At 70.6% G+C, this 54333-nt stretch carries 55 protein-coding genes and 5 tRNA genes (1 of these 60 only partly in view); 21 read left to right on the top strand and 39 right to left on the bottom strand.

All coding sequences use genetic code 11. The features are described from left to right. Window positions 1–145 carry the 3' end of a TolC family outer membrane protein gene (locus tag D3A59_RS10020; RefSeq protein WP_119154782.1) on the top strand. Its footprint begins 1226 nt before the window's first position, so 145 of the gene's 1371 nt are visible here — the last part of the coding sequence; its start codon lies off the left edge, out of view; its stop codon occupies window positions 143–145. A 106-nt stretch (window positions 146–251) separates the two neighbouring features. Here the strand turns inward: D3A59_RS10020 and D3A59_RS10015 are convergent, their stop codons facing one another. Together D3A59_RS10015 and D3A59_RS10010 are read right to left on the bottom strand one after the other, a co-directional pair. Then, entirely contained in the window at window positions 252–1553 is a 1302-nt protein-coding gene (locus D3A59_RS10015) for a 3-deoxy-D-manno-octulosonic acid transferase (RefSeq protein WP_119154781.1), read from the bottom strand. A gap of 49 nt (window positions 1554–1602) precedes the next feature. Next, the gene (locus tag D3A59_RS10010; RefSeq protein WP_119154780.1) at window positions 1603–2979 is read right to left on the bottom strand and encodes a phosphomannomutase/phosphoglucomutase; all 1377 of its coding nucleotides are present in this window, start codon (window positions 2977–2979) and stop codon (window positions 1603–1605) included. A 205-nt stretch (window positions 2980–3184) separates the two neighbouring features. Here D3A59_RS10010 and D3A59_RS10005 point away from each other — a divergent pair, with 205 nt between their 5' ends. Beyond that, on the top strand, window positions 3185–3601 hold the full coding sequence (locus tag D3A59_RS10005) for a carboxymuconolactone decarboxylase family protein (RefSeq protein ID WP_119154779.1): 417 nt from the start codon (window positions 3185–3187) through the stop codon (window positions 3599–3601). 324 nt (window positions 3602–3925) lie between these two features. Here D3A59_RS10005 and D3A59_RS10000 read toward each other — a convergent pair. The 27 genes from D3A59_RS10000 to D3A59_RS09870 all read right to left on the bottom strand — a co-directional run bounded on the left by D3A59_RS10000 (window position 3926) and on the right by D3A59_RS09870 (window position 29142). Continuing rightward, window positions 3926–4002 (bottom strand) — tRNA-Asp (locus tag D3A59_RS10000). 47 nt (window positions 4003–4049) lie between these two features. Then, a tRNA-Glu gene (locus tag D3A59_RS09995) sits at window positions 4050–4125 on the bottom strand. A 59-nt stretch (window positions 4126–4184) separates the two neighbouring features. After that, window positions 4185–4261: transfer RNA gene (locus D3A59_RS09990), tRNA-Asp, on the bottom strand. Window positions 4262–4310: 49 nt separating this feature from the next. Continuing rightward, window positions 4311–4386: transfer RNA gene (locus D3A59_RS09985), tRNA-Glu, on the bottom strand. A 35-nt stretch (window positions 4387–4421) separates the two neighbouring features. Continuing rightward, window positions 4422–4497 (bottom strand) — tRNA-Ala (locus D3A59_RS09980). A gap of 96 nt (window positions 4498–4593) precedes the next feature. Beyond that, window positions 4594–5985, bottom strand: a complete 1392-nt coding sequence (gene gltX / locus D3A59_RS09975) for a glutamate--tRNA ligase (RefSeq protein ID WP_119154778.1) — start codon at window positions 5983–5985, stop codon at window positions 4594–4596. Then, on the bottom strand, window positions 5982–7229 hold the full coding sequence (locus tag D3A59_RS09970) for an O-succinylhomoserine sulfhydrylase (protein WP_119154777.1): 1248 nt from the start codon (window positions 7227–7229) through the stop codon (window positions 5982–5984). The genes gltX and D3A59_RS09970 overlap by 4 nt, the downstream gene beginning before the upstream one ends. Window positions 7230–7242: 13 nt before the next feature. Beyond that, window positions 7243–8760: an amidophosphoribosyltransferase gene (gene purF / locus D3A59_RS09965; protein WP_119154776.1), complete on the bottom strand. Its 1518-nt coding sequence runs from the start codon at window positions 8758–8760 to the stop codon at window positions 7243–7245. Between the two features lie 86 nt (window positions 8761–8846). Continuing rightward, window positions 8847–9788: an SPOR domain-containing protein gene (locus tag D3A59_RS09960; RefSeq protein ID WP_119154775.1), complete on the bottom strand. Its 942-nt coding sequence runs from the start codon at window positions 9786–9788 to the stop codon at window positions 8847–8849. 94 nt (window positions 9789–9882) lie between these two features. Further along, complete coding sequence (folC, locus tag D3A59_RS09955; RefSeq protein ID WP_119154774.1) at window positions 9883–11205, bottom strand: bifunctional tetrahydrofolate synthase/dihydrofolate synthase; 1323 nt, start codon at window positions 11203–11205, stop codon at window positions 9883–9885. A gap of 114 nt (window positions 11206–11319) precedes the next feature. Continuing rightward, on the bottom strand, window positions 11320–12192 hold the full coding sequence (accD, locus tag D3A59_RS09950; protein ID WP_119154773.1) for an acetyl-CoA carboxylase, carboxyltransferase subunit beta: 873 nt from the start codon (window positions 12190–12192) through the stop codon (window positions 11320–11322). Beyond that, window positions 12189–13019, bottom strand: a complete 831-nt coding sequence (gene trpA / locus D3A59_RS09945; protein ID WP_119154772.1) for a tryptophan synthase subunit alpha — start codon at window positions 13017–13019, stop codon at window positions 12189–12191. The genes accD and trpA overlap by 4 nt, the downstream gene beginning before the upstream one ends. Next, window positions 13016–14278, bottom strand: coding sequence for a tryptophan synthase subunit beta (gene trpB, locus D3A59_RS09940; protein WP_119154771.1), 1263 nt, complete (start codon window positions 14276–14278; stop codon window positions 13016–13018). The genes trpA and trpB overlap by 4 nt, the downstream gene beginning before the upstream one ends. A 15-nt stretch (window positions 14279–14293) precedes the next feature. Further along, the gene (locus D3A59_RS09935) at window positions 14294–14944 is read right to left on the bottom strand and encodes a phosphoribosylanthranilate isomerase (RefSeq protein ID WP_119154770.1); all 651 of its coding nucleotides are present in this window, start codon (window positions 14942–14944) and stop codon (window positions 14294–14296) included. After that, window positions 14941–15732: a tRNA pseudouridine(38-40) synthase TruA gene (gene truA / locus D3A59_RS09930; RefSeq protein WP_119154769.1), complete on the bottom strand. Its 792-nt coding sequence runs from the start codon at window positions 15730–15732 to the stop codon at window positions 14941–14943. The genes D3A59_RS09935 and truA overlap by 4 nt, the downstream gene beginning before the upstream one ends. 51 nt (window positions 15733–15783) lie before the next feature. After that, entirely contained in the window at window positions 15784–18450 is a 2667-nt protein-coding gene (locus D3A59_RS09925; protein WP_336470414.1) for a FimV/HubP family polar landmark protein, read from the bottom strand. Window positions 18451–18753: 303 nt separating this feature from the next. After that, window positions 18754–19896: an aspartate-semialdehyde dehydrogenase gene (asd, locus tag D3A59_RS09920; protein ID WP_119154768.1), complete on the bottom strand. Its 1143-nt coding sequence runs from the start codon at window positions 19894–19896 to the stop codon at window positions 18754–18756. Between the two features lie 95 nt (window positions 19897–19991). Next, window positions 19992–21083 carry a 3-isopropylmalate dehydrogenase gene (leuB, locus tag D3A59_RS09915; RefSeq protein WP_119154767.1) on the bottom strand — a complete coding sequence of 364 codons (1092 nt, stop codon included), beginning with the start codon at window positions 21081–21083 and terminating at the stop codon, window positions 19992–19994. A gap of 16 nt (window positions 21084–21099) precedes the next feature. Next, a complete protein-coding gene (gene leuD / locus D3A59_RS09910; protein WP_119154766.1) occupies window positions 21100–21750 on the bottom strand; it encodes a 3-isopropylmalate dehydratase small subunit in 651 nt (216 codons plus the stop codon). A gap of 11 nt (window positions 21751–21761) precedes the next feature. After that, the gene (gene leuC, locus D3A59_RS09905; RefSeq protein WP_119154765.1) at window positions 21762–23171 is read right to left on the bottom strand and encodes a 3-isopropylmalate dehydratase large subunit; all 1410 of its coding nucleotides are present in this window, start codon (window positions 23169–23171) and stop codon (window positions 21762–21764) included. Window positions 23172–23306: 135 nt separating this feature from the next. Next, on the bottom strand, window positions 23307–24617 hold the full coding sequence (locus D3A59_RS09900; protein WP_119154835.1) for a citrate synthase: 1311 nt from the start codon (window positions 24615–24617) through the stop codon (window positions 23307–23309). A gap of 32 nt (window positions 24618–24649) precedes the next feature. Beyond that, window positions 24650–24919: an FAD assembly factor SdhE gene (locus D3A59_RS09895; protein ID WP_119154764.1), complete on the bottom strand. Its 270-nt coding sequence runs from the start codon at window positions 24917–24919 to the stop codon at window positions 24650–24652. 32 nt (window positions 24920–24951) lie between these two features. Beyond that, window positions 24952–25659, bottom strand: a complete 708-nt coding sequence (locus D3A59_RS09890; protein ID WP_119154763.1) for a succinate dehydrogenase iron-sulfur subunit — start codon at window positions 25657–25659, stop codon at window positions 24952–24954. A gap of 21 nt (window positions 25660–25680) precedes the next feature. Then, entirely contained in the window at window positions 25681–27489 is a 1809-nt protein-coding gene (gene sdhA / locus D3A59_RS09885) for a succinate dehydrogenase flavoprotein subunit (RefSeq protein ID WP_119154762.1), read from the bottom strand. Continuing rightward, window positions 27489–27851 (bottom strand): succinate dehydrogenase, hydrophobic membrane anchor protein, encoded by a 363-nt coding sequence (gene sdhD / locus D3A59_RS09880; protein WP_119154761.1) that lies wholly within the window; start codon window positions 27849–27851, stop codon window positions 27489–27491. Before sdhD ends, sdhA begins: the two co-directional genes overlap by 1 nt. A 21-nt stretch (window positions 27852–27872) precedes the next feature. Beyond that, the gene (gene sdhC / locus D3A59_RS09875; RefSeq protein ID WP_119154760.1) at window positions 27873–28304 is read right to left on the bottom strand and encodes a succinate dehydrogenase, cytochrome b556 subunit; all 432 of its coding nucleotides are present in this window, start codon (window positions 28302–28304) and stop codon (window positions 27873–27875) included. A 94-nt stretch (window positions 28305–28398) separates the two neighbouring features. Next, window positions 28399–29142, bottom strand: a complete 744-nt coding sequence (locus D3A59_RS09870) for a GntR family transcriptional regulator (protein WP_119154759.1) — start codon at window positions 29140–29142, stop codon at window positions 28399–28401. Between the two features lie 233 nt (window positions 29143–29375). Between D3A59_RS09870 and D3A59_RS09865 the strand changes: the two genes are divergently transcribed. From D3A59_RS09865 to acnA, 4 genes are all read left to right on the top strand, one after another. After that, the gene (locus D3A59_RS09865) at window positions 29376–30362 is read left to right on the top strand and encodes a malate dehydrogenase (protein ID WP_119154758.1); all 987 of its coding nucleotides are present in this window, start codon (window positions 29376–29378) and stop codon (window positions 30360–30362) included. Between the two features lie 148 nt (window positions 30363–30510). Then, complete coding sequence (locus D3A59_RS09860) at window positions 30511–31509, top strand: HpcH/HpaI aldolase/citrate lyase family protein (RefSeq protein ID WP_119154757.1); 999 nt, start codon at window positions 30511–30513, stop codon at window positions 31507–31509. Window positions 31510–31649: 140 nt separating this feature from the next. Next, window positions 31650–32105 carry a hypothetical protein gene (locus D3A59_RS09855; protein ID WP_157991467.1) on the top strand — a complete coding sequence of 152 codons (456 nt, stop codon included), beginning with the start codon at window positions 31650–31652 and terminating at the stop codon, window positions 32103–32105. Between the two features lie 294 nt (window positions 32106–32399). Next, window positions 32400–35147, top strand: coding sequence for an aconitate hydratase AcnA (acnA, locus tag D3A59_RS09850; RefSeq protein WP_119154755.1), 2748 nt, complete (start codon window positions 32400–32402; stop codon window positions 35145–35147). Window positions 35148–35243: 96 nt separating this feature from the next. Here acnA and D3A59_RS09845 read toward each other — a convergent pair whose 3' ends face one another. Both D3A59_RS09845 and D3A59_RS09840 read right to left on the bottom strand, forming a co-directional pair. Next, entirely contained in the window at window positions 35244–35591 is a 348-nt protein-coding gene (locus D3A59_RS09845; protein WP_119154754.1) for an ArsC family reductase, read from the bottom strand. Next, entirely contained in the window at window positions 35588–36103 is a 516-nt protein-coding gene (locus D3A59_RS09840) for a hypothetical protein (RefSeq protein WP_119154753.1), read from the bottom strand. The genes D3A59_RS09845 and D3A59_RS09840 overlap by 4 nt, the downstream gene beginning before the upstream one ends. A gap of 104 nt (window positions 36104–36207) precedes the next feature. Between D3A59_RS09840 and D3A59_RS09835 the strand changes: the two genes are divergently transcribed. Together D3A59_RS09835 and nifA are read left to right on the top strand one after the other, a co-directional pair. Then, window positions 36208–36438, top strand: a complete 231-nt coding sequence (locus D3A59_RS09835) for an FmdB family zinc ribbon protein (RefSeq protein ID WP_119154752.1) — start codon at window positions 36208–36210, stop codon at window positions 36436–36438. 150 nt (window positions 36439–36588) lie between these two features. After that, window positions 36589–38325, top strand: a complete 1737-nt coding sequence (nifA, locus tag D3A59_RS09830; RefSeq protein WP_240636014.1) for a nif-specific transcriptional activator NifA — start codon at window positions 36589–36591, stop codon at window positions 38323–38325. Between the two features lie 261 nt (window positions 38326–38586). On the opposite strand, the gene D3A59_RS09825 is transcribed toward nifA, so the two are convergent. Next, a complete protein-coding gene (locus D3A59_RS09825; protein ID WP_119154750.1) occupies window positions 38587–38853 on the bottom strand; it encodes a hypothetical protein in 267 nt (88 codons plus the stop codon). 388 nt (window positions 38854–39241) lie between these two features. Beyond that, entirely contained in the window at window positions 39242–39901 is a 660-nt protein-coding gene (locus tag D3A59_RS09820; protein ID WP_119154749.1) for a nitrogen fixation protein NifQ, read from the bottom strand. Window positions 39902–40162: 261 nt separating this feature from the next. Between D3A59_RS09820 and nifB the strand changes: the two genes are divergently transcribed. The 13 genes from nifB to D3A59_RS09755 all read left to right on the top strand — a co-directional run bounded on the left by nifB (window position 40163) and on the right by D3A59_RS09755 (window position 48229). Beyond that, window positions 40163–41731: a nitrogenase cofactor biosynthesis protein NifB gene (gene nifB / locus D3A59_RS09815; RefSeq protein WP_119154748.1), complete on the top strand. Its 1569-nt coding sequence runs from the start codon at window positions 40163–40165 to the stop codon at window positions 41729–41731. Between the two features lie 84 nt (window positions 41732–41815). Continuing rightward, the gene (locus tag D3A59_RS09810) at window positions 41816–42010 is read left to right on the top strand and encodes a 4Fe-4S binding protein (protein ID WP_119154747.1); all 195 of its coding nucleotides are present in this window, start codon (window positions 41816–41818) and stop codon (window positions 42008–42010) included. A 6-nt stretch (window positions 42011–42016) separates the two neighbouring features. After that, window positions 42017–42415: a HesB/IscA family protein gene (locus D3A59_RS09805; protein ID WP_119154746.1), complete on the top strand. Its 399-nt coding sequence runs from the start codon at window positions 42017–42019 to the stop codon at window positions 42413–42415. Between the two features lie 80 nt (window positions 42416–42495). Next, window positions 42496–42861, top strand: coding sequence for a nitrogen fixation protein NifZ (locus D3A59_RS09800; protein WP_119154745.1), 366 nt, complete (start codon window positions 42496–42498; stop codon window positions 42859–42861). Continuing rightward, a complete protein-coding gene (locus D3A59_RS09795) occupies window positions 42845–43120 on the top strand; it encodes a nitrogen fixation protein NifZ (protein ID WP_119154744.1) in 276 nt (91 codons plus the stop codon). Before D3A59_RS09800 ends, D3A59_RS09795 begins: the two co-directional genes overlap by 17 nt. An 11-nt stretch (window positions 43121–43131) precedes the next feature. Further along, window positions 43132–43482, top strand: a complete 351-nt coding sequence (locus D3A59_RS09790) for a DUF3024 domain-containing protein (RefSeq protein WP_119154743.1) — start codon at window positions 43132–43134, stop codon at window positions 43480–43482. 15 nt (window positions 43483–43497) lie between these two features. Beyond that, entirely contained in the window at window positions 43498–44688 is a 1191-nt protein-coding gene (locus tag D3A59_RS09785; protein WP_119154742.1) for a cysteine desulfurase family protein, read from the top strand. Continuing rightward, entirely contained in the window at window positions 44685–44897 is a 213-nt protein-coding gene (gene nifT / locus D3A59_RS09780; RefSeq protein WP_119154741.1) for a putative nitrogen fixation protein NifT, read from the top strand. Before D3A59_RS09785 ends, nifT begins: the two co-directional genes overlap by 4 nt. Before the next feature lie 14 nt (window positions 44898–44911). Beyond that, the gene (locus D3A59_RS09775) at window positions 44912–45172 is read left to right on the top strand and encodes a hypothetical protein (protein WP_119154740.1); all 261 of its coding nucleotides are present in this window, start codon (window positions 44912–44914) and stop codon (window positions 45170–45172) included. Window positions 45173–45191: 19 nt separating this feature from the next. Beyond that, window positions 45192–46349 (top strand): DegT/DnrJ/EryC1/StrS family aminotransferase, encoded by a 1158-nt coding sequence (locus D3A59_RS09770; RefSeq protein ID WP_119154739.1) that lies wholly within the window; start codon window positions 45192–45194, stop codon window positions 46347–46349. A gap of 24 nt (window positions 46350–46373) precedes the next feature. Then, on the top strand, window positions 46374–47213 hold the full coding sequence (locus tag D3A59_RS09765; RefSeq protein ID WP_119154738.1) for an SIR2 family protein: 840 nt from the start codon (window positions 46374–46376) through the stop codon (window positions 47211–47213). Window positions 47214–47216: 3 nt separating this feature from the next. Continuing rightward, entirely contained in the window at window positions 47217–47573 is a 357-nt protein-coding gene (locus D3A59_RS09760; RefSeq protein WP_119154737.1) for a ribonuclease HepT family protein, read from the top strand. Between the two features lie 38 nt (window positions 47574–47611). Then, entirely contained in the window at window positions 47612–48229 is a 618-nt protein-coding gene (locus tag D3A59_RS09755; protein WP_419187246.1) for a DUF938 domain-containing protein, read from the top strand. Window positions 48230–48238: 9 nt separating this feature from the next. Here D3A59_RS09755 and D3A59_RS09750 read toward each other — a convergent pair whose 3' ends face one another. The 6 genes from D3A59_RS09750 to D3A59_RS09725 all read right to left on the bottom strand — a co-directional run. Then, window positions 48239–49954: a potassium channel family protein gene (locus D3A59_RS09750; protein WP_119154736.1), complete on the bottom strand. Its 1716-nt coding sequence runs from the start codon at window positions 49952–49954 to the stop codon at window positions 48239–48241. A gap of 24 nt (window positions 49955–49978) precedes the next feature. Beyond that, complete coding sequence (locus D3A59_RS09745; protein ID WP_119154735.1) at window positions 49979–50362, bottom strand: DUF6394 family protein; 384 nt, start codon at window positions 50360–50362, stop codon at window positions 49979–49981. A 129-nt stretch (window positions 50363–50491) separates the two neighbouring features. Continuing rightward, window positions 50492–51616, bottom strand: coding sequence for a hybrid sensor histidine kinase/response regulator (locus D3A59_RS09740; protein ID WP_119154734.1), 1125 nt, complete (start codon window positions 51614–51616; stop codon window positions 50492–50494). After that, on the bottom strand, window positions 51613–52197 hold the full coding sequence (locus tag D3A59_RS09735; protein WP_119154733.1) for a chemotaxis protein CheB: 585 nt from the start codon (window positions 52195–52197) through the stop codon (window positions 51613–51615). The genes D3A59_RS09740 and D3A59_RS09735 overlap by 4 nt, the downstream gene beginning before the upstream one ends. A gap of 19 nt (window positions 52198–52216) precedes the next feature. Further along, window positions 52217–53056 carry a CheR family methyltransferase gene (locus D3A59_RS09730; RefSeq protein WP_119154833.1) on the bottom strand — a complete coding sequence of 280 codons (840 nt, stop codon included), beginning with the start codon at window positions 53054–53056 and terminating at the stop codon, window positions 52217–52219. A gap of 7 nt (window positions 53057–53063) precedes the next feature. Continuing rightward, window positions 53064–54333 (bottom strand): response regulator (locus D3A59_RS09725; protein ID WP_119154732.1); only part of this gene is annotated, 1270 nt, incomplete at its 5' end.

Here is a 54333-nt window from a genome sequence, read left to right as displayed (position 1 = left end):
CGCGCAGACCCAGCTCTTCACGACGCGCCGCGACCTCGCGCAGGCGCGCTACAACGTGGTCGTCGGCAGCCTGCGGCTGCGCCAGGCGGCCGGCGTGCTGGGCGCCGACGACGTCGCCGCGGTCAACACCCTGCTGGCGCGCTGAAGGCCGCGCGCGTCCGGGCTCCTTCCACCTCACCTTCCGCCCCGCCGGCGCGCATGCGCCCGCGGGGCTTTTTCATGCGGGGGCTCCGCCGCCGGGCCGGCAACGCTCAGCCCTTGAGCAGCGCATGGATCGCCTGCGCCATCCGCTCGGCCGCGCCGCGATGCGCACGCGCGAACTCCAGCGCGGCGCCGCGCATCGCGTCGGCCTGCCCGCGCCGCGCTGCGCACAGCGCCAGCGCCTCGGCCACCGCGTCGGACCAGCCGCGGCAGCGCAGGCTCGCGCCGGCCGCCAGCGACAGCTCGGCGGCCTGCGCGAAGTTGAAGGTGTGGGGCCCCATCAGCACCGGGCAGCCGCAGGCCGCCGCCTCGATCAGGTTCTGGCCGCCCAAGGGCGCGAAGCTGCCGCCGAGCAGCGCGACGTCGGCGGCCGCGTACCAGGCCGGCATCTCGCCCATCGAGTCGCCGAGCCACACGTCGGACTCGTCCGCGGGCGGGCCCTCGCCCCAGTCGCTGCGGCGTGCGAGCGTGAAGCCCGCCGCGCGCACCGCCTGCGCCACCTCGTCGAAGCGCTGCGGATGGCGCGGCACGAGGACGAGCCGCGGCGCCTGCGGCAGCGCCGCGGCATCGAGCGCCTCGCGCCAGGCGGCCAGCAGCGCCGGCTCCTCGCCCTCGCGCGTGCTTGCCGCCAGCACCACCGGCCGCCGGGCCGCGGCGCGCCAGGCGCGGCCGCGCGCCAGCAGCGCAGGGGCCGGGTTCATGTCGAACTTCAGGTTGCCGCACACCCGCACCTCGCGGGCCCCGGCCTCGCGCAGGCGCCGCGCGTCCTCCTCGGTCTGCGCGAGCGCGAGCGACAGCGACTCCACCGCCGGGCGCAGCACTGCATCGAGGCGCTGCCCCTGCCGAAGGCTCTTCTGCGACAGCCGCGCGTTGACCAGCACCATCGGCACGCCCTGCGCGCGCGCGCCGAGCAGCAGGTTGGGCCAGATCTCGGTCTCCATCAGCAGGCCGACGCGGGGGTGGAAGCGCCGGAAGAAGCGCTGCACCACGCCCGGCGTGTCGTAGGGCAGCCAGACCTGCTCGTCGCCGGGGCGCAGCAGCGCGGCGCCCGCCTCGCGGCCGGTCGCGGTGCCGTGCGTGAGCAGCAGGCGCATGCCGGGCTGCTGCGCGCGCAGCGCCTCGACCAGCGTCGCCGCGGCGCGCGTCTCGCCGAGCGAGACGGCATGCACCCACACCCAGCCGTGCTGCGGCGCCTCGTCATCGGCGTAGTGTCCGAGCCGCTCGCCGACGGCGTGCCGGTACAGCGGTTCGTGGCGCCCGCGCCACCACAGCTTCAGCAGGTAGGCGGGCAGCAGGCCGCGCAGCAGGCCGCTGTAGGCCAGCCGCGCGATTCGGGACGAGAGGGGCGGCATGCGGGCCGCCTCAGACCGGGAACTGCAGGGTCACGAGGCAGACGCGCCGTCAGTGGCCGGCGCTCACGTGCGCGTCGGGCTTGACGGCGAGGATCGCCGCCATGAACTGCTTCTGGATGCGATCGAGCGCGGCCTGCGTGTGGCCCTCGAAGCGCAGCACCAGCACCGGCGTGGTGTTGGACGCGCGCACCAGGCCGAAGCCGTCCTCGAACTCGGCGCGCAGGCCGTCGATCGTGATCAGCTCCTTCGCGTCGTCGAACTTCGCGGTCTGGCGCAGGCGCTCGATCACCTCGTGGTGCTCGCCCTCGGCGCAGGGCACGTTCAGCTCGGGCGTGCTGAAGCTCGTCGGCAGCGCGTTGAGCACGGCGCTCGGGTCGCTCTCGCGGCTGAGGATCTCGAGCAGGCGCGCCGCGGTGTAGGTCGCGTCGTCGAAGCCGTACCAGCGCTCCTTGAAGAAGATGTGGCCGCTCATCTCGCCGGCGATCGGCGAGCCGGTCTCCTTGAGCTTGGCCTTCACGAGCGAGTGGCCGGTCTTCCACATCAGCGGCACGCCGCCGGCCTCGCGGATCGCGGGCGCCAGGCGCTGCGTGCACTTGACGTCGTAGATCACGGTGGCGCCGGGGTTGCGCGCGAGGATGTCCTTCGCGAACAGCATCAGCTGGCGGTCCGGGTAGATGATCTGCCCGTCCTTCGTGACGACGCCGAGGCGGTCGCCGTCGCCGTCGAAGGCGAGGCCGAGCTCGGCGTCGGTGTTCTTCACCGTCTCGATCAGCTCGGCGAGGTTCTCGGGCTTGGAGGGGTCGGGATGGTGGTTCGGGAAGTCGCCGTCCACCTCGGAATACAGCTCGGTGACTTCGCAGCCGAGCGCACGCAGGATGCCGGGCGCCGAGGCGCCGGGGATGCCGTTGCCCGAGTCCACGACGATCTTCATGGGGCGCGCGAGCCTGCAGTCCGAGGTGATGCGCTGCGAGTACTCGGGCAGGATGTCGAGCACCGTCACCGCGCCCTGGCCCTGCGCGTAGTCGCCCGCCTCCATGCGGCGGCGCAGCCCCTGGATCTCCTCGCCGTAGATCGCCTTGCCGGCCAGCACCATCTTGAAGCCGTTGTAGTCCTTCGGGTTGTGGCTGCCGGTGACCTGGATGCCGGAGTTGCAGCGGGTCGCCGCGACGTAGTAGGTCATCGGCGTCGTGACCGCGCCGAGGTCGATCACGTCGATGCCGGTCGAGGTCAGCCCGCGGACCAGCGCGGCGACCAGCGACGGCCCCGACAGCCGGCCGTCGCGGCCGACGGCGACGGTGGTCTCGCCGAGCTGCTTCGCCTCGGTGCCGAAGGCGCGGCCGAGATGCTCGGCCACCTCCTCGTCGAGCGTCTTTCCGACGATGCCGCGGATGTCGTAGGCCTTGAAGATGGAGGCGGCAAGCTGCATTGAAGAATCCCTTGCTGATTTGTTCGGACGAATCGGGGCCCGGAGGCCGCTCGCGGGGATTGTAGGCAGGCCGCATGCCGGCATCCGGGCAGCATTGCAACAGGTCGGCGATCACGCCGTGGAAGCGGTCGACGCGGCGCCTGTCGGGGACGGTTCAGCCGTCTGCGGTAGGCTCTGCGCTTCCGTTCCACTCCTGCCTGTCGCCATGAATCCCGACTCCCCTGCCCTGCCGCCCGACGCCTACAAACAAGGCCTCGCGATCCGCCGCCGCACGCTCGGCGATGCGCATGTGGATCGCGCGCTCGCGAACGCCGGCCCGCTGCAGGCCGAGCTGCAGCAGCTCGTCACCGCCTACGCCTGGGGCAGCGTCTGGACGCGCCCGGGGCTGTCGCCACGCGACCGCAGCCTGGCGACCGTCTCGATGCTGGTCGCCCTCGGCAAGACCAAGGAGCTCGAGGGCCATGTGCGGGGCGCGCTGAACAACGGCGTCACTCCCGAGGAGCTGAAGGAGTTGCTGCTGCACAGCACGGTGTACTGCGGCTTCCCGGCGGCGATCGATGCCTTCCGCACCGCGGTGCCGGTGATCGAGCAGCATCTGCAGCAGGCGCAGAACGCCGCCTGATGCGCTGGGCGGCCTGCGTCGCGGCCCGCTCGCCCCGAGGGACGATCGTGCGACGAGTTCGGCTCGCAAGCACAAGCACAAGCACAAGCACAAGCTGAAGCTGAAGGCACCTCGGCCCCACAACCTGCGGGTCGCTCTTGCCCGGCAGCGCCAAGCCGGTGCGTACCGCAGGAGCCGCGGCGCGGAGTGCCAAGCCAGACTCGCCGAGTTGCGCAGGCAGCTCCAGCTGCGCCCGGGAAGAAGAGTGAAGGCGGCGAACCGCCGGATGCGGCGGCACCAATGAAAAAGCCGTTTCACCTTGCGATGAAACGGCTTCTTGCATTTTGGCGGAGTGGACGGGACTCGAACCCGCGACCCCCGGCGTGACAGGCCGGTATTCTAACCGACTGAACTACCACTCCGCGTCGGTGACGACTTTGCCGGATTGCTCCGCAAGTGCCGTCAAACTTGGCGACCCCTAGGGGATTCGAACCCCTGTTACAACCGTGAAAGGGTCGTGTCCTAGGCCTCTAGACGAAGGGGTCTTCAACCTGAAGCCGCATCTTCTTTCGATGAAGCGGCTTGCTCTCACTAAACAAAGAACTGGCGGAGTGGACGGGACTCGAACCCGCGACCCCCGGCGTGACAGGCCGGTATTCTAACCGACTGAACTACCACTCCGCGTCGGTGACGACTTTTCCTGCATTGCTGCAGCAAGTGCCGTCGAACTTGGCGACCCCTAGGGGATTCGAACCCCTGTTACAACCGTGAAAGGGTCGTGTCCTAGGCCTCTAGACGAAGGGGTCTTAATTCTTCGCCACTCTTGAACCGCGCGCTTCGATGGTGGAGGTAAGCGGGATCGAACCGCTGACCTCTTGCATGCCATGCAAGCGCTCTCCCAGCTGAGCTATACCCCCAATCGCATTCAACCGCATCCACTCCGGCGTTGCCGCTTTCGTTTTTGCTTTCGAACACTGCGCTGTTCAAGCGAGAACGCAAGTATATGCTGCTTTTCAGAAACTGCGCAAGCGCCTCTGCACCATATCCCGAGCAAAAAGCTCAAGTACCGCGTCGACCGACGGGGTCTGCGCGCGGCCGCACACCAGCACGCGCAGCGGGATCGCGAGCTGCGGCAGCTTCAGGCCGAACTGCGCGATGGTGTCCTTGATCGCCTGGTTGATCGCGTCGCGCTGCCATTCCGCTGTGGCGAAGCGCTCCGCGAGCGCCTGCAGTGCCGGCTTCACGGCGTCGCTCACGTGCTTGGCAAGGTCCTCGGACGCAGGCTGCACGTCGGTGAAGTACATCGCGAGCCAGTCGGCCAGCTCGACCGTGGTCGAGCAGCGGTCCTTGAACAAGGCGCACATCTTCGCGAGCCGCTCGTCGGCCGGCGCCTCGAGACCGCGGCGCGCGAGCTGCTCGGCCACGAGGCCGGCGAGCACCGCGTCGTCGCACATCTTCATGTGCTGCGAGTTCACCCAGCGCAGCTTGGTCTCGTCGAACTGTCCGGCGCTCTTGCCCAGGTGGTCGAGGTCGAACCACTCGACGAGCTGCTCGCGCGAGAAGATCTCGTCGTCGCCGTGGCTCCAGCCCAGGCGTGCGAGGTAGTTCACCACCGCGTCGGCGAGGAAGCCCTCGTCGCGGTACTGCGTCACGGGCTTGGCGCCGTGACGCTTGCTCATCTTCTCGCCCTGCTCGTTGAGCACGGTGGGCAGGTGCGCGTAGACCGGCGGCTCCTTGCCGAGGGCCCGGAAGATGTGGATCTGGCGCGGCGTGTTGTTGACGTGGTCGTCACCGCGGATCACGTGCGTGATGCCCATGTCGATGTCGTCCACCACCACGCAGAAGTTGTAGGTCGGCGTGCCGTCGGGGCGCGCGATCACGAGGTCGTCGAGCTCGTCCTCGCTGATCTCGATGCGGCCCTTGACCTTGTCGTCCCACACCACCGAGCCGCCCTGCGGGCTCCTGAAGCGGATCACCGGCTTCACGCCCTCGGGGACCGGCGGCAGCGTCTTGCCCGGCTCGGGGCGCCAGGTGCCGTCATAGCGGGGCTTGAGCTTCGCGGCCATCTGGCGCTCGCGCAGCGCGTCGAGCTCCTCGCTCGACATGTAGCAGCGGTAGGCCAGCCCCTGGTCGAGCAGCTCGGCCAGGACCTGCTTGTAGCGGTCCATGCGCTGCATCTGGTAGTACGGCCCCTCGTCGTGGTCGAGGCCGAGCCACTTCATGCCCTCGAGGATCACGTCCACCGCCGCCTGCGACGAACGCTCGAGGTCGGTGTCCTCGATGCGCAGGATGAACACGCCCTGGTTCGCGCGGGCGAAGGCCCAGGGATAGAGCGCGGAGCGGATGTTGCCGAGGTGGATGAAGCCCGTCGGCGACGGGGCGAAGCGGGTGCGGACTTGGCTCATGCGGCAAGGGTGTCCAGGCCCCGGGCGAGGTCGGACTTCAGGTCTTCGATGTGTTCGAGGCCCACCGCCACGCGGATCATGCCCTGCGTGATGCCGGCGGCAAGTCGCTGGTCCTCGGTGAGCCGCCCGTGCGAGGTGCTCGCCGGGTGGGTGATGGTGGTCTTGGTGTCGCCGAGGTTGGCGGTGATCGAGCAGATGCGGGTCGCGTCGATCACGTGGAAGGCATTGGCGCGCGCGGCAGCGGGCCCGCCGGCCTGCGGACTCCTGACGATGAAGGACACGACCGCGCCGCCAACGCCGCCCTGCTGGCGCATCGCGAGCTCGTGCTGCGGATGCGACTTCAGGCCGGGATAGTAGACGCGCTCGATCGCCGGATGCCGCTCCAGCCACTCGGCCAACTCCAGCGCCCGCGCGCTCTGCGCCTGCATGCGGATCGACAGCGTCTCCATGCCCTTGAGGCACACCCAGGCGTTGAAGGCCGACAGCGTCATGCCGGCGCTGCGCATCACCGGGATGAACTTGTCGTTGATCAGCGCCTCGGGCCCGCAGATCGCGCCGGCCACGACGCGACCCTGGCCGTCGAGGTACTTGGTGCCGGAGTGGATGATCAGGTCGGCGCCGAGCTTCGCGGGCTGCTGCAGCGCCGGGGAGCAGAAGCAGTTGTCCACGGCGAGCAGCGCGCCCGCGCCGTGCGCGATGTCGGCCAGCGCCCGGATGTCGCAGGCCTCGGTCAGCGGGTTGCTCGGCGTCTCGGCGAACAGCAGCTTCGTCGTCGGGCGCAGCGCGGCGCGCCACTCCTCGGGATCGGTCTGCGACACGAAGCTCGTCTCGACGCCGAACTTGCCCATCTCGCCGGCAAGCAGCTTGATCGTCGAGCCGAACACGCTGCGCGAGCAGATCACGTGATCGCCGGCCTTCAAGAGCCCCATCGCGAGCAGCAGGATCGCGGCCATGCCGCTGGAGGTCGCGAGGCAGGCCTCGGTGCCCTCGAGCGCGGCGAGCCGCCGCTCGAACATCGTCACCGTCGGGTTCGTGAAGCGGGAGTAGACGAAGGCCTCCTCCTCGTTCGCGAAGCGGCGCGCGGCGGTCGCGGCATCCGGATGCACGAAGCTGCTCGTGAGGAACAGCGCCTCGGAGTTCTCGCCCCAGGGGCTCGGCGGCAGGCCTTCGCGCACCGCGAGCGTGTCCAGCCGCGCGTCGGCGGGCAGTTCGACGCGCGGGAGCTTCTTCTTGTCGTTCGTCATCCGGCGCCTCCGATCACTCGCTGGCGCTCTGCAGCGCGAGGCGGCCGCGGTTGCTCGCCTCCTCCTCGTCGCCTTGCGAGGTGCGCTGCTCGCGCATCGTGTCGAAGTCCTCGGCGCTGACGTCGCCAGTGATGTAGCAACCGTCGAAGCAGGAGGCCTCGAAGCCGGCGACCTGCGGGTTGAGCGCGCCGACCACCTTCTTCATCGCGGCGACGTCCTGGTAGATGAGTGCGTCGGCACCGATGTACTCGCGGATCTCGTCCATCGTGCGGCCGTGCGCGATCAGTTCGTCCTTGGTCGGCATGTCGATGCCGTAGACGTTCGGGTAGCGCACCGGCGGCGCGGCCGAGGCCATGTAGACCTTGCGCGCGCCGGCATCGCGCGCCATCTGCACGATTTCCTTCGACGTGGTGCCGCGCACGATCGAGTCGTCCACGAGCAGCACGTTGCGGCCCTTGAACTCCTGCACGATCGCGTTGAGCTTCTGGCGCACCGATTTCTTGCGCACGCCCTGCCCCGGCATGATGAAGGTGCGGCCGACGTAGCGGTTCTTCACGAAGCCCTCGCGGTAGGGCTTGCCGATCTTCTGCGCGAGCTGCATCGCGGCCGGGCGGCTCGACTCGGGGATCGGGATCACGACGTCGACCTCGTTCGGCGGCATCGTCGAGATCAGGCGCTGCGCGAGCGTCTCGCCCATGTTGAGCCGCGCCTGGTAGACCGACACGCCGTCGATCACCGAGTCGGGGCGCGCGAGATACACGTACTCGAACATGCAGGGCATCAGCGTCGGGTTCTCCGCGCACTGCTCGGCATGCACCTTCCCCTCGAGGTCGATGAAGATCGCCTCGCCGGGCGCGACGTCGCGCACGAAGCGGTGGCCGGTGCCCTCGAGCGCGACCGACTCGCTCGCGACCACCACCTCGCGCCCTTCCGGCAGATCGGCCTCGCCGAAGCACAGAGGACGGATGCCGTAGGGGTCGCGGAAGGCCAGCACGCCGTGGCCGGCGATCAGCGTGATGACCGCGTACGAGCCCTTGATGCGGCGATGCACCGCGCGCACCGCGCGGAAGATCGCCTCGGGGCTCAGCGGCAGGTTGCGCGCCGCGCCCTCGAGCTCGTGCGCGAGCACGTTGAGCAGCACCTCGGAGTCGCTCTCGGTGTTGATGTGGCGCCGGTCGATCTCGAACAGCTCCTGCTTGAGCGCATGCGCGTTGGTCAGGTTGCCGTTGTGCACCAGCACCAGGCCGAAGGGCGCGTTGACGTAGAAGGGCTGCGCTTCTTCTTCGCTGTAGGCGTTGCCCGCGGTCGGGTAGCGCACCTGGCCCAGGCCCACGTTGCCCGGCAGCGCGCGCATGTTTCGGGTGCGGAACACGTCGCGCACCATGCCGCGGGCCTTGTGCATGAAGAACTTGGTGCCGGTCGCGGTGACGATGCCTGCGGCGTCCTGGCCGCGGTGCTGCAGCAGCAGCAGCGCGTCATAGATCAGCTGGTTGACCGGCGCCTGCGAGAGAACGCCAACGATGCCACACATAAAAGTTCACCCTGTCCGTTGCAGTCCGCCCCGGCGAGGGTGCGGGCCGCGATGAGAAGCTGTTGAGCCCCGGAAATCGTCTTCGATCACTGCGGCAGCAGCGCCACCGGCAGACCCGCCGCGCGCAACCGGGCGGCCGCCTGGTCGGCCTCCTCGCGCGACGTGAAGGGACCGACGCGCACGCGGATGCGCCGGCCGTCGGAGGTCTCGACCTCCTGCGTGTAGCTGCGCAGGCCGACGCGCTCGACCTTCTGGCGCGCGTCGCGGGCACTGCCGCCCTCGCTGTAGGCGCCGACCTGCAGCACGAAGCGCCCGGTCTCGGCCACCCGCACCGGCTCGGTGCGTGCAGCCGGCGCCCGCCCCTCGAGCAGGGCCTGGGCCCGTCCGGCCTCCGCCTCCGTGGCACGGGCCGGCGGACGTGCTTCCGGCCGGGGCTCCTCGCGCGCTGCCGGCCTGGGCTCGGGCTTCGGGGCCGGCTTGGGCTCGATCCTGGGCGCCGGCTCCGGCTTCGGAACGGGCTTCGGCTCGGGCCTGGTCTCCGCCCTGAGCTCGGGACGGGATTCGGGTTTCGGCTGCGGCTTGGGCGGCGGTTTCGCGGCCGACGCGGCAGCCGGCGGCGGTTCGGCGGCACCCGCCTCCCGGCGCTCGCGCGGCAGCGGCGGGGTGATCGGCTCGGGCACGTCCACCTCGCGCGTGGCCTCGCCCGCGGATTCGTGGATGAGTGCGGGAGCGGCCGGACCGGCGGCAGCCACCGCCCCGTCCCTGCCGGGCAGGGCCAGCGGCGGCACCGCGTCCTTCTTCGGGATGTGGATCGGCAGGTCCACCGGGATCGGCCGCGGCTGGGTCTCGAACAGCAGAGGGAAGCCGATCACCGCGACGCCGAGCAGCACCACCGCGCCGATCAGCCGGTGCTTCGCTCGCGTGCGGGCGCGCTCGAGCGGCTCGTCGCGGAACGCGGCCGATGCCGCGGCCGGGCTGGTGGCGGCGCCGGCGGCCGGAGTTCGCTTGAGGAAGGAAAGCAGGCCCATGCGTTTGTACGGTCAGTGGCGGCAGCCGCGTTGCCCCGGGCGAGGCGCGCATTGGCCCGGCAGGAATCCGCGGCGCGGCCGGCGCTGAAAGGCCTCAGCCCACATGCGGGGCCGCCAGTCGGGGCACGCCGTCCTTCAGCACGCCGGCGACGGTAAAGAAGGAACCGAAGACGACGATTCTATCAGCCGGGTCCGCGGCGGCGAGGGCGGCCCGCAGGGCCTCCATCGGATCGGCATGGCAGGACGAGGCGACAGGCAGGCCGACGCGCGCGGGCAGGCCCGCGAAGGTCTGCCGCAGTTCCTCGCCGCGCGCGGCGCGCGGCAGCGGCAGGTCGGTGAAGTACCAGGCATCGACCAGCGGCGCGAGGCGCCGCAGCATCGTCCCGGCATCCTTGTCGCGCATCGCACCGAACACCGCATGGGTGCGCGGGTAGAAGCCCATCTGGTCGAGGTTCTGCGCCAGCGTCGCCACCGCATGCGGGTTGTGCGCGACGTCGAGCACCAGCACCGGCTGGCCCGGCACGATCTGGAAGCGCCCGGGCAGCTCGACCAGCGCGAGCCCCTCGCGCACCGCCTGCGCCGGCACCGGCAGCCGGTCGCGCAGCGCCTCGAGCGCGGCGAGCACGCCCGAGGCGTTGAGCAGCTGGTTCGCGCCGCGCAGCGCCGGGTAGCCCAGACCGTTGAAGCGCTTGCTGCGCCCGCCCCAGGACCACTGCTGCCAGGCGCCCGAGGCGCCCTGCTGGGCCGAGTAGTTGAAGTCGCGGCCGAACAGCCACAGGTCGGCGTCGATCTCGCGCGCACGGTCGATCACGCTCTGCGGCGGCACCGGGTCGCTAACGATCGCGGGGCGGCCGGTGCGCATGATGCCGGCCTTCTCGCGCCCGATCGACTCGCGGTCGGGCCCGAGGTAGTCCATGTGGTCGAGGTCGATGCTCGTGATGACCGCGCAGTCCGCGTCGACCACGTTCACCGCGTCGAGCCGCCCGCCCAGCCCCACCTCCAGCACCGCGACGTCGAGCCCGGCCTGCGACAGCAGGCGCAGGATCGCGAGCGTCGTGAACTCGAAGTAGGTCAGCGCCTGCCCTTCGCGCGCGGCCTCGACCGCCTCGAAGTGCGGCAGCAGCGCGTCGGCGGCTACCGGCTCGCCCTGGATGCGGCAGCGCTCCTCGAAGTGCAGCAGGTGCGGCGAGGTGTAGACGCCGACGCGGTAGCCCGCGCGCTGCAGGATCGCGTCCAGCATCGCGCAGGTCGAGCCCTTGCCGTTGGTGCCGCCGACGGTGACGACCGGGATGTCGAAGCGCAGCGCGAGGCGCTGCGCCACCACCTGCACGCGCTCGAGCGTCAGGTCGATCGTGCTCGGGTGCAGCCGCTCGCAGTGCGCGAGCCAGTCGGCCAGGGTCTTCGGGGTCTCGGACATGGGGCGGGATGGTAAGGGCTGGCGGATGGCCTCGGTGCCGCAGGGGCAGCCGAGGCCGGGGCGCAAACGCGAAGGGGGCCGCGCGGGCCCCCGGGGTGCCGATGCGGCGGCCGCTCAGGCGACCGCGTCGGCCGGCAGGCGCTGCAGCATCGCGAGCGAGCGCGCGATCGTGCCGCGCAGCTCGCGCCGGTCCACGATCATGTCGAGCGCGCCCTTCTGCAGCAGGAACTCGCTGCGCTGGAAGCCCTCGGGCAGCTTCTCGCGCACGGTGTTCTCGATCACGCGCGGGCCGGCGAAGCCGATCAGCGCCTTGGGCTCGGCGATCACGATGTCGCCGACAAAGGCGAAGCTCGCCGAGACGCCGCCCATGGTCGGGTCGGTCAGCACGCTGATGTAGGGCAGCTTCGCCTTGGCCAGGCGCGTGAGCGCCGCGTTGGTCTTGGCCATCTGCATCAGCGACAGCAGGCCTTCCTGCATGCGCGCGCCGCCGGTGGCGGTGAAGCAGATGAAGGGCGTCTTCTGCTCGAGCGCGGCCTCGACGCCGCGCACGAAGCGCTCGCCGACCACCGAGCCCATCGAGCCGCCCATGAAGTCGAACTCGAAGCAGGCGGCGACGACCGGCAGGCTGTGCACCGCGCCGCCCATCACGACCAGCGCGTCGGTCTCGCCGGTGGCCTCGAGCGCGTCCTTCAGCCGGTCGGGGTACTTCTTGCTGTCCTTGAACTTCAGCGCATCGACCGGGATCACCTCCTGGCCGATCTCGAAGCGCCCCTCGGCGTCGAGGAACTTGTCGAGCCGCGCGCGCGCGCCGATGCGGTGGTGGTGCGAGCACTTCGGGCAGACGTAGACGTTCTGCTCCAGGTCGGTCTTGTAGAGCACCGTCTCGCAGGACGGGCACTTGATCCAAAGGCCGCCCGGAATCGAGCGGCGCTCGGCCGGGTCGGTCTGCTGGATCTTCGGAGGCAGCAGTTTCTCTAGCCAGCTCATGCGGGGGCTCCTTCAGTCAGGGTGTCGAGGGCGGTGCGGATCTCGGCGATGAAGCCGCGCGCGGCGGCGACGGCGTTCTCGCGCGGCTGCGCTTCCAGCAGTTGCACGAGGCGGGTGCCGATCACGACCGCGTCGGCGACCTCGCCGACCGCGCGTGCGGTGGCCGCGTCGCGGATGCCGAAGCCGACGCCGACCGGCACCTTCACGTGCGCCTTGATGCGCGGCACCGCCGCGGCGACGGCGCCGGTGTCGAGGTGGCCGGCGCCGGTCACGCCCTTCAGGGACACGTAATACACATAGCCGCTCGCGATGCGGCCGACGTCGCGCATGCGCTGCTCCGTCGACGTGGGCGCGAGCAGGAAGATCGGGTCGAGCCCGTGCGCCTGCAGCCGCGCGGCGAACTCCTCGCACTCCTCGGGCGGGTAGTCCACCACCAGCACGCCGTCCACGCCCGCCTCGGCCGCGGCCTTGACGAAGGCGTCGGCGCCGTGCTGCTGGTCGTAGCGCTCGACCGGGTTGGCGTAGCCCATCAGCACGACGGGCGTGTCGGCGTCGCGCTCGCGGAAACGCCGCACGTACTCCAGCACCTGCGGCATGCCGATGCCGCGGGTGAGCGCGCGCTCCGCGGCCTTCTGGATCACCGGGCCGTCGGCCATCGGGTCGGAGAAGGGCACGCCGAGCTCGATCACGTCGGCGCCGGCCTCGGCCATGCCGAGCATCAGCTCGACCGTCAGGTCCGCGGCCGGGTCGCCGGCGGTGATGTAGGGGATCAGCGCCTTGCGGCCGTCGGCGGCCAGTCTTTCGAACGTCGTCGCGATACGGCTCATCGCGTCACCTTCACGGTCGATTCGCCCTTCACGCTCTCTCCTCGGCACGACGGCCGGCAGTAGAAGTCGGCGCCCGACAGGTCGGCGACGGTGCCGATGTCCTTGTCGCCGCGGCCGGACAGGTTCACGAGGATGTGCTGGTCGGGACGCATCGTCTTGGCGAGCTTCATCGCGTAAGCGATGGCATGGCTCGATTCGAGCGCCGGGATGATGCCCTCGGTGCGGCACAGGTAGTGGAAGGCGGCGAGCGCCTCGTCGTCGGTGATGCCGACGTACTCGGCGCGGCCGATGTCCTTCAGGTGCGCGTGCTCCGGGCCGACGCCGGGGTAGTCCAGGCCTGCCGAGACCGAGTGCGTCTCGATGATCTGGCCGTTGGCGTCCTGCAGCAGGTAGGTGCGGTTGCCGTGCAGCACGCCGGGCGAGCCCGCCGACAGGCTCGCGGCGTGCTTGCCGCTGGCAATGCCCTGCCCCGCCGCCTCGACGCCGATCAGGCGCGTGTTCTCGTAGGGGATGTAGGGATAGAAGATGCCCATCGCGTTGCTGCCGCCACCGACACAGGCAACGACCGCGTCGGGCTGGCGACCGGCCATCGCCGGCATCTGCGTGAGGCACTCCTCGCCGATCACGCTCTGGAAGTCGCGCACCATCATCGGGTAGGGGTGCGGGCCGGCCACCGTGCCGATGATGTAGAAGGTGTTCTCGACGTTGGTGACCCAGTCGCGCAGCGCCTCGTTGAGGGCGTCCTTCAGCGTCCTGCTGCCGGACTCCACCGGCACCACCTTGGCGCCGAGCAGGTGCATGCGGTAGACGTTGGGGCTCTGGCGCTTGACGTCCTCGGCACCCATGTAGACCACGCACTCCAGGCCGTAGCGCGCGCAGATGGTGGCGGTCGCGACGCCGTGCTGGCCGGCGCCGGTCTCGGCGATCACGCGGGGCTTGCCCATGCGGCGCGCGAGCAGCGCCTGGCCGATGGTGTTGTTGACCTTGTGCGCGCCGGTGTGGTTGAGGTCCTCGCGCTTGAGGTAGATCTGCGCGCCGCCCATCTCGCGACTGGTGCGCGCGGCGTGGTAGACGGGGCTCGGGCGGCCGACGAAGTGGGCGAGCTCGCTGCGGAACTCGGCCTGGAACGCCGGGTCGTGGCGGCAGTGCTCGTAGGCGGCCTTCAGTTCGTCGAGCGCGTGGATCAGCGTCTCGGCGACGAAGGTGCCGCCGTACGGCCCGAAATGCCCGCGCGGGTCGGGCTGCTGGTAGCTTTGCATGATGGTTGTCCTCTGTCAGGTGCCATGTGCGTCGGCGATGCGGGCATCGGCCTCGCGCACCGCTTCGCAGAACTGGCGCATCGCCTGGGCGTCCTTGATGCCCTTGGCAGCTTCGACGCCCGAGCTCACGTCAACGGCCCAGGGCCGCACCTGCAGAATCCCATCGATCACGTTTGCAGCATGCAACCCACCAGACAAAACGAGCGGACGGGGCACGCCGGAAGGGATGAGCGACCAATCGAATACCTTTCCGCCGCCGCCGTAGCCCTCGACGTGGGCGTCGAGCAGGATGGCGTGGGCGCTGGAAAACCGGGTCGCGAAGTCTAGCAAATCGAAGCCTCTCGCCATGCGGGCCGCCCGCAGGTAGGGCCTTGCGGCGGCGGCGCAGTCCTCGGGCGCCTCGTCGCCGTGGAACTGCAGCAGCAGTCCCGGCAGCGCCTCGCAGGCACGGGCGATGTCGTCGGGCGAGGCATTGACGAACAGGCCCACCGGCTGCACGAAGGGGGGCAGCGCGCGCACGAGTTCCGCCGCCCTGCGCACAGTCACATGGCGCGGGCTCTTCTCGTAGAACACGAGGCCGATCGCGTCGGCCCCGGCCGCCGCTGCGGCCTCCACGTCGGCCTCGCGCGTGAGGCCGCAGATCTTGATACGGGTGCGTTGGTTCATCGATCACCGGGCAGCCACGCGAGCGAGGCCACCTGCTCCGGCAGGCCGAATCCCGCATCGTAGCGGGGGCCGAGGAAATAGAGCCCGTCGGGGGAAAAGGTCGGCGCCGCGAGCCGGCGGTCGCGCGCGGCGAGCACTTCCGCCAGCCACTGCGGCGTCCGGGTGCCGGCGCCGACCGCGATCAGGCAGCCCATCAGGTTGCGCACCATGTGGTGCAGGAAGGCCGAGGCCTCGAACTCGAAGCGCCAGTAGGCGCCGTGACGGGAGATCGCGATCTCCCGCAAGGTCTTGACCGGCGACTTGGCCTGGCACTCCGACGAGCGGAAGGCGCTGAAGTCGTGCTCGCCGATCAGCAGCGCGGCGGCGTCGCGCATCGCCTCGCCGTCGAGCGGGCGGAACACCCAGCCGACCGAGCCGGCCTCGAGCGCCGGACGCACCGGCGACTCGAGCACGATGTACGCGTAGCGGCGACCGAGCGCGGCATTGCGCGCATGGAAACTGTCCGGCACGGGCCGGCACCACTGCACCGAGATGTCGGGCGGCAGGTAGGTGTTGGGGCCGCGCACCCATGAGAAGGGTTCGCGCTGCACTCCTGTGTCGAAATGCACCACCTGGTTGAGGCCGTGCACGCCGGCATCGGTGCGTCCGGCGCAGATCGTGCGCACCGGCTCGCCGGCGATGCGCGCGAGCGCCGCCTCCAGGTGGTCCTGCACGGTGCGGCCCTGCGGCTGGCTCTGCCAGCCGGCGTACTGGGTGCCGCGATAGGTGACGCCGAGCGCAATCCTCAAGAACGCCCTTCTCGCATCAGCCCGCCGCCCGCACGTCCGCTCGCCGCGGCCTCAAGCCATCTCATCCAGCAAGCCCTGCGCCTTGGCCTTGAGCGGCCCCTGCGCATGCGCCGCGACCTCCCGCAGCAGCTCGCGCGCGCCCTCGTAGTCGCCGATCTGCATGAACTCGTCGGCCAGCTCGAACTTGCGCGCCAGCGGATCGCCCCCCTCCTCGTCCCCCGTCATCATGTCGAGGCCGTCGAGCGTGTCGAGCGACCCCAGCTCCGAAGGCGAGGCGGCGGCAGGCGCGGACCCGGAGGCCGGCATGTCGAAGTCCAGCGTCAGCCCGCCGAGGTCGAACTCGAGGGGCGTGTCGCCGGCCGGGGCCGGAGCGGGTGCCGGGGCAGCGGCGACGGGCGCAGCTGCGGGCGCCGGGGCGGCCGCGGGAGGCGGAGCGGCAGGCAGGTCCTCGGAAAGATCGAAGGACAGGCCTTCCAGCTCCATCGACGTGTCCGCCACGGCCGGTGCCGGCACCGCGGGCGCAGGCTGCGGCGGCAGGTCGAGGGACGCGAATTCCGGCAGCACCGGACCACCGGACGGCAGCGGGCGCGTTGCCTCGAGGTTGAACGCGTCGCCCATCGCGGCCGGCGCATCGAGCGGCTCGCTCAGGTCGAGGTCGAGGTCCGGGTTGCCCGCCACCTGGGCGGCAAGCGGTGCTGCGGAAACCGCGGCTGCGGCCGCAACGGGGGCGACGGCAGGAATCTCCGGAACGGCGACGGACTCGAAAGCCGGCTCCCGCGGCGCCGTCCTGGCGTCGGTCTGGTAGAGGGGATTGTTCGGGTCGATGCTGCGGCCGAGTTCGCAGGCCTTGGCCCAGTCCTCGCCCTCCCCGCCGGTCACGCTGCGGAGCTGGGTCGCGAGCACCTCGAAGCCGCGGGTGTCGCGGCGCTTGGCGTAGACCTCCAGCATCTTCAGTCGGATCGCCAGGCGGTCCGGGTCGGTGCGCATCGCCTCCTTCAGGATCTCCTCGGCCTGCAGGTCGCGACCGTAGGCGAGGTAGACATCCGCTTCGGCCACCGGATCGACATCGCCGATCGCGTCGATCTGGCTGAGCGAATAGGACAAGGAGGGCGACGGCGGGGTGCTCGAGGTGTCGACGCGGCCGCCGCCGGTCGCGCCGAAGAAGGAATCGGGCTGCAGCCGGCTCTCGAGGAAGGAGGTCTCGGCGCTGTCCTTGGTCTTGCGGCGCGAACGGGCGAAGCGGTAGGCACCCAGGCCGCCGAGCAGCACCACCAGCCCTGCCGCCACCGGCAGCACCATCGGGTCCTCCATCAGCAGGTCGAAGGCGCTCGGCTCGTCGGCCGCCGCTTCGGCTTGCGGTGCCGGAGGCGTTTCCTGGCCTGCCCGGGCGCCGCCGGGATTCGAGGACTCGAGCTTCGACGGAGCGGCCGAGGCAAGGGCCGAGGCAGCCGGCATTGCCGCGACCGCGGATGCGGGAGCGGAGGCAGGCTCGGCGGCCGGGACGGCCAGCGGGACCGGCAGCCCCAGCGAGGGCCCGGAAGCCGGTGCCGAGGCCGCGGGAGCCGCCGGCGCACCGGCCGGCGCCTGCAGGCGCTTGAGTTCTTCGATGTTGCGCGACAGCTCGGCGACGCGGGTGCCGGCCTCCTGCTGCTCGCGCTGCTTCGCGATGCCCTCCTCGGGGGCCGGGGCGCCGGAACGCTCCGCCTTCAAGGCCCCCTTGCTCAGCGTCAGGCGGTCCGTGGTCGGCGCTGCGGCGCTCTTGCGGTCCTCGACCGCCGCCTCGACGCGGCCCGAGGACTGGCGTCCCGACTCGTCGGCCGCCCCGCCGGCCGCGGCAGCGGCGACACGCTGGCGGTAGGCATCGAAATCGGCGCTCTGCGCCCGGATGAGACGCCGCGCCTCGCCGACGGTGACTGCCTGGGCCTGCTCGGCTTGCGGCACCGTCAGCACCGAGCCGGCCTTGAGCCGGTTCATGTTGTCGCCGGCGAAGGCTTGCGGATTGGCGCGGTAGAGCGACACGACTATCTGGTCGAGCGAGACGCCGGGCTGCTGCACGCGACCTGCGATGCGCGTCAACGAGTCTCCCGGGCGCACTGCCACCCGCTCGGCAGCGGCCGACTCGTTTGCCGGCGCCGGGGAGGCGGCGCGGCCTGCGGCCTCGGCGCGCCGGGGGGCGGTCTCGGCATGCCGGCCCGCCGGATCGGCGGCCGGCGAGGCCGGCTGGGACGCCGCGGCGGGTTGCTGCTGGGCGATCACCGGCGCCGTGAGCGGCTGCGGCGCGAGCGGGGCCGGACTGGCGGGCGGGTCGAACAGCAGCGTGTAATCGCGCACCAGCCGGCCGCTGGCCCAGGACAGCTCGAGGATCAGGTCGACGAAGGGCTCCTGCACGGCGCGATCGCTGCGGATGCGCAGGTAGGAGCGTCCATCGGGTCGCTTGTGCAGGGAGACTTGCGCCGCGGGAAGCGCGGCGTTGTATTCAGCGCCCGCCGCGCGGTAGGCATCGGGCGGGGCGACGCGTGCGCGCAGGCTCGCCGCCTCCTCCGGGGAGATGCTCGTGACGTCGATTTCCGCCCGCAGTCCCTCGCCCAGGGCCGATTGAACCGAGAGACGACCGAGGCCGAGAGCGAAGGCATCGCCCATCGACATGGACAGAGCGGCAGCGGCCACGCACGACAGCACGAAACGGCCGGCCGTGGTGGTTTGATCGTTCCTTTTCAAGGTGTCTCCCAGAGAGGCGACCGGACCGCGACATCAGGCCCGGCGTGATGAGGATGGGCCGCACCCGCCCCCAGTGTAAAAACCTGAAAAAACAATAACATCAGGCAGATAGGCTGACAAGCTCAAGTGCCGCCTGAGTTCGCGGAAGCCGCGCGCCGCCGTGACGCAAAGCGGAATACCGTGAAAAGGACAACGGCCGGCACGAGATTTCGCCAAGTCGGGAATCGGCGACGGTCCGGCATTGTCGACCGCGGAAACCCTTCCGCAGCCGACATGGATCACAAGATCCTCACTTGCTTTGCATCAGGCCTCGAGCAGGATACGCAGCATGCGGCGCAGCGGCTCGGCCGCGCCCCACAGCAGCTGGTCGCCGATCGTGAAGGCGCCGAGGTACTCGGGGCCCATCGCCAGCTTGCGCAGGCGGCCGACGGGGATCGTCAGCGTGCCGGTCACCGCCACCGGCGTCAGGTCGCGGATGGTCGCCTCGCGGGTGTTGGGCACCAGCTTCACCCAGTCGTTGTCGGTGGCGATCATCTGCTCGATGTCGGCCAGCGGCACGTCCTTCTTCAGCTTGAACATCAGCGCCTGGCTGTGGCAGCGCATCGCGCCGATGCGCACGCAGAAGCCGTCCACCGGCACGGCCGGCGTGCCGAAGCCCTCGCCCTGGCCAAGGATCTTGTTGGTCTCGGCGCCGCCCTTCCACTCCTCGCGGCTCACGCCGTTGCCGAGGTCCTTGTCGATCCAGGGGATCAGCGAGCCGCCCAGCGGCACGCCGAAGTTGGCGGTCTCGGCCTCGCTCATCGCGCGCTGGCGGGCGACGATGCGGCGGTCGATCTCGAGGATCGCGCTCTTGGGGTCGTCGAGCAGCGGGCGCACCTCGGCGTTGAGCGTGCCGTACTGCGTCAGCAGCTCGCGCATGTGCTGCGCGCCGCCGCCCGAGGCCGCCTGGTAGGTCTGGGTGGACATCCACTCGACCAGCCCCGCCTTGTACAGCGCGCCCACGCCCATCAGCATGCAGCTGACCGTGCAGTTGCCGCCGATCCAGTCCTTGCCGCCCGAGGACAGCGCGTTCTTGATCACCGGCATGTTGACCGGGTCGAGCACGATGACGGACTCGTCCTTCATGCGCAGCGTCGACGCGGCGTCGATCCAGTGGCCAGTCCAGCCCGCGGCGCGCAGCTTCGGGTAGACCTCGGTGGTGTAGTCGCCACCCTGCGCGGTCAGGATCACCTCGCAGCGCTTCAGGGCCTCGATGTCGTAGGCGTCCTTCAGCGTCTTCTCGTTCTTCGCCTGCGCGGGCGCGGCGCCGCCGGCGTTGCTGGTGCTGAAGAACACCGGCTCGATCAGCGCGAAGTCGTTTTCCTGGGTCATGCGGTCCATCAGGACCGAGCCAACCATGCCGCGCCAGCCGACGAGGCCGACCAGGGGAGTGTGGGCGAGTGCCATGTCAATTCACCTTTTTCAGTCGATCTCCGGACCCTGAGCCTTCCCGGCTCGTTCGCCGGGTCCGGAAGGGGTGTGGGCGAGACGAACCGAGAGCGTCAGCTCTTGGTAATCGTTTTGCCGGTGATCGCCGCGACGACGGCATCGCCCATCTCGCGGGTGCCCACCTTGATCGTGCCCTCGGACCAGATGTCGGCGGTGCGCAGACCGGCCGACAGCACCGCCTTCACCGCGGACTCGATCCGGTCGGCGGCTTCGGGCTGGTTGAGGGAGAAGCGGAGCATCATGGCAGCGGACAGGATTGTAGCGAGCGGATTGGCCACCCCCTGCCCCGCGATGTCAGGCGCACTGCCGTGGCTGGGCTCGTAGAGGCCCTGGCCCTTCGCGTTCAGCGACGCGGAAGGCAGCATGCCGATCGAGCCGGTCAGCATCGCGGCCTCGTCGGACAGGATGTCGCCGAACATGTTGCCAGTGAAGAGCACGTCGAACTTCTTGGGCGCCTTGACGAGCTGCATCGCGGCGTTGTCCACGTACATGTGCTCGAGCTCGACGTCCGGGTACTCCTTGTGGACTTCCGTCACGACGTCCTTCCAGAACTGGAAGGTCTCGAGCACGTTGGCCTTGTCCACGCTCGTGACCTTCTTTCCGCGCTTGCGCGCGGCCTGGAAGGCGACGTGGGCGATGCGCTCGATCTCGGGGCGGCTGTAGCGCATCGTGTCGAAGGCCTCTTCCGCGCCGGGGAAGTGGCCGTCCACCGCGGTGCGGCGGCCGCGCGGCTGGCCGAAGTAGATGTCGCCGGTCAGCTCGCGGATGATCAGGATGTCCAGGCCTGCGACCAGCTCGGGCTTGAGGCTCGAGGCGTGCGTGAGCTGCTCGTAGCAGATCGCCGGGCGGAAGTTGGCAAAGAGGCCCATGTGCTTGCGCAGGCCCAGGATCGCCTGCTCGGGGCGCAGCGCGCGCTCGAGCTTGTCGTACTTCCAGTCACCGACGGCGCCGAACAGCACCGCGTCAGAGTCCATCGCGAGCCGGAGCGTCGCCTCAGGCAGCGGGTGGCCGGCCGCCTCGTAGGCAGCGCCGCCCACCGGTGCGGTCTCCATCTCGAAGGACAGGTCCAGCACCTGCAGCACCTTCACCGCCTCGGCGACGATCTCGGTGCCGATGCCGTCACCCGGCAGGATTGCGATCTTCATGTTCTTGTCTCCGGGGTCAGCCGACCAGGCGGTTGTTCAGCCAGGGCTTGGTCGCGAGGCGCTCGGCCTCATAGGCGCGGATCTTGTCGGCGTGGCGCAGCGTCAGGCCGATGTCGTCGAAGCCGTTGAGCAGGCAGTACTTGCGGAAGGGCTGCACGTCGAAGCCGAGCTCGGCGCCGTCGGGCTTGCGCACCACCTGGCGCTCCAGGTCCACGGTCAGCTCGTAGCCGGGGAAGGCGAACACCTCGTCGAACAGCTTCGCGACCTCGTGCTCGGGCAGCTGGATCGGCAGCAGCCCGTTCTTGAAGCAGTTGTTGAAGAAGATGTCGGCGAAGCTCGGCGCGATCAGCGCGCGAAAGCCGTACTGCTGGATCGCCCAGGGCGCGTGCTCGCGGCTCGAGCCGCAGCCGAAGTTCTTGCGCGCGAGCAGGATCGAGGCGCCCGCATAGCGGGGCTGGTTCAGCACGAAGTCCGGGTTCGGCTTGCGGCTGGCGGGGTCCTGGCCCGGCTCGCCGGCGTCCAGGTAGCGCCACTCGTCGAACAGGTTCGGGCCGAAGCCGCTGCGCTTGATCGACTTCAGGAACTGCTTCGGGATGATCGCGTCGGTGTCGACGTTCTCGCGGTCCATCGGGGCCACCAGCCCCTTGTGCACGGTGAATTTGTCCATGGCGGCTCCTTTCAGGCGATGCGGCGCACGTCGACGAAATGGCCCTCGATCGCCGCGGCGGCGGCCATCGCGGGGCTCACCAGGTGCGTGCGGCCGCCCGCGCCTTGCCGGCCCTCGAAGTTGCGGTTGCTGGTCGAGGCGCAGCGCTCGCCCGGCTCGAGCCGGTCGGCGTTCATCGCCAGGCACATCGAGCAGCCGGGCTCGCGCCACTCGAAGCCGGCGGCGCGGAAGACCTGGTCGAGCCCCTCGGCCTCGGCCTGCGCCTTCACGAGGCCCGAGCCGGGCACCACCATCGCGAGCTTGACGTTCGGCGCCACGCGCCCGCCCAGCCGCCGCACCACGGCCGCGGCCTCGCGGATGTCCTCGATGCGCGAGTTCGTGCACGAGCCGATGAAGACCTTGTCGATGCGGATGTCGGCCAGCGGCTTGTTCGGCTCGAGCGCCATGTACTGCAGCGCGCGCTCCATCGCGCCGCGGCGGCCCGCGTCCTTCTCCTTGTCGGGATCGGGCACGCGGTCGTCGATCGACAGCACCATCTCGGGCGAGGTGCCCCAGGTGACCTGCGGCTTGATCTGCGCCGCATCGAGCTCGACCACCGCGTCCCACTGCGCGTCCGGGTCCGAGTGCAGCGTGCGCCAGTAGGCGACGGCCTGCTCCCACTCGACGCCGGTGGGCGTGAAGGGGCGGCCGCGCACGTAGCTGATCGTCGTGTCGTCCACCGCGACCAGGCCCGCGCGCGCGCCCGCCTCGATCGCCATGTTGCACACCGTCATGCGGCCTTCCATGCTGAGCGCGCGGATCGCGCTGCCGCCGAACTCGATCGTGTAGCCGGTGCCGCCGGCGGTGCCGATGCGGCCGATGATCGCCAGCACGATGTCCTTGGCGCTGCAGCCGCGGGCCAGCTGCCCCTCGACGCGCACCAGCATGTTCTTGGCCTTCTTGGCCAGCAGCGTCTGCGTGGCGAGCACATGCTCGACTTCGCTCGTGCCGATGCCGTGGGCGAGCGCGCCGAAGGCGCCGTGCGTCGAGGTGTGCGAGTCGCCGCACACCACCGTCATGCCCGGCAGCGTCGCGCCCTGCTCGGGGCCGATCACGTGCACGATGCCCTGGCGGCGGTCGTTCATCTTGAACTGCGTGATGCCGAAGCGGTCGCAGTTGCGGTCCAGCGTGTCGACCTGCAGGCGCGAGACCGGGTCGGCGATGCCCTGGCTGCGGTCGGTGGTCGGCACGTTGTGGTCGCTCACCGCCAGGTTGGCCGACAGGCGCCAGACCTTGCGGCCGGCCAGGTCCAGACCCTCGAACGCCTGGGGGCTGGTGACCTCGTGCACCAGGTGGCGGTCGATGTAGAGGACGGCGGTGCCGTCTTCCTCGGCGTGGACGACATGCTCGTCCCAGATCTTGTCGTAGAGGGTGCGTCCCATGGCTGCTCGTGCTGGCGGGAATTGGCGGAACCCGCGATTTTAGAGGCCCGCAAATAACAAACCCCGGCGCAAGGGCCGGGGCGGGTGCCGAAAACGGGTCGGGACGAGGCCTTTCGGCCCCGTCGCGCCCGGAAATCAGCGCTGGCCGATCGGCTGGACGTCGCGCTTCTGCGCGCCGACGTAGAGCTGGCGCGGGCGGCCGATCTTGTACTCGGGGTCGCCGATCATCTCGTTGAGCTGGGCGATCCAGCCAACGGTGCGCGCCAGCGCGAAGATCGCGGTGAACAGGCTGACCGGGATGCCGATCGCGCGCTGCACGATGCCGGAGTAGAAGTCGACGTTCGGGTAGAGCTTGCGGGAGACGAAGTACTCGTCTTCCAGCGCGATCTTCTCGAGCTCCATCGCCAGCTTGAACAGCGGGTCGTTCTGCAGGCCCAGCTCGTTGAGCACCTCGTGGCAGGTCTCGCGCATCAGCTTGGCGCGCGGGTCGTAGTTCTTGTAGACGCGGTGGCCGAAGCCCATCAGCTTCACGCCCGAGTTCTTGTCCTTGACCTTGCTGATGAACTCGCCGATCTTCGCGACGCCGCCCATCTGCTGGATCTCCTCCAGCATGTTCAGGCAGGCCTCGTTGGCGCCGCCGTGCGCCGGGCCCCACAGGCAGGCCACGCCCGCGGCGATCGCCGCGAACGGGTTGGTGCCCGACGAGCCGCACAGGCGCACCGTGGAGGTGGACGCGTTCTGCTCGTGGTCCGCGTGCAGGATGAAGATGCGGTCCATCGCGCGCACCAGCACGTCGTTCGGGACGTACTCCTCGCACGGCGTGGCGAACATCATGCGCATGAAGTTGCCGGCGTAGGACAGGTCGTTCTTCGGGTAGATGTAGGGCTGGCCGACCGAGTACTTGTAGGCCATCGCCACGAGCGTCGGCATCTTCGCGATCAGGCGGATCGCGGCGATCTCGCGGTGCTCGGGATTGTTGATGTCGGTGCTGTCGTGATAGAAGGCCGACAGCGCGCCGACGAGGCCCGTCATCACCGCCATCGGGTGCGCGTCACGACGGAAGCCGCGCAGGAAGAACTGCATCTGCTCGTTGACCATCGTGTGCTTGGTCACGCGGCCGGTGAAGGCAGCCTTCTGCTCCTCGTTGGGCAGCTCTCCGTACAGCAGCAGGTAGCAGGTCTCGAGGAAGTCGCAGTTCACCGCGAGCTGCTCGATCGGGTAGCCGCGGTACAGCAGCTCGCCCTTGTCGCCGTCGATGTAGGTGATGGTCGAGTTGCACGAGGAGGTCGACAGGAAGCCCGGGTCGTAGGTGAACTTGCCGGTCTGGGCGTAGAGCTTGCGGATGTCAAGCACATCCGGGCCGATCGTGCCCTTGTAGATCGGCAGGTCCATGCTGGGGCTGCCGTCCGAGAAGGACAGGGTGGCTTTCACGTCTGACGGGATCATGGTCATGGCATTTCCTCGTTTCTCGAAAATCTTTACGCCGGCTGGCGCATCAGTGCGAGCACTTCACGTACATCGGGGCGATCGAGATCGCCCTCGGGCTCCTTGCGCGCCAGCAGCAGGTCGAGCAGGTCGTTGTCCGACAGGTCCATCAGAGCCTGCAGTCCTTCGGCCAGGCGCACCGTCAGCCTGCCTTCGTGCCGGGCGAAGAAACGCTCGATGAACAGGTCGTTCTCGAGCAGGCCGCGCCGGCAGCGCCAGCGCAGCTTGCTCAGTGCGCGCTCATCCAGGAGAGTGTCCATCATCGGCCTTGCAGCGGGCTGAACGGTGGGGACGGTCACACCGCGCGGCGGACCATCAGTTCCTTGATCTTGCCGATCGCCTTCGTGGGGTTCAGCCCCTTGGGGCAGACGTCCACGCAGTTCATGATCGTGTGGCAGCGGAACAGGCGGTACGGGTCTTCCAGGTTGTCCAGCCGCTCTGCGGTGCCCTGGTCGCGGCTGTCGGCGATGAAGCGGTAGGCCTGCAGCAGGCCGGCCGGGCCGACGAACTTGTCCGGGTTCCACCAGAAGCTCGGGCAGCTCGTCGAGCAGCTCGCGCACAGGATGCACTCGTACAGGCCGTTGAGCTCGTCGCGCTCCTCGGGCGTCTGCAGCCGCTCCTTGTCGGGCAGCGGCGTGTCGTTGACGAGGTAGGGCTTGATCGAGTGGTACTGCTTGAAGAACTGCGTCATGTCCACGATCAGGTCGCGGATCACGGGCAGGCCCGGCAGCGGCTTGAGCACGACGACGCCCGGCAGCTCGCGCATGTTGGTCAGGCACGCGAGGCCGTTCTTGCCGTTGATGTTCATCGCGTCCGAGCCGCACACGCCTTCGCGGCAGGAGCGGCGGAAGGACAGCGTCGGGTCGACGGCCTTGAGCTTGACCAGCGCGTCGAGCAGCATGCGCTCGTTGCCGTCGAGCTCGACCTCGATCGTCTGCATGTAGGGCCGCGCGTCCTTGTCGGGGTCGTAGCGGTAGATCTGGAAAGTGCGCTTCTGAGCCATGTGTTTCTCCTCGGGGCGCTCTTAGAAGGTACGAACCTTGGGCGGCACGGATTCGACCGTCAGCGGCTTCAGGTTCACCGGCTTGTACGACAGGGAGTTGGTGGCACTGTCCCAGAGGGTGTGCTTCATCCATTCCTTGTCGTTGCGGCCGAGCGGGAATTCCTTGTCGTCGGCGCCGCGCTCGTAGTCCTTGACGGTGTGCGCGCCACGGCATTCCTTGCGCGCGGCGGCCGAGGTCATCGTCGCCTGCGCGGCTTCCATCAGGTTGTCGACTTCCAGCGCCTCGATGCGGGCGGTGTTGAAGACCTTGGACTTGTCCTTGAGCGCGATGTTGCCCACGCGCTCGCGGATGGCGTTGATCTTAACCACGCCCTCGTCCATCACCTTCTGGGTGCGGAACACACCCGCGTGGGCCTGCATGGTCTTGCGGATGTCGTTGGCGATGTCCTGCGAGTACTCGCCGGAGCTGTTGCCGTCCAGGCGGGCCAGGCGCGCCAGCGAGAAGTCGGCGGCGTCCTTGGGCAGCGGCTTGTGCGACTTCGGCTCGGCCTTGATCGCGTCGACGATGTGGTTGCCCGCGGCGCGGCCGAACACCAGCAGGTCGAGCAGCGAGTTGGTGCCGAGGCGGTTGGCGCCGTGCACGCTGACGCAGGAGCACTCGCCCACCGCGTACAGGCCGTTGATGACGCTGTTGTGGATGCCGTTCTTCGGCACCACCACCTGGCCGTTGATGTTGGTCGGGATGCCGCCCATCTGGTAGTGGATGGTCGGCACCACGGGGATCGGCTCCTTCGTGATGTCGACGTTGGCGAAGTTGTGGCCGATCTCGAACACCGAGGGCAGGCGCTTCATGATGGTCTCGGCACCGAGGTGCGTCATGTCGAGCACCACGTAGTCCTTGTTCGGACCGCAGCCGCGACCTTCCTTGATCTCCTGGTCCATGCAGCGCGAGACGAAGTCGCGCGGCGCCAGATCCTTCAGGGTCGGGGCGTAGCGCTCCATGAAGCGCTCGCCGTTGATGTTGCGCAGGATCGCGCCCTCGCCGCGGCAGCCCTCGGTCAGCAGCACGCCCGCACCGGCAACGCCCGTGGGGTGGAACTGCCAGAACTCCATGTCCTGCAGCGGGATGTTGGCGCGCGCCGCCATGCCGAGGCCGTCGCCGGTGTTGATGAAGGCGTTGGTCGAGGCGGCGTAGATGCGGCCGGCACCACCGGTCGCGAACAGCGTGCACTTGGCCTCGAGGATGTGGACCTCGCCGGTCTCCATCTCGAGCGCGGTCACGCCCAGCACGTCGCCGTCGGCGTCGCGGATCAGGTCGAGCGCCATCCACTCGACGAAGAACTGCGTGCGCGCCTTGACGTTCTGCTGATACAGCGTGTGCAGCATCGCGTGGCCGGTGCGGTCGGCGGCGGCGCAGGCGCGCTGCACGGGCTTTTCGCCGTAGTTCGCGGTGTGGCCGCCGAAGGGGCGCTGGTAGATCGTGCCGTCCGGGTTGCGGTCGAAGGGCATGCCGAAGTGCTCGAGCTCGTAAACGACCTTCGGCGCCTCGCGGCACATGAACTCGATCGCGTCCTGGTCGCCGAGCCAGTCGGAACCCTTGACGGTGTCGTAGAAGTGGTAGTGCCAGTTGTCCTCGGACATGTTGCCGAGCGAGGCGCCGATGCCGCCCTGGGCCGCCACGGTGTGCGAGCGGGTCGGGAAGACCTTGGTCAGCACCGCGACGTTCAGGCCGGCGCGGGCCAGTTGCAGCGAGGCGCGCATGCCGGAGCCGCCGGCACCGACGATGACGACGTCAAACTTGCGCCGGGGAAGAGAAGTACCGACCACCATTACAGCCTCCAGAGCACTTGGACCGCCCAGCCGGCACAGCCGACCAGCCACACGATCGTGAACACCTGCAGCAGCAGCTTCACGCCCACCGGCTGCACATAATCCATCCAGACGTCACGCATGCCGACCCACACGTGGTAGAGCAGCGCGACGATCGTCACGAAGGTCAGCACCTTCATCCACTGCTGCGAGAAGATGCCCGCCCAGCGGTCGTAGCCCAGCTCGCCGGGCATCAGCACCTGCGCCAGCAGCAGCACCGTGAACAGCGCCATCAGGCCGGCCGTGACGCGCTGGGCCAGCCAGTCGCGCAGACCGTAGTGCGCGCCCACCACCAGGCGCTTGGAACCGTAGTTCTTGCTCATCGTGGAACTCGCTTGTAATTTTTAGTAAAGACCGAACAGCTTCGCGCCGAGCACCACCGTCAGGCCGATGCTGAGCGCCAGCGTCGCGAGCGCGGAGGTCCGGCCCTGCTGCTTCGACACGGAGTGCGACACGTCCATCCACAGGTGGCGCAGGCCGGCGATGAAGTGGTGCAGGTAGGCCCAGATCAGCGCCAGCACCACCAGCTTGATGAGGGCGCCCGGCACAAACCCTAGGCCCGCGCTGAACGCACTCGTGAAATCATCGAAGGACATCTCCGACGACACGCTCTTGTCGAACATCCAGATGATGAACGGCATGAGCAGGAACATCACCACGCCGCTGATGCGGTGCAGGATGGAGACGATGCCCGCCGGCGGCAGCCGGTACGACGGCAGGTCCTTCAGCGCGTTGATGTTGCGGAAGACTGGTCTTTGCTTTGCGATCTCTGGCATACCCGACCTTTGTAACGACAGTGAAACCTGACTATTTTATTGCAACGCAATAGCACGCACTGCCGACCCTGGCTGTCCGCCGCAGCGGACAGCTTCAGCTCAGCTCGTTGCGGTAGTAATGGGCGGCCGTGTTGTAGAGGCCGCGGCGGAACTCCACCGGCTTGTCGCCGTAGGTCAGCGAAAGGCGCTCGACGCTGAGCAGCGGGTGGCCCGGCGCCACGGCGAGCAGCTCGGCGCTGCCCTCCTCGGCGGCGACCGCACGCAGCTTCTCCTCGGCACGGATCATCCGCACGCCAAACTCGGCCTCGAACAGCGCGTACATCGGGCCGCGGTAGTCGCTCAGCCGCTCCGCGGTCAGCCCCTTGAACTCCTGGCCCGGCAGCCAGATGTCGTCGAGGATGACCGGGCGCTCGTGGAAGGACAGCACCCGCCGCACCTGCACCACCGTGTCGCCGGCGCGGATCTGCAGCGCGCGCGCCACCTCGGCGGGCGCACGCAGGCGCCGGCAGTCGATGAAGCGGCGCTGCGCGCTCACGAGCTCGCCGTCGTCGGGCATCAGCCGCAGGAAGCGGTACTGGATCTTCTCCTCGGAGTGCGTCGCGACGAAGGTGCCCTTGCCCTGGCGGCGCACCAGCAGGTTCTCCGCGGCGAGCTCGTCGATCGCCTTGCGCACCGTGCCCTGACTGACGCGGAAGCGCGCCGCGAGGTCCACCTCGCTCGGGATCGCCTCGCCCGGGCGCCACTCGCCCGCCTGCAGGCTGCGCGTGATCAGCACCTTGATCTGCTGGTAGAGCGGACTGAACGCCGGCCCGCCCGCCTCCGCTCCCGCGGCAGGCATGTCGTTCGGCAATGAGGAGGGCGGCGTGGCCATGATGTCGCGAATTGCAACACAAGCGCGCCCTCAAGTCCAGACACTGATGAAAGATGTCTTATATAAGACATAAGATGATTCACACATTTCGGTCCGGGCGGCGGCTGGCCTAGAATCCACCGCGCTCACGTGCCCTTGCAAGAGCCCTGCAAGCTGCACGACGACAATCCCGCTTTCCTCGACCCTCTCGGAGACACACCATGAGCAAGACGCCCGTTCGCGTGGCCGTCACCGGCGCTGCCGGCCAGATCGGCTATGCCCTGCTGTTCCGCATCGCTTCCGGCGAAATGCTGGGCAAGGACCAGCCCGTCATCCTCCAGCTGCTGGAGATCCCCGACGAAAAGGCCCAGAACGCGCTCAAGGGCGTGATCATGGAGCTCGAGGACTGCGCATTCCCGCTGCTGGCCGGCATCGAGGCGCACAGCGACCCGATGCAGGCCTTCAAGGACACCGACTACGCGCTGCTGGTCGGCGCGCGTCCGCGCGGCCCCGGCATGGAGCGTGCCGACCTGCTGGCCGCCAACGCCCAGATCTTCACCGCCCAGGGCAAGGCGCTCGACGCCGTCGCCTCGCGCAACGTCAAGGTGCTGGTGGTCGGCAACCCGGCCAACACCAACGCCTACATCGCGATGAAGTCGGCGCCGAGCCTGCCGGCCAAGAACTTCACCGCCATGCTGCGCCTGGACCACAACCGCGCCGCCAGCCAGATCGCCGCCAAGACCGGCAAGCCGGTCGCCTCGATCGAGAAGCTGGCCGTGTGGGGCAACCACTCGCCGACGATGTACGCCGACTACCGCTTCGCGACCATCGACGGCCAGTCGGTCAAGGACATGATCAACGACGAGCAGTGGAACCGTGAAACGTTCCTGCCGACCGTCGGCAAGCGCGGCGCCGCGATCATCGCCGCCCGCGGCGTGTCCTCCGCCGCCTCGGCCGCCAACGCCGCGATCGACCACATGCGCGACTGGGCCCTGGGCACCAACGGCAAGTGGGTCACGATGGGCATCCCGTCCAACGGCGAATACGGCATCCCCAAGGAAGTCATGTTCGGCTACCCCGTCACCTGCGAAGGCGGCGAGTACCGAATCGTCGAGGGCCTGCCGATCGACGAGTTCTCGCAGGAATGCATCAACAAGACCCTGGCCGAGCTGCAGGGCGAGCAGGACGGCGTCAAGCACCTGCTGTAATCTGCTGACCGGACGGCCCCGCGCGGGCCGCCCCGCACGGCAAGCGAAGCCGGCGTCCCCTCGAGGCCGCCGGCTTCTTTCGTTGCGGCCCGCCTTCGGCACAATGGCGCCCACCCTGGCCTTGCGCCGCCGCGGCGCCCGACACACGATGAGCCCTGCCCCGATCCATCCCCGCGACGCCCTGTTCTCCGCCGGCGAGCACGCGAGCCCGCTTCCGGTATGCGACCACTACGCCGGCGTGGAGGTGCGCATGAGGAAGAGCCTCGCGCTGCAGCGCGAACTCGGGCCCGTGTTCGACATCACGCTGGACCTCGAGGACGGCGCGCCGATCGGCGGCGAGATGGAGCACTGCGCGCTGATCACCGAGCTCGTCAACGGCGCCGACAACGCGCACGGCCGCGTCGGCGCACGGGTGCACCCGGTCGGCCACCCCGCCTTCGAGGCCGAAGTGCATGCGCTGCTGTCGGGCTGCGGCGAGCGGCTCGCCTACCTGATGCTGCCCAAGCCCGAGTCTGCGCAGGACGTCGAGCGCGCCTGCGAGCGCATCGACGCGATCGCCGCACAAATCGGCGTGGCGCGCCGGGTCCCGGTGCACACGCTGATCGAGACGCACGGCGCGCTGCGCGAGGTGTTCCGCATCGCGGCGCATCCGCGCATCGAGTCGCTGTCCTTCGGCCTGATGGACTTCGTCTCCGAGCACCGCGGCGCGATCCCCGCCGCCGGAATGAGCGTGCGCGGCCAGTTCGAGCACCCGCTCGTGCTGCGCGCCAAGCTCGAGATCGCCGCGGCGTCGCACGCCCATGCCAAGACGCCCTCGCACTGCGTCGTCACCGAGTTCACCGACCTCGACTCGCTCGCCTGGGCGGCGCGCAAGGCCGCGCGCGAGCTCGGCTACACGCGCATGTGGAGCATCCACCCGAACCAGATCCGCACCATCGTCGCCGCCTTCGCCCCCGAAGCGGCCGAGATCGAGGCCGCGGCCGAGATCATCACCGCGGCCCAGGCCGCCGGCTGGGGCCCGATCCGCCATCGCGACACGCTGCACGACCGGGCCAGCTACCGCTACTACTGGCAACTGCTCGAACGCGCGCACCGCACCGGCCAGCCGCTGCCCGGGGAGCTGGAAACGTCGTTTTTCCGCACCTGACCCCCCTCGAACCGATGCCCGCAGCCCCCCTGCCTCCAGTGGTGCATCGCTGTGTGCCAAAAGTCGCGCAGCGTCTTCCCGCACGTGCAATTGGTAGGATGACAATGCGGCCTCCTCTCCCATCTTCCCGGAGGCCTGCGATGAAGCCTTTGATCCTCCCCGCTGTCGCCCTTGCCACGAGCGCCCTGCTGGGCGCCGCCGCGCCTGCCGTCCAGGCGCAACCCCCAGCCAAACAGGCGCAGGCGGCAGCGTCGGGCGGATTGCCGAGCGCGAGCGCAGAGCAGTTCCAGGCCGCCCAGTACGCCCACATCGGCACCTACCGCTGCGATTTCGGCCAGTCGGTCGAGGTCAGGCCGAGCCCCCGTCATCCGGGCTACATCGACGTCGAGTTCCAGAAGCAGCAGATGACGATGCGGCCGGTGCTGACCTCGACCGGCTCGCTGCGCTTGGAGGACGTGCGCGGCGACCGCCTGTTCCTGCAGATCGCCAACAAGTCGATGCTGATGGACCAGCGCGCCGGCAAGCGCCTGGTCGACGGCTGCGTGCATGCCGCGCAGCAGCGCGTCGAGGCCAAGGCCGCCGGCCTGCTCGACTGAGACCGCGGCGGGCCTCCTCCCGCCGAACGACGGCCGACCGCGTCCCCATCGCGGCGGCCCCCGCCCTGCCCGTCCCGCACCCGCGAGACGGGCCCGGCCGGGACAGGGGCGCCCCTCCCGCCTCCGCCTCCTTGTTCCCCGCCGCGACCTTGCGGCCGCACGCGCGCCGGCGCGCCTTCCCGCCTGCCGCGCCCCCCTTCGAGGCGGTGTGCGAGAAAGCGAGAACCCCCGGGCATTGCACTTGCAAAAATAATCACACCTTTCCCCTCCCAACCACCGTTCCGGAGAAGCTGCATGGCCCAAGCTGCCCCCGCCAAGACGAAGACGCCGAAAGCACCGAAGCACGCCTTTGCGAAGACCTTGAAGTCCTTCGAGACCGCGAGCGGCAAGGAGGGTCGGTTCTTCTCGCTGCCGGCGCTCGCGAAGCAGTTCCCGAACGTGTCGCGCCTGCCGGTGTCGCTGCGCATCGTGCTGGAGTCGGTGCTGCGCAACTGCGACGGCAAGAAGGTCACGCCCGAGCATGTCGAGCAGCTCGCCAACTGGCAGCCCAATGCCGAGCGGGTCGAGGAGATCCCCTTCGTCGTCGCGCGCGTGGTGCTGCAGGACTTCACCGGCGTGCCGCTGCTGGCCGACCTCGCCGCGATGCGCAGCGTCGCCGCCGCGCAGGGCAAGGACCCGAAGCGGATCGAGCCGCTGGTGCCGGTGGACCTGGTGGTCGACCACTCGGTGATGATCGACCACTACGGCACCAAGCAGGCGCTCGACCTCAACATGAAGCTCGAGTTCCAGCGCAACCTCGAGCGCTACCAGTTCATGAAGTGGGGCATGAACGCCTTCGACACCTTCGGCGTCGTGCCGCCGGGCTTCGGCATCGTGCACCAGGTCAACCTCGAGTACCTCGCGCGCGGCGTGCACAAGGGCGGCGACGGCGTCCACTACCCCGACTCGCTGGTCGGCACCGACAGCCACACGACGATGATCAACGGCCTGGGCGTCGTCGCCTGGGGCGTGGGCGGCATCGAGGCCGAGGCGGCGATGCTCGGCCAGCCGGTCTACTTCCTGACGCCCGACGTGGTCGGCTTCGAGCTCACCGGCCGCCTGCGCGAGGGCGTGACCGCCACCGACCTGGTGCTCACCGTCACCGAGATCCTGCGCAAGCACAAGGTGGTGGGCAAGTTCGTCGAGTTCTTCGGCGAGGGCACCGCCAGCCTCGCGGTGCCGGACCGCGCGACGATCGGCAACATGGCGCCCGAGTACGGCGCGACGATGGGCTTCTTCCCGGTGGACGACAAGACGCTCGACTACCTGCGCGGCACCGGGCGCAGCAAGGCGCAGATCGAGGCCTTCGAGGCCTATTTCCGCGCCCAGCAAATGTTCGGCATCCCGCGCGCCGGCGAGATCGACTACTCGCAGGTCGTCACGCTCGACCTCGGCACCGTCGCGCCCAGCCTCGCAGGCCCCAAGCGGCCGCAGGACCGCATCGAGATCGGCCACGTGAAGGAGCAGTTCGCCAGCCTCTTCTCCAGGCCGCCGGCGGAGAACGGCTTCAACCAGCCGCCCGAGAAGCTCGGGCAGGTCTTCCAGACCTCCGGCGGCCTCGAGATCCGCAACGGCGACGTGCTGATCGCGGCGATCACCTCCTGCACCAACACCTCCAACCCGGGCGTGATGATCGCCGCGGGGCTGGTGGCGAAGAAGGCGGTCGAGGCGGGGCTGAAGGTGAAGAAGCACGTGAAGACCTCGCTCGCGCCGGGCTCGCGCATCGTCACCGAGTACCTGGAAAAGGGTGGGCTGCTGCCCTACCTCGAGAAGCTCGGCTTCAACGTCGCGGCCTACGGCTGCGCGACCTGCATCGGCAACGCCGGCGACCTCGCGCCCGAGATCAACGAGGCGATCCTGGACAATGACCTGGTGTGCGCCTCGGTGCTGTCGGGCAACCGCAACTTCGAGGCGCGCATCCACCCGAACCTGCGCGCCAACTTCCTCGCCTCGCCGCCGCTGGTGGTGGCCTACGCGCTCGCCGGCAGCGTCACGAAGGACCTGATGACCGAGCCGGTCGGCAAGGGCCGGGGCGGGCGCGACATCTACCTCGGCGACATCTGGCCGACGAGCGAGGAGGTCCACGCGCTGATGAAGTTCGCGATGAACGGCCGCGCCTACAAGGCGAACTACGACAAGGTCGACAAGGACCCCGGCAAGCTGTGGGAGAAGATCCGGGGTGCCGGCGGCAACGTCTATTCGTGGCCGAAGAGCACCTACATCGCCGAGCCGCCCTTCTTCAAGGACTTCGCACCCGAGCCGCCGGCGCTCGAGAGCGGCGTGAAGGGCGCGCGCATCATGGCGCTCTTCGGCGACTCGATCACGACCGACCACATCTCGCCGGCCGGCTCGATCAAGGAGCAGTCCCCCGCCGGCCGCTACCTGCTCGAGAACGGCGTGCTGAAGGCCGACTTCAACAGCTACGGCTCGCGCCGCGGCAACCACGAGGTGATGATGCGCGGCACCTTCGCCAACGTGCGCATCAAGAACCTGATGCTGCCCGCCCGCCCGGACGGCTCGCGCGAGGAGGGCGGCCTGACGATCCACCAGCCGAGCGGCGAGAAGATGTTCATCTTTGATGCCGCCATGCGCTACATGGCCGAGGGCGTGCCCACGGTGATCTTCGCCGGCGAGGAATACGGCACCGGCTCCAGCCGCGACTGGGCCGCCAAGGGCACGCAGCTGCTCGGCGTGAAAGCGGTCGTCGCGCGCAGCTTCGAGCGCATCCACCGCGCCAACCTCGTCGGCATGGGCGTGCTGCCGCTGCAGTTCAAGGGCGACGACAGCTGGGAGATGCTCGGCCTCAAGGGCGACGAGGTGATCGACATCGTGCTCGACGACGAGATCCGGCCGCAGGGCGACGCGGTGATGACCATCACCTACCCCGACGGCTCGCGCCGCGAAGGCCACCTGCTGCTGCGCATCGACACCGCGATCGAGGTGGACTACTACCGGCACGGCGGCATCCTGCCCTTCGTGCTGCGGCAGCTGATCGCCGCCTGAACTGCGCGTTGCGAGAACGGCAGGGCCGCCGCTTCCCTCGGGGGGCGGCGGCCCTTTTCCTGCCGCCCCTGCCGGCGGGTGGGGCGAGCGCCGGCGTCAGCCGAGCGACGCGTAGGCCGCGTCGTCGTAGCCGACCAGCACGCGCCCGTCCCCGGTCTCCACCACCGGCCGCTTGATCACGCTCGGCTGCGCCAGCATCAGCTGACGCGCGCTCGCCTCGTCGACCACCGCGGCCTGCTGCTCGGGCGCGAGCTTGCGCCAGGTCGTGCCCTGGCGGTTGACGAGCTTCTCCCACCCGACCGTGGCCATCCAGCCGTCGAGCCGGGCTTCGGGCACCCCCTGCTTCCTGAAGTCATGGAAGGCGTGCGCCACGCCGAGCTCGTCGAGGCGGCGGCGCGCCTTCCTGACCGTGTCGCAGTTCGGAATGCCGTAGAGGGTGATCATTGCTTGCTTGAGTCGTCGGTGTCGCAGAACGGATCCGGACCATACCCCAGGTCGGCCACGCGGCCCTCGCGGTCGAGGCTGACCTGGAACCAGCGGCACAAGGGGTTCTCGTAGCGATAGGACCAGAGCCGCTGCTGCTGCAGCGGCAGGCGCTGGCGCTCGGACGGCTGGCCGATCGCGTACAGCACCTCGCGCTCCGTCATGCCGGGACGCAGCCGGCTGAAATGCGGCTGCGCCAGCACCTGCTCGGTGCCGGTCAAGCGCCCCTGCGCGTCGTAGTCCAGCATCCAGGTGCGCGAGCCGAAGGGGCCGTGCGCGTATTCGAGGCGCGAGCCGCCATCGGGAGCCTGGTAGCGGGCCGTCGGCGCCCCGAGCGCCTCGACCGCCGCCTCGGGCGGGGTGCCGGGCGCCAGGCGCGGCGGCCCGTAGCTCGCGCACGCGGCCAGCAGCCACGGCAAGACAAGCATCGCGCCCCTGCGGGCGACCGGCATCGACGAAGTCTGGAAGTTCATGCTTTCTGTCCTTCTTGCATGGTCTCCCTCCCGTGCTGGCCCTCGGCTTGCAAGCGGCTCCCGCATCGCGCCGCTGTTGTCGCGAAGCCGACGAAGGAAACCGCATGCCCCTCTACGACTACCGCTGCACTGCCTGCAACGCCGCCTTCGAACTGCTGGTGAGGGCCTCCACCGTCGCGGTCTGCCCGCAATGCGGCAGCGCGCAGCTCGAGCGCCAAGTGTCGCTGCCCGCGCCACAGATGCAAAGTCCCGGGATCATCGCGCGCGCGCGGCAGCAGGCCGCGCGCGAGGGGCATTTCAGCCATTACGCGCCGTCCGAGCGCCCGCGGCGCTGAGGCGGGTGCCCTGCCCCGGGCTCTGTCCGCTTCCCGCCAAACGCGACAGCCCTCGCCGCCCCCGGTGCGCCGTCCCTGCCCCGAGCTGGGGCAGGATTTTTGGAACGCTTATTGCAAATGCCCCTTCCGGAAACCGGGCACAGATGCCTCGTGCCCCAGGAGAACCCCGGATGGTGCATCCAGCCCCCCCTGCGCGCCCCGCGCGAACTGACGACCTTCTACGAGATCAGCAAGGCGCTCGCGGCCTCGCTCGACATCTCGAAGACCTTCCGCGAGGCGCTGAACCTGATGGTCTCGATGATGGACTGGCGCCGCAGCGTCGTCGTGCTGCCTGCCGAGGACGGGCAGCTGCGCGGGCTGTGCGCGGTCGGCCTGTCGCGCGAGGAGCAGCAGCGCGTGGCCTTCCGCGTCGGCGAGGGCATCGTCGGCCGGGTCTATGCCTCGGGGATGCCGGTGGTGGTGCCCGACATCGCCGAGGAGCCGCTGTTCCTGAACCGCACCGGTGCGGCCGACCAGTCCCCGAACGAGTGCATCGCCTATCTCGCGGTGCCGATCCGCGCCGAGCGCCGCACGCTCGGCGTGCTGACGATGGACCGCGTCAACGAGCACGGCTCGGCGGTCTTCAGCGAGGACCTGCGCATGCTGTCGATGGTCGCGACGCTGATGGGGCAGGCACTGCTGCTGCACCGCTCGGTCAGCGCCGAGCACGAGCGCATCCAGAGCGAGACGCGGCGCCTGCACAAGGCGCTCAAGCCTGCCTACAGGCTCGAGCGCGTGATCGGCCTGTCCGCCCCGATGCAGAAGGTCTTCGAGCAGGTGCACCAGGTGGCGCCGGCGCGCACCACCGTGCTGCTGCGCGGCGAGAGCGGCACCGGCAAGGAGGTGATCGCGCGCGCGGTGCACGACCTGTCGCCGCGCCGGGAAGGCCCCTTCATCCGCGTCAACTGCGCGGCGCTCACCGAGTCGCTGCTCGAGTCCGAGCTGTTCGGCCACGAGAAGGGCTCCTTCACCGGCGCGCAGGGCCAGCGCAAGGGCCGCTTCGAGATGGCGCACGGCGGCACGCTCTTCCTCGACGAGATCGGCGACATCTCGGCCGCGTTCCAGGCCAAGCTCCTGCGCGTGCTGCAGGAGCGCGAGTTCGAGCGCGTCGGCGGCTCCACGCCGGTGCGCGTCGACGTGCGGCTGATCCTCGCCACCAACCGCAACCTCGAGAAGATGGTCGCCGCGGGCGAATACCGCGCCGACCTCTACTACCGCATCAACGTCGTCAGCATCCACCTGCCGCCGCTGCGCGAGCGGCGCGAGGACATCCCGGCGATGGCCGAGCATTTCCTCGAGCGCTTCAACCGCGACAACGGCCGCGCGCTGCGCTTCTCGCCGAAGGCGATGCGGGTGCTGACGAGCTGCTACTGGCCGGGCAACGTGCGCGAGCTCGAGAACTGCGTCGAGCGCACCGCGACGATGGCCGGCGCCGGCAACGAGATCGGCGACCTCGCCTTCCCCTGCCGGGAGAACCGCTGCCTGACCCAGGTGCTGCATCACATCGAGCGCGAGGACGCGGTGCGGCCCTCGCGGCTGCAAGGCATCCCGATCGAGGAGGTCCCGGGGCCGCGCCCGGCAGCGCCCGCCGCTGCGGGCGGACCCGGGGGCCCGGAGGGTCCCGGAGCGGCCCCAGCCCCGGGCGTTGCGGCGCCCGCCAGCCCTGGCCACCGCCCGGGCGGCAGCCCCGGCTTCAGCGACAAGCCGCCCGGCGAGCGTGACCGGCTGATCTGGGCGATGGAGAAATGCGGCTGGGTGCAGGCCAAGGCCGCGCGACTGCTCAACATCACGCCGCGCCAGATGGGCTACGCGCTGCAGAAGCACGGCATCGAGGTGCGCAAGTTCTGAGCAGTCCTCTTGCGCGCCTCGCTGCGTGAAGCGGCGCCGCAAGCTGCTCTCCCGTGGGGCCGGGTCCTGCACGACGCGGCCCGGCCGCGAGGCGATCATCGCGAACCTGCAAGTGGGCCGGCCCTCCCGGAGGGAAGGCGGGGCACGCGCTCCTACCCGCGCAAGCCAGCCTGCCGCCCCCGACTCGCTTGCGCACGAGGCCCGGCTCGGGTCCCGGGCGCCTCTGCGCCCGGGGGGTCCGTCGTTTCAGTCACCGGAGCTTCAGGCCTCGTCCCTGTCCGCCGAGGCCGCGGTGCCCGCCCCCTCCCGCCAGCACCGGCGGATGTTGATCGTCATCCACTCGTCGCGCGTGGTCCAGCCGCGCGACAGGATGCGCTCGCGTCGCGCCGGCGAGACCTGCTCGAGCACCCGTTGCACCCGCTCTCGGCCCAGCGACTCCAGCGGGATGCGCTCGAACAGGAAGTGCCAGACCCCGAACAGGACCGCCATGCAGAAGGCGGTCAGCATGAAGGCAGCAGCGTCGCTCATGTCAGCTCCCATTCCCGAAGGAAGGCGCAAGAAGGTCGATGGGTCGGCAGTCCGTGGATTTCCGGTGTCACTCCCCGGAAGGCGACCTGCCAGGAGACTTACTCGAATCTGACGCAGGGCAAAGCAACAAGCGAACCCGTTCCGCCCCCAGTCCCCCCCGGAGTTGCGGTCCTCCGGGGCGACTGCCCGAGTGCGAAACGCAAGTCCTTGAAACGGCGCGAGATTCACGTGCCTGCCGCCGGTGCGGCACGGCGTGGGGATGCAGGAAACGATCCCGCCGCTCGCGGGCGGGCGCCGCCCGAGCGCTCGGACGAGCCGGAGCGTGCAAAGCCTGCCGCGCGATTTTCCCGCCGCGAACCCCGTCTTCCCGTGCGGCCGCGGCCGCTGCTCAGCGGACGCCCCGGACGCCTGCTCCTCCTGCCAGGGGAGGTTGCGCCCCGGAAACCGACTCGATGGCCGGCGGCAGCAGCACCCTGCCCGATTCCGCACCGAAACACAGCGCCCGGTCGCTGCAGGCGGAGCAGCTCGGCGCCTTGCAGATCAGCACCTCCGCCTGTTCGCACAGGCAGCGGTAGAAGAACTTCTTCCACTTCATGTCCGCGCCGTTGCGGCGGCGCAGCGCGGGGAAGTGCTCCTGCATCAGCTGGTTGAGGACACCGCGCCCCGGCAAACCCAGGTCCTGCCAGAGGTGGTTCGCCGCAGTGCAGGCGGTCGCGATCGCATGCGCGAGCCAGCGCGCCGTCGAGGCATCCCGGGCCTGCGGCGCTGCGTGCTCCGCCAGCAGCCGCACCAGATCGTCGAACTCGTCGAACTCGCCGCGCGGCGCCTCGTCCCGAGGCAGCAGCGCCAGCCCGGCGCCCGGAAAGAACCGCGCCTCCAGCGCCGCCCAGTCCCCGGGGGAGAGCCCGACGATCGGGCTGCGGTAGCCGCTCGGCCGCGTCGCCGCCAGCGTCATCACGCCGGCCAGTGCCAGCGTCGCGGCCTCACGGGGCTCGCGCGCGCAACGCAGCAGTCTTTCGTGCAGGGCGAGGTCGGGATGGGCCGGCATGCGCTACTCCTGGAGGGAACCGGCAGGACCTCGACGCAAGGCACGTGCCACGGAGGCTCACACCGTGAGCGCCACGAGGTGCCGATCGCCGCTGTGGGGTTTGTCGCAAGCCCGACACGCCGCGGCGCGTTTGTCGCCGCCCCTTCGGCCACGCACCGGGCCCCCACGCCAAGTCATTGATTTCATTGATTTTTCCATTTGGCACAGATCTGGCTTTCCGCCATGCAGCGACGGCCCAGCGCCCTCCCGGAAAGGTAGATCATGCAGCCCACGAGTTCCCCGTCCACCGCCTACATCTCCCTCGGCCAGATCAGGCCCCTGGGCGCCGCGCTCGACGCGCCGGCCGCGTCGGGCTGCTCCACCGCGGGCGATGCGGGCAGCTCGAGCTGCGGCTCCTCCGCCGGCCCCGACGACATGCCGCCCGAGATCTGGGAAAAGATCAAGGACCACCCCTGCTATTCCGAGGAGGCGCACCACCACTACGCCCGCATGCATGTCGCGGTCGCGCCGGCCTGCAACATCCAGTGCAACTACTGCAACCGCAAGTACGACTGCTCGAACGAGTCGCGCCCGGGCGTCGTGTCGCAGAAGCTCACGCCCGAGCAGGCGGTGAAGAAGGTGCTCGCGGTCGCGAGCGAGATCCCGCAGATGACGGTGCTCGGCATCGCCGGCCCCGGCGACGCGCTGGCCAACCCGAGGAAGACCTTCGAGACCTTCCGGCTGCTGCAGCAGAAGGCGCCCGACATCAAGCTGTGCGTCTCGACCAACGGCCTGGCGCTGCCGGAGATGGTGGACGAGATCTGCCGGTACAACATCGACCACGTCACGATCACGATCAACATGGTCGACCCGGAGATCGGCGCGAGGATCTATCCGTGGATCTTCTGGAACCACCGCCGCGTCACCGGCATCGAGGCCGCCCGCATCCTGCACGAGCAGCAGATGAAGGGCCTGGAGATGCTCAGCGCGCGCGGCGTGCTCACCAAGATCAACTCGGTGCTGATCCCCGGCATCAACGACGCGCACCTCCTGGAAGTCAACCGCGAGGTCAAGAAGCGCGGCGCCTTCCTGCACAACATCATGCCGCTGATCTCGGAGGCCGAGCACGGCACCTACTTCGGCCTGACCGGCCAGCGCGGCCCGACCGCCCAGGAGCTCAAGGCGGTGCAGGACGCCTGCGCCGGCGGCGCGAACCTCATGCGCCACTGCCGCCAGTGCCGCGCCGACGCGGTCGGCCTGCTCGGCGAGGACCGCAGCGACGAGTTCACGCTCGACCGCATCGAGGCGCTGGAAGTCGTCTACGACCTCGACCGCCGCCGCGAGTACCAGGAGAAGGTCGAGGCCGAGCGCCAGGCGCAGGTCGCCGCCCGGCAGGCCGCGGTCGCCAAGGCCGCAGCCGACGACGGCATGAAGGTCCTCGTCGCCGTCGCCACCAAGGGCGGCGGCCGCGTCAACGAGCACTTCGGCCACGTCCGCGAGTTCCAGATCTACGAGGTCACGGCCATCGCCGCCGTCTTCGTCGGCCACCGCCGCGTCGACCAGTACTGCCAGGGCGGTTACGGCGAGGACGGGCAGCTGCCCTCGATCGTGCGAGCGATCAACGACTGCCACGCGGTGCTCGTCGCCAAGATCGGCGCCTGCCCGAAGGACGAGCTCGAGGCCGCCGGCATCGAGCCGGTGGATGCCTACGCGCACGAGTTCATCGAGCGCGCGGCCCTCGACTGGTTCGCCGGCTACCGCGAGCGCGTCGCGCGCGGCGACACCGGGCACCGGGACCGCGGCGACGCCGCGATCCGCCAGGGCGCCTTCACGTCCGCCGCCGCGGCCTGAAGCCGCGGCCCGGAAGCCGCGCGCAGAAAGCGGAACGTCACCACCCGCCCCACGCAAGCCCCACGACCCGAAAGGAGAACCGAAATGGCCCTCAAGATCATCGCCTCCACCTGCTCCGGCTGCTCCGCCTGCGAGCCCGAGTGCCCGAACGACGCCATCCGCGAGAAGGGCGGCACCTTCCTCATCAATCCGGCCAAGTGCACGGAGTGCGAGGGCCACTACGACGACCCGCAGTGCGTCGCGGTCTGCCCGGTGGACGGCTGCATCGTCAAGGTCTGAGGCGCCATGCTGCCGAACCTCACCATCACCCCCGCGGCGGACAGGTTCATGCGCCGCTTCGTGCGCTTCTCGGGCCTGCCCGAGGGCGCGGGCCTGCGCCTGACGGTGGCCGCAGGCGGCTGCTCGGGCTACACGTCGGAGCTCAGCGTCGAGGCCGGACCGCGCGCCGGCGACGAGACGCTGGTGCACGAGGGCCTGCGCATCTTCCTGCCGGCCGACAGCCGCCTGCTGCTCGAGGGCGTCACGATCGACTTCGCCGAGACCGCCACCTCCGCCGGCCTGAGCTTCCTCAACCCGAACGCCGGCGCCTGCGCCTGCGGCTCGAGCGGCGCGTCCTCCGCGCCGCCCGGCTTGGCGAAGATCGACATCGCGTCGATCCGGCCGGCCGCGACGCTCGCGTCCTGAGCGCCGTGCGGACGAGGAGGAAGCGGCGATGAATCCCGCCCCGCACGACCGGGACACGCGTGATCCCCAGGGAGCAAGCCATGGCTGACATCCGGCGCGACGAGGACGTGATCGAGCTCGGCGGGCCGCCGCGCTTTCGCATCGGCGAGCGCGTGGTGAGCCGCACGACGGTCCGCAACGACGGCACCTTCCGGGGCCGCGACATCGGCGAGGTGCTGGTCGGCAAGGGCGACATCGGCTACGTCACCTCGATCGGCACCTTCCTGCAGCAGTACTACATCTTCGCCGTCGAGTTCGTCGAGCACGGCTACCGGGTCGGCATGCGCGCCAAGGAGCTGATGACGCTCGACCACCTGCCCGAGGACATCCTCGCGCGGCTCGGCCCCGAGAAGCTCGCGCGGCTGAGGACCCTCACGGGAGCAGAGCGCCATGATCGACATCCGTGAACCCCGCTTCCGCTGGGGCCAGCGCGTGGCCGCGCAGATCGACCTGGCCAACGACGGCAGCTATCCCGAGCAGCCGGCCGACGCGCTGCTCGCGCCCGCGGGCAGCCTCGGCGAGATCGTGCAGGTCGGCCACCACGCCGAGGCCGGGGTGCCCGTCTACCTGGTCGAGTTCGAGGGCGGCCGCGTGATCGGCTGCCTCGAGGAGGAGATCGCGCCCGCGTCGCCGCGCGCACTCCCGCGCGCGACGGCCGCCGCATGAGGGGGGCCGCGATGCGCCAGTCCCCCGGCATGCCGCTGCCGCCGGCCGGCAAGGTGGCGAGCCTGGAGCAGGCGCGCATCCAGCGCGCGCTGCGCGAGCGGGTGCGCTACCGCTACGTGCAGCCGCAGGTGCTGCGCGAGGGCAGCGGCTGGCGCGTGAGGAGCCCCTGCTGCTCGCGCAACGTCGATCCCGCCGGCGGCCCGATCGACGTCGCCTGGCTGCAGCGGCTGCCGCAGGGCGGCTGGCGTCTGCATGCGCGGGACCACGCGCGCAGCGAGTGGCGGCGGCACAACGAGGCGGCGCAGCTCGCCGAGCTGCTCGACACGCTGTGCCTCGACCCGCAACGGATCTTCTGGCCCTGAGGGGAAGGCAGCGCGATGGACGGGATCTGCCTCGACCACAACGCCACCACGCCGCCGCTGCCCGCGGTGGTGCAGGCGGTGGCGGACTGCATGAGCCGCTGCTGGGCCAATGCCTCCTCGTCGCACGCGCCGGGGCAGCAGGCGAGGCAGCGCCTCGCGGCGGCGCGCTCGAGCGTCGCGCGGCTGCTCGGCTGCCGGCCCGCCGAGATCGTGTTCACCAGCGGCGCCACCGAGGCCAACCACGCCGCGCTGCTCGGCGCGCTCGGCCGCGAGCCGGGGCGCGATCGCCTCGTGCTCGGCGCGGTCGAGCATGCCGGCGTGATGCGGCTCGCGCAGCGGCTGCAGGACGAGGGCGTGCGCGTGGACCTGATCCCGGTGCGCGGCGACGGCGCGCTCGACCTCGAGGCCGCGCGCGCGCTGATGGGCGCGGATGTCGCGCTCGTCTCGGTGCTCGCCGCGAACAACGAGACCGGCGTGCTGATGCCGCTGGGCGAGCTCGCCGCGCTCGCGCACGGCTGCGGCGCGCCCTTGCACACCGACGCGACGCAGTGGACCGGCAAGCTGCCCTTCCGCTTCCAGGACTGCGGCGCCGACCTCGTGTCGCTGTCGGCGCACAAGCTGCACGGACCCAAGGGCGTCGGCGCGCTGCTGGTGCGCCAGGGCCTGCAGTGGCCGGCGCTGCTCGCCGGCAGCCAGGAGCGCGGCCGGCGCGGCGGCACCGAGAACCTGCCCGGCATCGCCGGCTTCGCCGCCGCGGCCGAGGCGCTGCTGGCCGGCCCGCCGCTGGCCGAGCGGGCCGCGGCCACTGCCGCCCTGCGCGACGCGCTCGAGCGGGAGCTGCTCGCGCGCCTGCCCGGCACCCGGGTCTACGGCGCCGCCTGCCCGCGGCTGCCCAACACCAGCTACCTGCGCTTCGGGACGCTGCCCGCCGAGCTCGTGCTCGCCCGCCTGGAGCGCGTCGGCCTCGTCGCCGCCGCCGGCTCGGCCTGCTCCTCCGGCGGCAGCCAGCCCTCGCACGTGCTCCTCGCGATGGGCGTGCCGCGCGACGAGGCGCTGTGCGCGGTGCGGCTGTCGCTCGGCGCCACCGCGACCAGGGCCGAGGTCGGCCGCGTCGTCGCGCGCCTCGGCGACGCGCTCGGGCCGCTGCTGGCCGAGGCCGCACGCACCGCCTGCCCCCCACCGGACACCCACTGGAGAGCCCCATGAAAGTCATGATCCGCAAGGATTCCAAAGGCGCCCTGTCGGCCTACGTGCCGAAGAAGGATCTCGAGGAGCCGATCGTCTCGATGGAGCGGCCGCAGATGTGGGGCGGCCTCGTCACGCTCGCCAACGGCTGGCAGCTCGCGCTGCCCGAGATGGACGCCGCGACGGCGCTGCCGATCACCGTCGAGGCGCGCCGCGTCGCCGGCGGCTGAGGGAGGCCCGCACGATGGCCCTCACCCCCGAGCAGTTCGACGCGGCGCGCGCGCTGCTGGCCGCGGCGCCGGACGTGCATGCCGCCGCCACCCGGCTGCGCCGGCAGTTGCCGGCACTGCGCACGCTGGTGCTCGATGCGCTCGACATGCGCGACGAGACACCGAGCGCGCAGGCCGGCGGCCGCAGCATCTACCTGATGTCCACCGACGGCCACTGCTGGACCGTCACGCGCGAGCTCGCCGCCGCCGGCGCGCTCGTCCTCACCGAAGCCTAGACAAGCCACGGAGCCCGCCATGAGCCATGCCGATGCCGACTGGATCGCCCTGTCCGACCCCGACCTGAGCCCGCTCGAGCTCGATGCGGCGAAGGCGGTGCTGCATGCGCCGCGCCTGTCCGCAGGGCCGGTGGTCGAGGCCTTCGAGAACGCGTTCGCGCGCTGGGTGGGCCGCGGGCACGCGGTGGCGGTCGCGAGCGGCACGATCGGCACCTGGCTCGCGCTGCGCGCGCTCGGCATCCAGCCCTGGGACGAGGTGATCGCGCCGGCCTACTCCTGGCACCAGGTCGCGCACGCGATCCCGCTGGCGGGCGCGACGCCGGTGTTCGCCGACATCGACTACTGGTCCGGCACGCTGTCGCCGACCAAGGCGGCGGCGCGCATCACCACCGACACCCGCGCGATCCTCGCGGGCAACGCCAACGGCCACCCGGCGGCCTGGAAGGCGCTGCGCGGGCTCGCCGCCACCTACCAGCTGCCGCTGATCGAGGACTGCACCGAGTCGATCGGCTCGCGCTACGCGGGCAGGCCCTGCGGCAGCTTCGGCGACGTCGCGGTGTTCGACTTCTCGCAGCCCTCGGCGCTGTGCTGCGGCGAGGGTGGCATGCTCGTCACCGACAACGACGCGCTCGCGACGGAGCTGCGCTACCTGCGCTCGCGCCGGCCCGAGGACCGCGGCTCGGTCTCGGTCGGCGCACGCGTGCCGCTGCAGGGCGGCATGAGCGAGCTCACCGCCGCGCTCGGGCTGACGCAGCTCGGCCGCATCGACGCCCTGCTCGCGCGGCGCAAGCAGGTCGAGGCCTGGTACCACGACGAGATGCAGAGCTTCGAGGGTATCAAGCCGCCCTACGTCGCCGAGGACGTCGACGAGGTGCACTGGATGCTCTACGTCGTGCACCTCGGCAAGCGCTTCACCGCGAGCGCGCGCCAGCAGATGGTGGAGGACCTGGCATCCTGCGGCATCGAGGCCGCCGCCTACTGCCATCCGCTGCACCAGCAGTTCCACTACCAGCAGCTCGGCGCGCGCCGCGGCCAGCTCCCCGACACCGAGCGCATCGGCGACCGCGCGCTCGCCCTGCCCTTGCACGCCCATCTCGACGCCGGGCAGGTGAAGTTCATCGTCAAGACGCTGAAGGACAGCTCGGTCAACGTCGGCGCCGGCGCCGCAATCTACTGATCCCGCCCCCACCCGGAGCCCCCGATGAGCGACACCGCTTCGACACTGCGCGAGATCGCCGCCCGGCTGCAGGCCGGCGGCGTCGTGCCCTACCTCGGCCCCGGCCTGCTCGCGCCGCTCGCGCACGCGGGCGTGCCCGCCACGCCCGAGGCGCTGGTCGCGCTGCTGACCGCGAAGGCCACCGTGCCGCACAAGATCCGCAAGCGCCTGAGCGCCGCGGCGCAGTACATCGAGAGCTTCAAGCACCGCAAGAGCCTGGTCGCGCTGATGAACGAGGCATTCCAGCGCACGCCCGAGCCCTCGGCGCTGCACCGGCTCGTCGCGCGCAGCCGCGCGCCGCTGCTGGTCGACACCTGGTACGACGACGCGCTGCTCGCCGCGATGGCCGCCGAGCGCAAGGCGTCGGACTGGGGCCAGATCCAGGGCCTGTCGCAGTCCGAGCACTTCGGCACCTGGCACCGCGCCTACGACGCCGCGGGCGCGCCCGCGCCTTCGGCGGGCGGCTGGCGCACCCTCGTCTACAAGCCGCTCGGCAGCCGCTTCCCGGCCGGCAACTACCTGGTGTCGGACTCGGACCACGTGGAAGTGCTCACCGAGATCGACATCCAGACGCCGATCCCCCCGGAGGTGCAGGCGCTGCGCGCCGGGCGCAGCTTCCTGTTCCTCGGCTGCCGCTTCGACGACCAGCTCGCGCGCAGCTTCGCGCGCCAGATCATGAAGCGCTCGAGCGACACGCACTGGGCGGTGCTGCCCGGGACGCCGACGCGCATGGAAGAGCGCTTCCTGCGGGAGCAGGGCATCCGGCGCATCGAGCTGCCGCTGGCCGACTTCGCCGTCGCGCTCGGCGCCGAAGCCCGGGACTGAGCGATGCTCGCCGCCGCGCAGCTCGCCATCGTCGAGGAGGCCTGCACCGCGGTGCTGGTGCTGACCGAGGGCTTCGGCGACGAGGAGTTCCTGCGCTCGCGCCTGACCCGCGCGGAGGCGGCCCGCCAGCTCGCCACGATCGCGTCGACGCTGGCGCACATGCCGCCCGGGCTGCGCCGGCGCCTGCCCGAGCTCGACTGGGAGGGCTGGCGCGCCTGCATGCACCACATGGGCGCGGGCGGCGGCCCGGCGCAGGACGAGGCGCTGTGGTTCGCGGTGCGCTCGCTGGTGCCGGCCACGCTGACGTGGCTGCGCGTGCACCGCCGCGGCCAGCCGGAGCTGTTCGCCTTCCAGCTCTGAATGCCCCCGCGCCGCGGGCCGGCGCGATGCGGCCGACAATGCGCCGCATGATGCCCGACACGAAACCCTACGCGCCCGCCTGCGATCGCAACCGCGACCCGATCCTCGCGGTGCTGCGCGAGCGCTTCGCCGGCTGCTCGCGCGTGCTCGAGATCGGCAGCGGCACCGGCCAGCATGCGGTGCACTTCGCCGCGGCGATGCCGCACCTCGCCTGGCAGACCTCCGAGCGGCCCGAGGCGCTGCCGGGGCTGCGCATGTGGCTCGACGAGGCGGCGCTGCCCAACACCCCGCCGCCGCTCGCGCTCGACGTGGCCGCGCCCTGGCCCGGGCTGGCCCCGGTCGACGCGGTGTTCAGCGCCAACACGCTGCACATCATGTCCTGGCCCGAGGTGCAGGCGCTGTTCGCGCGGCTGCCCGCGGTGCTCGCGCCGCCCGGCGTGCTGGTGGTCTACGGGCCCTTCCGCATCGGCGGGCGCTTCACGAGCGACAGCAACGCGGCCTTCGATGCGGCGCTGAAGGACGGCGCGCCCCACCGCGGCCTGCGCGACTTCGAGGCGGTGTCGGCGCTGGCGGCGCAGGCCGGGCTCGAGGAGGCGGCGCGCATCGAGATGCCGGCGAACAACTTCTGCGGCGTGTGGCGCCTCGCGGCCGGCTGAGCCCCCGGTTCACGCGCGCGGCTGCGCGCCGCTCCCGCGGCGGCGCGCCAGCCAGCGCCAGACCCAGCCGCTGGGACGCTCGGCGCCGGTGGCGAGGTAGTTCAGCACGTCCACGTTCTGCAGCGCCCAGCACATGCGCTGCTCCGCATGGCGCAGGCCGCAGAACAGCAGCTCGTCGCCGGGCCGCAGCGGCAGCTCCTCGTCGGGCAGCACGATGCTGCGCCCCTCGCGCCGCAGCAGCAGCGCGACCGCGGCCAGCGGCCGCGCGCGCGTGCGCGGGTTGCGCAGCAGCAGGCCGAGGGTGACCGGGTGCCCCGCCGCCAGCGCGGCGCTCGGCGCCGGCGCCGAGCCCGGCGCCAGCGTCACGCTCCAGGTCGTCGGCGACGCGTCGCCGATCACGGCCGCCAGCCGCGACAGCAGCGCCGCGGCCCAGGGCTCCTCGCATTCGTTGAGGTGATCGAGGAAGCAGGGCAGCAGCGGGTTGCGCAGCAGCTCGACCGCCTCGGTCGCCGCCAGGTAGGTGAGCCGCACGCGCAGGTCCAGCCCCGCCTGCTTGAACAGCAGCCGCTCGCCCTGCGTGACCTGCCGCGCCGTCGTGAAGACGCGCGGGTTCAGCTCGCGCGCGGTGACGACGATCGACAGGTTGTTGATGCCGTTGTCGGTGCCGGCGACGATGCCGTCGGCCTCGGCGATGCCGGCCTCCAGCAGCGCCGGCGCCTCGGTGCCGCGGCCGAACACCGTGCCGGGCAGGTCGGGCAGCCGCCTCGCGTCGGGCTCGATCACGCGCACCGTGTTGCCGGCCGCGAGCAGCTGCTCGACCACCGCGCTGCCGAAGCGGCCGTGCCCGCACACCACCCAGTGGCCGCGCGGCATGCGCAGCGGCGGCTCGACCGGCGTGCGGTAGCTGCTGGTCAGGCAGTCGTGGATCGCGAGCGCGCTCGGCGCGCGGAAGGCCAGGCGCACGCGCTCGGAGATCACGGCGAAGGGATTGACGATGTGGCGCGTGCCGAAGGAGGCCATGTTGGCCGCGGTCTCGGCGCTGTAGCTGCGGCAGATCGCGGGGACGCGCGGGTTGAGCAGCCGCGCCGCCATCGCCACCGCGAGGTTGACCTCGTCGCTGCCGGTGAAGCCGAGCACGCCGATGCAGCGCGGATGCCTCAGGCCGGCCGCGACGAGGTTGTCCGGCTGCGACGCGTCGTAGCAGAAGGCGGGAATGGGCATGCCGAGGTCGAGCAGCGAGAGCTCGTCGAGCCGCTCCATCACGATGTCGAGCACCACCACCGCGTAGCCGTAGCGGCGCAGCTCGCGCACGATCATCGCGCCGGTGTCGCCGTGGCCGCACACCAGGTAGAAGGGCTGGTCGATGCCGCGCACCTCGCGCTCGAAGCGGCGTTGCGCGATCACGCGGCGCAGCGCCGGCTCCTGCAGCGTGGCGATGATCGAGCCGATCGAGTAGACCCAGGCGATGACGGTCACGTAGATCGTCACGATCATCCACAGCCGCTGCAGCGGCGTGAATGCGTAGGGGATCTCGCCGAAGCCGATCGTCGTGCCGGTGTAGGTGACGATGTAGAAGGCGTGCAGGAAGTCGAGGTGCACCGGCCGGCCCTCGGCGTCGGCGCCGGGGATCAGCACCAGGCCGAGCGTGCCGGCCGCGTAGCTGAAGATCAGCACCAGCAGCGGCCGGCGCAGGCGGCGCAGGAAGAGGAAGATGCTGCTGGTCATGCGTGCCCTGTCGCGGCCACCGCCTCAGCGCCGCACGCTCAGCGCTTCGGCCACCAGCAGCACCACCGAGACGATGTTGGCGATCAGCGCGCCGCCGGCGAGCGACACCACCGCCGCGATCACGTTCTGCTCGTTGCCGGCGGCGTAGACCTGGCTCGCCACCGCCCACAGCACGCTCGCGGCGATCAGGTGCAGGTTGGCCGCGACGCTGGTGGCGAGCATCGTCGCGCCGACATGGGTGCGGTCGCCGAACTTCAGCACCATCGCCACCAGGTTGGCGACCAGCGCCGCGAACAGCGTGTAGGGGCTGTGGTGCGACAGGTCGTCGCTCGCGCCGTAGAAGAAGCCGAAGTTCAGCGTCAGCGCGAGGACGATGAAGAAGGCGAAGACGGTCTTCTCCAGGCTCATGGGCGTGCTCCGCGGGAAGGTGGGGGCGACGCGCCGCGACCTCCGGGACGCGGCACACCGCCTTGCTTGTCGAAGCTCCGCACGGCAGGCGCCGTGCCCACCCCCCCTTGCGCCAGGGGGCCCGCGGTTTCAGCCCGCCGCCGGCACCCGCCGCGGCAGCTGCAGCTCGAAGACCGTCTCGCCCCCGGTCCCGCTGCAGCACTCCACCCTGCCGCCGTGGGCGCGCACGAACTGGTCGACGATGTAGAGGCCGAGGCCCAGGCCTGCGGAGTCCTTCTGCGGCCGGCTGCGGAAGGGTGTGAACAGCTCGGCGCGCGCCTGCTCGGGCACCGTCCCGGTATTGCGCACCCGCACCCGGACCTGCGCGGGCGCGCGGCCATCGAGCTCCACCCCCACCGGCACGCCGGCCGCGCCGTGCTGCACCGCGTTGTCGATCAGGTTGTTGAACACCTGCATCATGCGGTCGGGATCGAACTCGGCGTCGAGCTCGCCCTGTCCGTCGAGATCGATGCGGGCCTCGGGGCGGGCCTGGCGGATCTCGGCCACCGCCGCCTCGCAGGTCGCCAGCAGGTTGCCCGGCCGCGGCTCGACGTGCAGCATGCCGGAGCGGATGCGCGAGAAGTCGAGCAGCTGGTCGATCATGCGTGCCATGCGCGCGCTGCTGGAGCGGATGCGCGCGCCGGCCTGCCGCACCGTCTCGCTCTCGGCCGAGCGGCGCACGATCTCGGCCCCCAGCGAGATCGCCGACAGCGGCGTGCGCAGGTCGTGCGTCAGCACCGCGGCCATCGTCTCGTTGAGGCGGATGACGCGCTCGAGCTCGGCCATGCGCTCGCGCAGCTGGCGCCGCTGCAGGAACAGCTCGACGAACACGCCCACCTTCGCGAGCAGCACCTGCGGCTCGACCGGCTTGTGCAGGAAGTCGACCGCGCCGGCGCCGTAGGCGCGGAAGGTGCGCTGCGGCTCCTCGGTGCGGCCGGTGAGGAAGATGATCGGCACGGCGCGCGTGCGCTCGGCGCCGAGCATCAGCTCGGCGAGCGTGAAGCCGTCCATCTCCGGCATCTGCACGTCGAGCAGCGCCACCGCGACCTCGTGGCGCAGCAGCAGCTCGAGCGCCTCCACGCCGCCGCGCGCCGTCAGCACGCGGATGCCGGGACGCGCGAGCAGCGCCTCCATCGCGAGGAGGTTCTGCTCGACGTCGTCGACCACCAGCACCGGCACGTCCTCGCCCTGCGGCGACTGAGCATCTTGTTTCATCGGACCTTCGCGCGGGACAAGCGCAGGGAAATTTCATCCAGGGACAGCACCGCGTCGGCCCCCGCATGCGCGAGCGCGCTCGCCGGCATCGTGGAAGCGACCGCGGTGGCCGGGTCCTGCACCCAGGCCGTGCCGCCGTGTCGCCGCACCGCCGCCAGTCCCTCGCTGCCGTCGCGGCTCGCGCCGGTGAGCAGCAGCGCCAGCAGGCGCGCTCCGTAGACGAGGGCGGCGGACTCGAACAGCGGATCGATCGCCGGACGCGAGTGCAGCACCGGTGGATCGACCGAAAGCGCCAGCGTTCGTTCCCTTTCCACCAGCAGATGGTAGCCGGCCGGCGCCAGCACGACGCTGCCGCCGGCGAGCGGCTGCTTGTCCAGCGCCTCGAGCACCGGCAGCGCGCAGCGCCGCCCCAGCACCTGAGGCAGACTGCCCGAAGTTTCGCGCGGCAGGTGCAAGACCACCAGCACCGCAGGGGCAAGCCCCGCCGGCAGGCTGCCGAGCAGGCGCTGCAGCGCCTCCACGCCGCCCGCGGAGGCGCCGATCACGATCGCGTCGACGTCGGGAAAGGGCATCGGTTCCATGAGGCCGTGCCGCCGGCGCTCAGCGTCGCCGGTAGATGCGCTCGGCGCGCGCCACCGGCTCGAAGGCCTCGGCATGCGCGCCGAACTGCAGCGTCTCGCGGTTGCCGAGCCCGAGGAAGCCCCGGTGCACCAGCGCGTCGCGGAACAGGCCGATCGCGCGGTCCTGCAGCGGGCGGTTGAAGTAGATCAGCACGTTGCGGCAGGACACGAGGTGCACCTCGGAGAACACGCTGTCGGTGGCGAGGCTGTGGTCGGCGAAGACCATGCGGCTCCTCAGGCGCCGGTCGAAGGCCGCGCGCTCGTAGGCCGCCACGTAGTGGTCGCCGAGCGAGCCGCGGCCGCCGGCGCGCTGATAGTTGCGGCTGAACTGCGGCAGGCGGTCGAGCGCGTAGACGCCCGCCTCGGCGTCGCGCAGCGCCTCGGGATTGATGTCGGTGGCGTAGATCAGGCTGCGCTCGAGCAGCCCCTCCTCGGCCAGCAGGATCGCCATCGACCAGGCCTCCTCGCCGCGGCTGCAGCCGGCCACCCAGACCTTCACCGACGGGTAGGTGCGCAGCACCGGCAGCACCTCCTCGCGCAGCGCGCGGAAGTACTCCGGGTCGCGGAACATCTCGCTCACCTGCACGGTGAGGAACTGCAGCAGCCGCTCGAACACCGCCGGCTCGCGCAGCACGCGCTCCTGCAGCTGCGCGAGCCGCTCGCAGCCGAAGTGCTCCAGCGCCTGCCGCATGCGCCGGCGCAGCGAGGCCGCCGCATAGTCGCGGAAGTCGTGCCCCCAGCGCAGGTAGACCGCCTCGAGCAGCAGCCTGACCTCCAGGTCGAAGAGCCGGTCGCCGTCGTCGTCGAAGCTGGAATCCATCGCCACCTCACTTGCGCATCCACACCCGGCACAGCGACACCAGCCGGTCGATGTCGATCGGCTTGGCCACGTAGTCGTTGGCGCCGGCCTCCAGGCAGCGGCGGCGGTCGTCGGGCATCGCCTTGGCCGTCAGGGCGATCACCGGCAGGCCCGTCCACTCGGGCCGCTCGCGGATGCGCTGCATCGCGGTGAGCCCGTCCATCTCCGGCATCATCACGTCCATCAGCACCAGGTCGATGTCGTCGGCCCGCTCCAGCCGCTCGAGCGCCTCGCGGCCGTTGCGCGCGATCTCGAGCTTCACGCCGAGAGGCTCGAACACGCCCGACATCGCGAAGATGTTGCGCACGTCGTCCTCGGCCAGCAGGATGCGCCGGCCCTCGAGCACCGAGTCGCGCTGCCGCGCCTGGCGCAGCATGCGCTGCTGCTCGGCCGGCAGCGCCGACTCGACGCTGTGCAGGAACAGCGTCACCTCGTCGAGCAGCCGCTCGGGCGACCTCGCGCCCTTGAGGATGATCGAGTTCGAGTAGCGCCGCAGCCGCTGCTCCTCGTCGGCCGACAGCATGCGCCCGGTGTAGACGATCACCGGCGGGAAGGCGTACTTCTCGCCCTCGGCCATGCGGTCGAGCAGCTCGTAGCCCGAGCCGTCGGGCAGCGTCAGGTCCAGCACCATGCAGTCGAAGGTGTCGCGCCCGAGCTGCTCGAGCGCCTCGTCCATGCGCCCCACCGCCGTGATCTCCACCTGCTCGCCGCGCAGCAGCAGGCCGAGGTTCTCGCGCAGCCCCGGGTCGTCCTCGACGATCAGCACGCGCCGCACCCGGTGCTTCAGCCGCTGCTGCAGCCGCTCAAGCGCGGCCACCAGGTCCTCGCGCGCCGCGGGCTTGAGCAGGTAGCCGACCGCGCCGAGCTCGAGCGCGGTGCGCGAATGGTCCTCGCCGGACACCACATGCACCGGCAGGTGGCGCGTCGCCGGGTCGCGCTTGAGCTGCTCGAGCACGCCGAGCCCCGACTGGTCGGGCAGCCCGACGTCGAGCAGGATGCCGCTGGGCTGCATCTCGCGCGCCAGCCGCAGCGCCTCGCTCGCGGTGGCCGCGACGCGGCTCCCGAAGCCGTGCTCGCGGGCAACCTCGCCCAGGACGTGCGCGAAACGGGGATCGTCCTCGACCACCAGCACCTGCCGCTCCGCGCCCTGCGGCCGCGGCGCCTCGGCAGCGGGCGCCGCGGCCGGCGCCGGGATCGGGGCCGGCGCGGCGGCCGGCGGCAGCGCCGGCGCGGCGGCG

The organism is Caldimonas tepidiphila (genome assembly GCF_003569765.1).
GTDB classification, from domain to species: Bacteria; Pseudomonadota; Gammaproteobacteria; order Burkholderiales; family Burkholderiaceae_C; genus Caldimonas; species Caldimonas tepidiphila.
The sequence above is the reverse complement of the archived record's forward strand: the minus strand, read 5'-3'. Positions and strand labels throughout refer to the sequence as shown.

What these genes read in the sequence shown, in the direction of transcription:
- D3A59_RS10015 (WP_119154781.1), bottom strand. Translation starts at nt 1,553, where the DNA reads ATGCCGCCCCTCTCGTCCCGAATCGCGCGGCTGGCCTACAGCGGCCTG.
- D3A59_RS10010 (WP_119154780.1), bottom strand. Translation starts at nt 2,979, where the DNA reads ATGCAGCTTGCCGCCTCCATCTTCAAGGCCTACGACATCCGCGGCATC.
- D3A59_RS10005 (WP_119154779.1), top strand. Translation starts at nt 3,185, where the DNA reads ATGAATCCCGACTCCCCTGCCCTGCCGCCCGACGCCTACAAACAAGGC.
- gltX (WP_119154778.1), bottom strand. Translation starts at nt 5,985, where the DNA reads ATGAGCCAAGTCCGCACCCGCTTCGCCCCGTCGCCGACGGGCTTCATC.
- D3A59_RS09970 (WP_119154777.1), bottom strand. Translation starts at nt 7,229, where the DNA reads ATGACGAACGACAAGAAGAAGCTCCCGCGCGTCGAACTGCCCGCCGAC.
- purF (WP_119154776.1), bottom strand. Translation starts at nt 8,760, where the DNA reads ATGTGTGGCATCGTTGGCGTTCTCTCGCAGGCGCCGGTCAACCAGCTG.
- D3A59_RS09960 (WP_119154775.1), bottom strand. Translation starts at nt 9,788, where the DNA reads ATGGGCCTGCTTTCCTTCCTCAAGCGAACTCCGGCCGCCGGCGCCGCC.
- folC (WP_119154774.1), bottom strand. Translation starts at nt 11,205, where the DNA reads ATGTCCGAGACCCCGAAGACCCTGGCCGACTGGCTCGCGCACTGCGAG.
- accD (WP_119154773.1), bottom strand. Translation starts at nt 12,192, where the DNA reads ATGAGCTGGCTAGAGAAACTGCTGCCTCCGAAGATCCAGCAGACCGAC.
- trpA (WP_119154772.1), bottom strand. Translation starts at nt 13,019, where the DNA reads ATGAGCCGTATCGCGACGACGTTCGAAAGACTGGCCGCCGACGGCCGC.
- trpB (WP_119154771.1), bottom strand. Translation starts at nt 14,278, where the DNA reads ATGCAAAGCTACCAGCAGCCCGACCCGCGCGGGCATTTCGGGCCGTAC.
- D3A59_RS09935 (WP_119154770.1), bottom strand. Translation starts at nt 14,944, where the DNA reads ATGAACCAACGCACCCGTATCAAGATCTGCGGCCTCACGCGCGAGGCC.
- asd (WP_119154768.1), bottom strand. Translation starts at nt 19,896, where the DNA reads ATGGCACTCGCCCACACTCCCCTGGTCGGCCTCGTCGGCTGGCGCGGC.
- leuB (WP_119154767.1), bottom strand. Translation starts at nt 21,083, where the DNA reads ATGAAGATCGCAATCCTGCCGGGTGACGGCATCGGCACCGAGATCGTC.
- leuD (WP_119154766.1), bottom strand. Translation starts at nt 21,750, where the DNA reads ATGGACAAATTCACCGTGCACAAGGGGCTGGTGGCCCCGATGGACCGC.
- leuC (WP_119154765.1), bottom strand. Translation starts at nt 23,171, where the DNA reads ATGGGACGCACCCTCTACGACAAGATCTGGGACGAGCATGTCGTCCAC.
- D3A59_RS09900 (WP_119154835.1), bottom strand. Translation starts at nt 24,617, where the DNA reads ATGATCCCGTCAGACGTGAAAGCCACCCTGTCCTTCTCGGACGGCAGC.
- D3A59_RS09895 (WP_119154764.1), bottom strand. Translation starts at nt 24,919, where the DNA reads ATGATGGACACTCTCCTGGATGAGCGCGCACTGAGCAAGCTGCGCTGG.
- D3A59_RS09890 (WP_119154763.1), bottom strand. Translation starts at nt 25,659, where the DNA reads ATGGCTCAGAAGCGCACTTTCCAGATCTACCGCTACGACCCCGACAAG.
- sdhA (WP_119154762.1), bottom strand. Translation starts at nt 27,489, where the DNA reads ATGGTGGTCGGTACTTCTCTTCCCCGGCGCAAGTTTGACGTCGTCATC.
- sdhD (WP_119154761.1), bottom strand. Translation starts at nt 27,851, where the DNA reads ATGAGCAAGAACTACGGTTCCAAGCGCCTGGTGGTGGGCGCGCACTAC.
- sdhC (WP_119154760.1), bottom strand. Translation starts at nt 28,304, where the DNA reads ATGCCAGAGATCGCAAAGCAAAGACCAGTCTTCCGCAACATCAACGCG.
- D3A59_RS09870 (WP_119154759.1), bottom strand. Translation starts at nt 29,142, where the DNA reads ATGCCTGCCGCGGGAGCGGAGGCGGGCGGGCCGGCGTTCAGTCCGCTC.
- D3A59_RS09865 (WP_119154758.1), top strand. Translation starts at nt 29,376, where the DNA reads ATGAGCAAGACGCCCGTTCGCGTGGCCGTCACCGGCGCTGCCGGCCAG.
- D3A59_RS09860 (WP_119154757.1), top strand. Translation starts at nt 30,511, where the DNA reads ATGAGCCCTGCCCCGATCCATCCCCGCGACGCCCTGTTCTCCGCCGGC.
- D3A59_RS09855 (WP_157991467.1), top strand. Translation starts at nt 31,650, where the DNA reads ATGAAGCCTTTGATCCTCCCCGCTGTCGCCCTTGCCACGAGCGCCCTG.
- acnA (WP_119154755.1), top strand. Translation starts at nt 32,400, where the DNA reads ATGGCCCAAGCTGCCCCCGCCAAGACGAAGACGCCGAAAGCACCGAAG.
- D3A59_RS09845 (WP_119154754.1), bottom strand. Translation starts at nt 35,591, where the DNA reads ATGATCACCCTCTACGGCATTCCGAACTGCGACACGGTCAGGAAGGCG.
- D3A59_RS09840 (WP_119154753.1), bottom strand. Translation starts at nt 36,103, where the DNA reads ATGAACTTCCAGACTTCGTCGATGCCGGTCGCCCGCAGGGGCGCGATG.
- D3A59_RS09835 (WP_119154752.1), top strand. Translation starts at nt 36,208, where the DNA reads ATGCCCCTCTACGACTACCGCTGCACTGCCTGCAACGCCGCCTTCGAA.
- D3A59_RS09825 (WP_119154750.1), bottom strand. Translation starts at nt 38,853, where the DNA reads ATGAGCGACGCTGCTGCCTTCATGCTGACCGCCTTCTGCATGGCGGTC.
- D3A59_RS09820 (WP_119154749.1), bottom strand. Translation starts at nt 39,901, where the DNA reads ATGCCGGCCCATCCCGACCTCGCCCTGCACGAAAGACTGCTGCGTTGC.
- nifB (WP_119154748.1), top strand. Translation starts at nt 40,163, where the DNA reads ATGCAGCCCACGAGTTCCCCGTCCACCGCCTACATCTCCCTCGGCCAG.
- D3A59_RS09810 (WP_119154747.1), top strand. Translation starts at nt 41,816, where the DNA reads ATGGCCCTCAAGATCATCGCCTCCACCTGCTCCGGCTGCTCCGCCTGC.
- D3A59_RS09805 (WP_119154746.1), top strand. Translation starts at nt 42,017, where the DNA reads ATGCTGCCGAACCTCACCATCACCCCCGCGGCGGACAGGTTCATGCGC.
- D3A59_RS09800 (WP_119154745.1), top strand. Translation starts at nt 42,496, where the DNA reads ATGGCTGACATCCGGCGCGACGAGGACGTGATCGAGCTCGGCGGGCCG.
- D3A59_RS09795 (WP_119154744.1), top strand. Translation starts at nt 42,845, where the DNA reads ATGATCGACATCCGTGAACCCCGCTTCCGCTGGGGCCAGCGCGTGGCC.
- D3A59_RS09790 (WP_119154743.1), top strand. Translation starts at nt 43,132, where the DNA reads ATGCGCCAGTCCCCCGGCATGCCGCTGCCGCCGGCCGGCAAGGTGGCG.
- D3A59_RS09785 (WP_119154742.1), top strand. Translation starts at nt 43,498, where the DNA reads ATGGACGGGATCTGCCTCGACCACAACGCCACCACGCCGCCGCTGCCC.
- nifT (WP_119154741.1), top strand. Translation starts at nt 44,685, where the DNA reads ATGAAAGTCATGATCCGCAAGGATTCCAAAGGCGCCCTGTCGGCCTAC.
- D3A59_RS09775 (WP_119154740.1), top strand. Translation starts at nt 44,912, where the DNA reads ATGGCCCTCACCCCCGAGCAGTTCGACGCGGCGCGCGCGCTGCTGGCC.
- D3A59_RS09770 (WP_119154739.1), top strand. Translation starts at nt 45,192, where the DNA reads ATGAGCCATGCCGATGCCGACTGGATCGCCCTGTCCGACCCCGACCTG.
- D3A59_RS09765 (WP_119154738.1), top strand. Translation starts at nt 46,374, where the DNA reads ATGAGCGACACCGCTTCGACACTGCGCGAGATCGCCGCCCGGCTGCAG.
- D3A59_RS09760 (WP_119154737.1), top strand. Translation starts at nt 47,217, where the DNA reads ATGCTCGCCGCCGCGCAGCTCGCCATCGTCGAGGAGGCCTGCACCGCG.
- D3A59_RS09755 (WP_419187246.1), top strand. Translation starts at nt 47,612, where the DNA reads ATGCGCCGCATGATGCCCGACACGAAACCCTACGCGCCCGCCTGCGAT.
- D3A59_RS09750 (WP_119154736.1), bottom strand. Translation starts at nt 49,954, where the DNA reads ATGACCAGCAGCATCTTCCTCTTCCTGCGCCGCCTGCGCCGGCCGCTG.
- D3A59_RS09745 (WP_119154735.1), bottom strand. Translation starts at nt 50,362, where the DNA reads ATGAGCCTGGAGAAGACCGTCTTCGCCTTCTTCATCGTCCTCGCGCTG.
- D3A59_RS09740 (WP_119154734.1), bottom strand. Translation starts at nt 51,616, where the DNA reads ATGAAACAAGATGCTCAGTCGCCGCAGGGCGAGGACGTGCCGGTGCTG.
- D3A59_RS09735 (WP_119154733.1), bottom strand. Translation starts at nt 52,197, where the DNA reads ATGGAACCGATGCCCTTTCCCGACGTCGACGCGATCGTGATCGGCGCC.
- D3A59_RS09730 (WP_119154833.1), bottom strand. Translation starts at nt 53,056, where the DNA reads ATGGATTCCAGCTTCGACGACGACGGCGACCGGCTCTTCGACCTGGAG.